59 protein-coding genes, 1 tRNA gene and 2 pseudogenes (1 of these 62 only partly in view) are annotated in these 54,375 nt (G+C 65.1%); 26 read left to right on the top strand and 36 right to left on the bottom strand.

The window, feature by feature from the left end:
* The 3 genes from P0R31_RS15040 to P0R31_RS15030 all read right to left on the bottom strand — a co-directional run.
* On the bottom strand, positions 1-946 hold the 5' portion of the coding sequence (locus tag P0R31_RS15040) for an acyl-CoA dehydrogenase (RefSeq protein ID WP_036004014.1). It extends 269 nt beyond the left edge of the window; 946 of the gene's 1,215 nt are visible here — the first part of the coding sequence; the start codon lies at positions 944-946; its stop codon lies off the left edge, out of view.
* Positions 947-1,090: 144 nt separating this feature from the next.
* Complete coding sequence (gene ribB / locus P0R31_RS15035) at positions 1,091-2,167, bottom strand: 3,4-dihydroxy-2-butanone-4-phosphate synthase (RefSeq protein ID WP_275508744.1); 1,077 nt, start codon at positions 2,165-2,167, stop codon at positions 1,091-1,093.
* Between the two features lie 189 nt (positions 2,168-2,356).
* Positions 2,357-4,087: a cation:proton antiporter gene (locus tag P0R31_RS15030; RefSeq protein WP_275514736.1), complete on the bottom strand. Its 1,731-nt coding sequence runs from the start codon at positions 4,085-4,087 to the stop codon at positions 2,357-2,359.
* A gap of 67 nt (positions 4,088-4,154) precedes the next feature.
* On the opposite strand from P0R31_RS15030, the gene P0R31_RS15025 reads away from it, so the two are divergent.
* Entirely contained in the window at positions 4,155-4,682 is a 528-nt protein-coding gene (locus P0R31_RS15025) for a DUF3124 domain-containing protein (RefSeq protein WP_275514735.1), read from the top strand.
* Positions 4,683-4,766: 84 nt separating this feature from the next.
* Positions 4,767-5,999: a PLP-dependent aminotransferase family protein gene (locus P0R31_RS15020; RefSeq protein WP_275514734.1), complete on the top strand. Its 1,233-nt coding sequence runs from the start codon at positions 4,767-4,769 to the stop codon at positions 5,997-5,999.
* Positions 6,000-6,019: 20 nt separating this feature from the next.
* Here P0R31_RS15020 and P0R31_RS15015 read toward each other — a convergent pair whose 3' ends face one another.
* Entirely contained in the window at positions 6,020-6,292 is a 273-nt protein-coding gene (locus P0R31_RS15015; RefSeq protein ID WP_036031024.1) for a helix-turn-helix domain-containing protein, read from the bottom strand.
* A 159-nt stretch (positions 6,293-6,451) separates the two neighbouring features.
* Between P0R31_RS15015 and P0R31_RS15010 the strand changes: the two genes are divergently transcribed.
* Together P0R31_RS15010 and P0R31_RS15005 are read left to right on the top strand one after the other, a co-directional pair.
* Positions 6,452-6,904, top strand: a complete 453-nt coding sequence (locus P0R31_RS15010) for a hypothetical protein (RefSeq protein ID WP_275514733.1) — start codon at positions 6,452-6,454, stop codon at positions 6,902-6,904.
* A gap of 102 nt (positions 6,905-7,006) precedes the next feature.
* Positions 7,007-7,246, top strand: a complete 240-nt coding sequence (locus P0R31_RS15005; RefSeq protein WP_275514732.1) for a hypothetical protein — start codon at positions 7,007-7,009, stop codon at positions 7,244-7,246.
* 58 nt (positions 7,247-7,304) lie between these two features.
* On the opposite strand, the pseudogene P0R31_RS15000 reads toward P0R31_RS15005, so the two are convergent.
* The 6 genes and pseudogenes from P0R31_RS15000 to P0R31_RS14975 all read right to left on the bottom strand — a co-directional run bounded on the left by P0R31_RS15000 (position 7,305) and on the right by P0R31_RS14975 (position 12,341).
* Positions 7,305-8,122 (bottom strand): annotated as a pseudogene (locus tag P0R31_RS15000) (aldo/keto reductase).
* A gap of 145 nt (positions 8,123-8,267) precedes the next feature.
* Complete coding sequence (locus tag P0R31_RS14995; protein ID WP_275514731.1) at positions 8,268-9,833, bottom strand: alkaline phosphatase D family protein; 1,566 nt, start codon at positions 9,831-9,833, stop codon at positions 8,268-8,270.
* A gap of 112 nt (positions 9,834-9,945) precedes the next feature.
* The gene (locus P0R31_RS14990; RefSeq protein ID WP_275514730.1) at positions 9,946-10,365 is read right to left on the bottom strand and encodes a hypothetical protein; all 420 of its coding nucleotides are present in this window, start codon (positions 10,363-10,365) and stop codon (positions 9,946-9,948) included.
* A 110-nt stretch (positions 10,366-10,475) separates the two neighbouring features.
* Positions 10,476-11,477, bottom strand: a complete 1,002-nt coding sequence (locus tag P0R31_RS14985; RefSeq protein WP_275514729.1) for an NAD(P)H-dependent flavin oxidoreductase — start codon at positions 11,475-11,477, stop codon at positions 10,476-10,478.
* A gap of 62 nt (positions 11,478-11,539) precedes the next feature.
* Positions 11,540-11,911 (bottom strand): annotated as a pseudogene (locus P0R31_RS14980) (SDR family NAD(P)-dependent oxidoreductase); the annotation flags it as partial.
* 55 nt (positions 11,912-11,966) lie between these two features.
* Positions 11,967-12,341, bottom strand: a complete 375-nt coding sequence (locus P0R31_RS14975; protein WP_157287000.1) for a PRC-barrel domain-containing protein — start codon at positions 12,339-12,341, stop codon at positions 11,967-11,969.
* A gap of 145 nt (positions 12,342-12,486) precedes the next feature.
* Between P0R31_RS14975 and P0R31_RS14970 the strand changes: the two genes are divergently transcribed.
* The 4 genes from P0R31_RS14970 (at position 12,487) to P0R31_RS14955 (ending at position 15,452) form a co-directional block, all read left to right on the top strand.
* Entirely contained in the window at positions 12,487-14,286 is a 1,800-nt protein-coding gene (locus P0R31_RS14970) for a thiamine pyrophosphate-requiring protein (RefSeq protein WP_275514728.1), read from the top strand.
* A gap of 8 nt (positions 14,287-14,294) precedes the next feature.
* Positions 14,295-14,522 (top strand): hypothetical protein, encoded by a 228-nt coding sequence (locus P0R31_RS14965; protein WP_275514727.1) that lies wholly within the window; start codon positions 14,295-14,297, stop codon positions 14,520-14,522.
* An 85-nt stretch (positions 14,523-14,607) separates the two neighbouring features.
* Complete coding sequence (locus P0R31_RS14960; protein ID WP_275514726.1) at positions 14,608-15,162, top strand: DUF4142 domain-containing protein; 555 nt, start codon at positions 14,608-14,610, stop codon at positions 15,160-15,162.
* A 14-nt stretch (positions 15,163-15,176) separates the two neighbouring features.
* Positions 15,177-15,452, top strand: a complete 276-nt coding sequence (locus tag P0R31_RS14955; RefSeq protein ID WP_343299318.1) for a hypothetical protein — start codon at positions 15,177-15,179, stop codon at positions 15,450-15,452.
* A gap of 121 nt (positions 15,453-15,573) precedes the next feature.
* Here P0R31_RS14955 and P0R31_RS14950 read toward each other — a convergent pair whose 3' ends face one another.
* Positions 15,574-15,741, bottom strand: coding sequence for a hypothetical protein (locus P0R31_RS14950; protein ID WP_275514725.1), 168 nt, complete (start codon positions 15,739-15,741; stop codon positions 15,574-15,576).
* 169 nt (positions 15,742-15,910) lie between these two features.
* On the opposite strand from P0R31_RS14950, the gene P0R31_RS14945 reads away from it, so the two are divergent.
* A complete protein-coding gene (locus P0R31_RS14945; protein ID WP_275514724.1) occupies positions 15,911-16,156 on the top strand; it encodes a hypothetical protein in 246 nt (81 codons plus the stop codon).
* Between the two features lie 145 nt (positions 16,157-16,301).
* Here the strand turns inward: P0R31_RS14945 and P0R31_RS14940 are convergent, their stop codons facing one another.
* The 3 genes from P0R31_RS14940 to P0R31_RS14930 form a co-directional block, all read right to left on the bottom strand.
* Positions 16,302-16,505 (bottom strand): hypothetical protein, encoded by a 204-nt coding sequence (locus tag P0R31_RS14940; RefSeq protein ID WP_036038118.1) that lies wholly within the window; start codon positions 16,503-16,505, stop codon positions 16,302-16,304.
* Positions 16,506-16,576: 71 nt separating this feature from the next.
* On the bottom strand, positions 16,577-16,705 hold the full coding sequence (locus tag P0R31_RS14935; RefSeq protein WP_271542554.1) for a hypothetical protein: 129 nt from the start codon (positions 16,703-16,705) through the stop codon (positions 16,577-16,579).
* 113 nt (positions 16,706-16,818) lie between these two features.
* Positions 16,819-17,013, bottom strand: a complete 195-nt coding sequence (locus P0R31_RS14930; RefSeq protein WP_074447527.1) for a hypothetical protein — start codon at positions 17,011-17,013, stop codon at positions 16,819-16,821.
* 95 nt (positions 17,014-17,108) lie between these two features.
* Here P0R31_RS14930 and P0R31_RS14925 point away from each other — a divergent pair, with 95 nt between their 5' ends.
* Entirely contained in the window at positions 17,109-17,621 is a 513-nt protein-coding gene (locus P0R31_RS14925; protein ID WP_275514723.1) for a DUF4142 domain-containing protein, read from the top strand.
* A 2-nt stretch (positions 17,622-17,623) separates the two neighbouring features.
* Here the strand turns inward: P0R31_RS14925 and P0R31_RS14920 are convergent, their stop codons facing one another.
* Positions 17,624-17,917, bottom strand: a complete 294-nt coding sequence (locus P0R31_RS14920) for a hypothetical protein (RefSeq protein ID WP_275514722.1) — start codon at positions 17,915-17,917, stop codon at positions 17,624-17,626.
* 283 nt (positions 17,918-18,200) lie between these two features.
* Between P0R31_RS14920 and P0R31_RS14915 the strand changes: the two genes are divergently transcribed.
* Both P0R31_RS14915 and P0R31_RS14910 read left to right on the top strand, forming a co-directional pair.
* Positions 18,201-24,494, top strand: a complete 6,294-nt coding sequence (locus P0R31_RS14915) for a HAMP domain-containing protein (RefSeq protein ID WP_275514721.1) — start codon at positions 18,201-18,203, stop codon at positions 24,492-24,494.
* A 13-nt stretch (positions 24,495-24,507) separates the two neighbouring features.
* Positions 24,508-25,995 carry an HWE histidine kinase domain-containing protein gene (locus P0R31_RS14910; protein WP_275514720.1) on the top strand — a complete coding sequence of 496 codons (1,488 nt, stop codon included), beginning with the start codon at positions 24,508-24,510 and terminating at the stop codon, positions 25,993-25,995.
* Here P0R31_RS14910 and P0R31_RS14905 read toward each other — a convergent pair.
* The gene (locus tag P0R31_RS14905; RefSeq protein WP_275514719.1) at positions 25,992-26,213 is read right to left on the bottom strand and encodes a hypothetical protein; all 222 of its coding nucleotides are present in this window, start codon (positions 26,211-26,213) and stop codon (positions 25,992-25,994) included. The genes P0R31_RS14910 and P0R31_RS14905 overlap by 4 nt on opposite strands.
* A 140-nt stretch (positions 26,214-26,353) precedes the next feature.
* Here P0R31_RS14905 and P0R31_RS14900 point away from each other — a divergent pair, with 140 nt between their 5' ends.
* Positions 26,354-26,611: a hypothetical protein gene (locus P0R31_RS14900; RefSeq protein ID WP_275514718.1), complete on the top strand. Its 258-nt coding sequence runs from the start codon at positions 26,354-26,356 to the stop codon at positions 26,609-26,611.
* 95 nt (positions 26,612-26,706) lie between these two features.
* Positions 26,707-26,949: a hypothetical protein gene (locus P0R31_RS14895; RefSeq protein ID WP_275514717.1), complete on the top strand. Its 243-nt coding sequence runs from the start codon at positions 26,707-26,709 to the stop codon at positions 26,947-26,949.
* Between the two features lie 97 nt (positions 26,950-27,046).
* Here the strand turns inward: P0R31_RS14895 and P0R31_RS14890 are convergent, their stop codons facing one another.
* A complete protein-coding gene (locus P0R31_RS14890) occupies positions 27,047-27,268 on the bottom strand; it encodes a hypothetical protein (RefSeq protein ID WP_275514716.1) in 222 nt (73 codons plus the stop codon).
* A gap of 115 nt (positions 27,269-27,383) precedes the next feature.
* On the opposite strand from P0R31_RS14890, the gene P0R31_RS14885 reads away from it, so the two are divergent.
* Positions 27,384-27,578, top strand: coding sequence for a DUF3072 domain-containing protein (locus P0R31_RS14885; protein ID WP_057026883.1), 195 nt, complete (start codon positions 27,384-27,386; stop codon positions 27,576-27,578).
* 90 nt (positions 27,579-27,668) lie between these two features.
* Positions 27,669-27,974 (top strand): DUF6496 domain-containing protein, encoded by a 306-nt coding sequence (locus tag P0R31_RS14880; protein ID WP_128263662.1) that lies wholly within the window; start codon positions 27,669-27,671, stop codon positions 27,972-27,974.
* 6 nt (positions 27,975-27,980) lie between these two features.
* Here the strand turns inward: P0R31_RS14880 and P0R31_RS14875 are convergent, their stop codons facing one another.
* A complete protein-coding gene (locus P0R31_RS14875; RefSeq protein ID WP_036003965.1) occupies positions 27,981-28,343 on the bottom strand; it encodes a hypothetical protein in 363 nt (120 codons plus the stop codon).
* 268 nt (positions 28,344-28,611) lie between these two features.
* Positions 28,612-30,165: a Do family serine endopeptidase gene (locus P0R31_RS14870; protein WP_275514715.1), complete on the bottom strand. Its 1,554-nt coding sequence runs from the start codon at positions 30,163-30,165 to the stop codon at positions 28,612-28,614.
* Positions 30,166-30,370: 205 nt separating this feature from the next.
* Between P0R31_RS14870 and P0R31_RS14865 the strand changes: the two genes are divergently transcribed.
* Complete coding sequence (locus tag P0R31_RS14865; RefSeq protein ID WP_275514714.1) at positions 30,371-31,207, top strand: universal stress protein; 837 nt, start codon at positions 30,371-30,373, stop codon at positions 31,205-31,207.
* A gap of 18 nt (positions 31,208-31,225) precedes the next feature.
* Here the strand turns inward: P0R31_RS14865 and P0R31_RS14860 are convergent, their stop codons facing one another.
* The 10 genes from P0R31_RS14860 to P0R31_RS14815 all read right to left on the bottom strand — a co-directional run bounded on the left by P0R31_RS14860 (position 31,226) and on the right by P0R31_RS14815 (position 42,466).
* Positions 31,226-31,438 (bottom strand): hypothetical protein, encoded by a 213-nt coding sequence (locus P0R31_RS14860; RefSeq protein WP_036003891.1) that lies wholly within the window; start codon positions 31,436-31,438, stop codon positions 31,226-31,228.
* A 168-nt stretch (positions 31,439-31,606) separates the two neighbouring features.
* The gene (locus P0R31_RS14855) at positions 31,607-33,463 is read right to left on the bottom strand and encodes a putative bifunctional diguanylate cyclase/phosphodiesterase (protein WP_275514713.1); all 1,857 of its coding nucleotides are present in this window, start codon (positions 33,461-33,463) and stop codon (positions 31,607-31,609) included.
* A 260-nt stretch (positions 33,464-33,723) separates the two neighbouring features.
* Positions 33,724-34,461 carry a ribulose-phosphate 3-epimerase gene (gene rpe / locus P0R31_RS14850; RefSeq protein WP_275514712.1) on the bottom strand — a complete coding sequence of 246 codons (738 nt, stop codon included), beginning with the start codon at positions 34,459-34,461 and terminating at the stop codon, positions 33,724-33,726.
* Entirely contained in the window at positions 34,458-35,390 is a 933-nt protein-coding gene (gene cbbX / locus P0R31_RS14845; RefSeq protein ID WP_275514711.1) for a CbbX protein, read from the bottom strand. Before cbbX ends, rpe begins: the two co-directional genes overlap by 4 nt.
* A gap of 99 nt (positions 35,391-35,489) precedes the next feature.
* Positions 35,490-35,897, bottom strand: coding sequence for a ribulose bisphosphate carboxylase small subunit (locus P0R31_RS14840; RefSeq protein ID WP_275514710.1), 408 nt, complete (start codon positions 35,895-35,897; stop codon positions 35,490-35,492).
* Positions 35,898-35,908: 11 nt separating this feature from the next.
* Positions 35,909-37,369, bottom strand: a complete 1,461-nt coding sequence (locus P0R31_RS14835) for a form I ribulose bisphosphate carboxylase large subunit (protein ID WP_036003865.1) — start codon at positions 37,367-37,369, stop codon at positions 35,909-35,911.
* Positions 37,370-37,407: 38 nt separating this feature from the next.
* A complete protein-coding gene (gene fba, locus P0R31_RS14830; RefSeq protein WP_275514709.1) occupies positions 37,408-38,493 on the bottom strand; it encodes a class II fructose-bisphosphate aldolase in 1,086 nt (361 codons plus the stop codon).
* Between the two features lie 12 nt (positions 38,494-38,505).
* Entirely contained in the window at positions 38,506-40,524 is a 2,019-nt protein-coding gene (gene tkt / locus P0R31_RS14825) for a transketolase (RefSeq protein WP_275514708.1), read from the bottom strand.
* A 16-nt stretch (positions 40,525-40,540) separates the two neighbouring features.
* On the bottom strand, positions 40,541-41,416 hold the full coding sequence (locus tag P0R31_RS14820) for a phosphoribulokinase (RefSeq protein WP_275514707.1): 876 nt from the start codon (positions 41,414-41,416) through the stop codon (positions 40,541-40,543).
* 12 nt (positions 41,417-41,428) lie between these two features.
* Positions 41,429-42,466 (bottom strand): class 1 fructose-bisphosphatase, encoded by a 1,038-nt coding sequence (locus P0R31_RS14815; RefSeq protein ID WP_275514706.1) that lies wholly within the window; start codon positions 42,464-42,466, stop codon positions 41,429-41,431.
* Positions 42,467-42,586: 120 nt separating this feature from the next.
* Here P0R31_RS14815 and P0R31_RS14810 point away from each other — a divergent pair, with 120 nt between their 5' ends.
* Entirely contained in the window at positions 42,587-43,564 is a 978-nt protein-coding gene (locus tag P0R31_RS14810) for a LysR family transcriptional regulator (RefSeq protein ID WP_275514705.1), read from the top strand.
* Positions 43,565-43,799: 235 nt separating this feature from the next.
* On the opposite strand, the gene P0R31_RS14805 is transcribed toward P0R31_RS14810, so the two are convergent.
* The 5 genes from P0R31_RS14805 to P0R31_RS14785 all read right to left on the bottom strand — a co-directional run bounded on the left by P0R31_RS14805 (position 43,800) and on the right by P0R31_RS14785 (position 47,604).
* Positions 43,800-43,997, bottom strand: a complete 198-nt coding sequence (locus P0R31_RS14805; protein WP_157286986.1) for a hypothetical protein — start codon at positions 43,995-43,997, stop codon at positions 43,800-43,802.
* Positions 43,998-44,124: 127 nt separating this feature from the next.
* Positions 44,125-44,544: a DUF4118 domain-containing protein gene (locus P0R31_RS14800; protein WP_275514704.1), complete on the bottom strand. Its 420-nt coding sequence runs from the start codon at positions 44,542-44,544 to the stop codon at positions 44,125-44,127.
* Positions 44,545-44,670: 126 nt separating this feature from the next.
* On the bottom strand, positions 44,671-45,864 hold the full coding sequence (locus P0R31_RS14795) for an MFS transporter (protein ID WP_275514703.1): 1,194 nt from the start codon (positions 45,862-45,864) through the stop codon (positions 44,671-44,673).
* A gap of 82 nt (positions 45,865-45,946) precedes the next feature.
* Positions 45,947-46,567 (bottom strand): TetR/AcrR family transcriptional regulator, encoded by a 621-nt coding sequence (locus P0R31_RS14790; protein WP_343299317.1) that lies wholly within the window; start codon positions 46,565-46,567, stop codon positions 45,947-45,949.
* Between the two features lie 77 nt (positions 46,568-46,644).
* On the bottom strand, positions 46,645-47,604 hold the full coding sequence (locus P0R31_RS14785) for an N-carbamoyl-D-amino-acid hydrolase (RefSeq protein WP_275514701.1): 960 nt from the start codon (positions 47,602-47,604) through the stop codon (positions 46,645-46,647).
* Positions 47,605-47,863: 259 nt separating this feature from the next.
* On the opposite strand from P0R31_RS14785, the gene P0R31_RS14780 reads away from it, so the two are divergent.
* From P0R31_RS14780 to P0R31_RS14765, 4 genes are all read left to right on the top strand, one after another.
* Entirely contained in the window at positions 47,864-48,088 is a 225-nt protein-coding gene (locus P0R31_RS14780; RefSeq protein WP_025034576.1) for a hypothetical protein, read from the top strand.
* 77 nt (positions 48,089-48,165) lie between these two features.
* Positions 48,166-48,288 carry a hypothetical protein gene (locus P0R31_RS14775; protein WP_275514700.1) on the top strand — a complete coding sequence of 41 codons (123 nt, stop codon included), beginning with the start codon at positions 48,166-48,168 and terminating at the stop codon, positions 48,286-48,288.
* Between the two features lie 10 nt (positions 48,289-48,298).
* Positions 48,299-48,625 (top strand): hypothetical protein, encoded by a 327-nt coding sequence (locus tag P0R31_RS14770; protein WP_275514699.1) that lies wholly within the window; start codon positions 48,299-48,301, stop codon positions 48,623-48,625.
* 159 nt (positions 48,626-48,784) lie between these two features.
* Entirely contained in the window at positions 48,785-49,087 is a 303-nt protein-coding gene (locus tag P0R31_RS14765) for a hypothetical protein (RefSeq protein ID WP_275514698.1), read from the top strand.
* Positions 49,088-49,249: 162 nt separating this feature from the next.
* On the opposite strand, the gene P0R31_RS14760 is transcribed toward P0R31_RS14765, so the two are convergent.
* The gene (locus P0R31_RS14760) at positions 49,250-50,224 is read right to left on the bottom strand and encodes a tripartite tricarboxylate transporter substrate binding protein (protein ID WP_275514697.1); all 975 of its coding nucleotides are present in this window, start codon (positions 50,222-50,224) and stop codon (positions 49,250-49,252) included.
* 386 nt (positions 50,225-50,610) lie between these two features.
* A tRNA-Pro gene (locus tag P0R31_RS14755) sits at positions 50,611-50,687 on the bottom strand.
* Between the two features lie 50 nt (positions 50,688-50,737).
* Here P0R31_RS14755 and P0R31_RS14750 point away from each other — a divergent pair.
* From P0R31_RS14750 to P0R31_RS14735, 4 genes are read left to right on the top strand one after another with little or no spacing between them, the layout of a single operon-like run.
* Positions 50,738-51,745, top strand: a complete 1,008-nt coding sequence (locus tag P0R31_RS14750; protein ID WP_275514696.1) for an L-threonylcarbamoyladenylate synthase — start codon at positions 50,738-50,740, stop codon at positions 51,743-51,745.
* Positions 51,746-51,761: 16 nt separating this feature from the next.
* On the top strand, positions 51,762-53,189 hold the full coding sequence (locus P0R31_RS14745) for an FAD-binding oxidoreductase (protein ID WP_275514695.1): 1,428 nt from the start codon (positions 51,762-51,764) through the stop codon (positions 53,187-53,189).
* Entirely contained in the window at positions 53,186-53,632 is a 447-nt protein-coding gene (locus P0R31_RS14740; RefSeq protein ID WP_275514694.1) for a GNAT family acetyltransferase, read from the top strand. The genes P0R31_RS14745 and P0R31_RS14740 overlap by 4 nt, the downstream gene beginning before the upstream one ends.
* 9 nt (positions 53,633-53,641) lie before the next feature.
* Entirely contained in the window at positions 53,642-54,223 is a 582-nt protein-coding gene (locus P0R31_RS14735; RefSeq protein ID WP_275514693.1) for an NUDIX domain-containing protein, read from the top strand.
* Positions 54,224-54,375: the final 152 nt, after the last annotated feature.

Genomic DNA, 54,375 nt, shown 5'->3' with positions numbered 1-54,375 from the left:
GGCCGAGGGCGATCTCGGTTTCCATGTCGGCGAGCTTCTTCTGCACCAGCTGGGTCGCGGCGAGCGGCTTGCCGAACTGCTTGCGATCGAGCGTGTATTGACGGGCGCGGTGCATGCAGTCCTCGGCGGCGCCAAGCGCACCCCAGGAGATGCCGTAGCGGGCGCGGTTGAGGCAGCCGAACGGGCCCTTGAGGCCGGAGACGTTGGGCAGCAGGGCGTCCTCCGGGACCACGACGCCGTCCATCACGACCTCACCGGTGATGGAGGCGCGCAGCGAGAGCTTGCCGCCGATCTTCGGCGCGGACAGGCCCTTCATGCCCTTCTCCAGCACGAAGCCGCGGATCTGGTTGTCGTGCGCGGCCGACTTGGCCCAGACCACGAAGACGTCGGCGATCGGCGCGTTCGAGATCCACATCTTGCTGCCGGTGAGGCGATAGCCGTCCGACACCTTCTCGGCACGGGTCTTCATCCCGGCCGGATCGGAGCCGGCGTCGGGCTCGGTCAGGCCGAAACAGCCGACCCACTCGCCGCTGGCGAGCTTGGGCAGGTACTTCTTGCGCTGGTTCTCGTCGCCATAGGCGTAGATCGGGTACATCACCAGCGAGGACTGCACCGAGTTCATCGAGCGATAGCCGGAATCGACCCGCTCGATCTCGCGGGCGACGAGGCCATAGGCGACGTAGCTCGCATTGGCGCAGCCATATTCTTCCGGCAGCGTGATGCCGATTAGGCCGAGCTCGCCCATCTCGTTGAAGATCTCGCGATCGGTCTTCTCTTCGAGATAGGCCTTGGAGACGCGCGGCAGCAGCTTGTCCTGCGCATAGGCGCGGGCGGTGTCGCGCACCATGCGCTCGTCTTCGGTGAGCTGCTCGTCGAGCAGGAACGGATCGTCCCACTGGAAAGAAGCCGCAGCCGGCTTGTCCTTGGCCTGAGGGCGCACGCTCATGAAACGTCCTTTCGCGTCTGGTTCCGTCGATAATTGCCCGACAAAGTAAAGCGCCGCGGCAACAAGTTCAATTGCATCCTGGCTTCGGTCGTTCCGGGGTGGCACGAAGCGTGGCGCTTTCAGAGCCGTCCCGGAATGACGATGTCAGCTTTCGAGCTGCTCGTTGGCGACGATCTCGATGCCGAAGCCCGACAGACCTTTGTAGTCGTGCACCGACGAGGTGAGATGCCGGATCGAAGTCACGCCGAGGTCGCGCAGGATCTGCGCGCCGACGCCGACCTCGCGCCACTGGCGGTTGCGGTCGGCCTCCGTCGACGTCTCGTCCGGCAGCGGCGAAACGGGCACGCCGGCGGCGCCGTCGCGCAGGTAGACCAGCACGCCGCGGCCGGTCTTCTTGAAATGCTCGAGCACGGCGGCCATGCGCTTGTGGCCGGTGAAGGTGTCCTTGACGATGTTCGGCTTGTGGAAGCGCGTCAGCACGTTCTTGCCGTCGCCGACCCCGTTATAGACGAAGGCGACGTGAGCGATGGAATCGAACGGCGAGCGGTAGGCGTAGCCCTGCAAGGGACCGATCGGGCTGTCGGTGACGAAGGTCGAGACCCGCTCGATCAGCTTCTCGCGCGCCTGGCGGTAGGCGATCATGTCCGCGATGGTGACGTGCTTGAGTTTGTGCCTCGCCGCGAATTGCGCGACCTGCTCGCCCTTCATCACGCTGCCGTCGTCGTTCATGAGTTCGCTGATGACGCCGACCGGCGGCAGGCCGGACAGCTTGCAGAGGTCGACCGCGGCCTCGGTGTGGCCGGAGCGCAGCAGCACGCCGCCGTCCTTGGCGATCAGCGGAAAGATGTGGCCGGGCCGGGCGAAGTCGTTGGCGCCGACATTGGGATTGGCGAGCGCGCGGCAGCACGAGGCGCGCTCCTCGGCGGAGATGCCGGTGCCGCCGTCGGGCTTGTAGTCGATCGAGACCGTGAACGCGGTGGTGTGCGCGGAATCGTTGTGGGCGACCATCGGATCGAGCCGCAGCCTGCGCGCGTCCTCGGTCGTCACGGGCGCGCAGACGATGCCGGAGGTATGGCGGATGATGAAGGCCATCTTCTCGGCGGTGCAGAGCGAGGCGGCGACGATCAGATCGCCCTCGCCCTCGCGGTCCTCGTCGTCGGTGACGACCACGAGCTCACCCCGGGCAAAGGCCTGCAAGACTTCCTGAACGCTATCGGGCATTTCCCAATCTCTATCGGTTATGGCCGGGAGGCTTAGCCGGACTTGGGTCGGGGCGCTAGTCTCCCCAGCGCAACCACATATGCCCGAGGGCGGGCCTGCCGATGGGGTTTCAGGCTTGCACCGGGCATACCAGCGATATAGGCGCAGATTGCCCGCAAGGAAGGCTGCAAGGAAGGCGGCCCTACGCCGTCAGGGCAGCACCTCGCGGCGCTCGCCGAGGCGCTGATCGAGCTCGGCGCGCTTGTCCGCGAGCAGGCCGGCCTGGGCGGCTTCGATCACGGTAAACAGCTCATGTGCATCGCTGAGCCGGGTCACGGTGACGTAGCTGGCGCCGGCCTCGTAGAGCGCGCCGACGTCGGCCAACAGGTCGGCCGTGGCGACGATCAGGGCGGTCGGATTGAGCGCGCGGACGTGACGGACCAGCTTCTCGTTGGTGGCGCCCTTCAGCAGCGAGTCCGGCACGCTGAGGATGATCATCTCGGACTTGCCGACGCCGGCATGGAGCAGCGTGTCGGCGCTGCTGATGTCGCCATAGATCACGTGCAGACCACGTGAAAGCAGGGTCTGGTACACATTGGGGTTGAAATCGACCACGGTGATCTGCTCCAGCAGCACCGGTGCCTGCCGTTCGATCTCGGCCAAAAGCGCGCTCGCCGCACGGAAAAAGCCGAGGATGACGATGCGGCGGGCCTCGCCATGGCCGCCCCCGTGGCCCTCCTCGGCATGGCCGTTGCCATGGTCGAGATCGCGCAGGCCGATCCGCTTCAAGGGGCCGATCGCCCAGCGGGTGATCTCGTCGCTGCGGGTCATCACGAAGGTCGAGAGCACCGCCAGCACCACGAAGGCGAACGAAGCCGCATTCGCTGTCTCCGCTGCGATGTGGCGGTCGGTGACCCCGGTCTGGATCACCACCAGCGAGAATTCCGAGATCTGCGCGAGATTCAGGGCCGGCAACAGGCTCGCGCGCAGCCCCTGCTTCATCAGGTAGAGGGGCGTAAAGGTGGTGACGAGGCGGCTCACGACCGTGAAGGCCGCGATCATCAGCGCGAGCCAGATCACGGAGAGCCCGGGTATGGGAATGGTCATGCCGAGCGAGACGAAGAACAGCGTGATGAAGAAGTCGCGGAGCGTGGTGACCTTGGCGGTGACGTCGAGCGCATAGGGGAAGGTCGAGAGCGAGACGCCGGCGATCAGCGCACCCATCTCGCGCGACAGCGACAGTTGATACGCGGTCTCCGCGACCAGGAAGCACCAGGCCAGCGCGCCGAGCAGGATCAGTTCCGGACGGCGGGCGATCTGGTGGAACACGCGCGGCAGCACATAGCGGCTGACCAGCAGCGCGGCGGCGACCAGCACCGCGACGCGGCCGATCGAAAGCAGGATGACGCTGACCTCCAGATTGGCGAGACTCGGCTGCACCGCCAGGAACAGGATGGCGAAAATGTCCTGGAGCACCAGCACGCCGAGCGTGATGCGGCCCGGCAGCGTGTCGAGCTCGCGTTTCTCGTAGAGCACCTTGACGATGATGACCGTGCTCGAAAGCGCACAGGCGACGCAGAGATAGACCGCATCGAAATGCCCGCCGCCGAGCGACAGGCCGATTCCGACGAAGAACAGAACCCCGAGCAGACAGCCGCCGAGCAGCTGGCTGCCCGCCGCGAACAGGATCACCCGCCCGGCGCGCACGATCTTCTTCAGGTCGATCTCGAGCCCGATCATGAACAGCATGAAGATCAGGCCAAGCTCGGAGATGACGCTGATCGATTCCTGCGAATGGACCCAGCCGGCGCCGAATGGACCTATGCAGAAGCCGGCGATAAGGTAGGCCAGGATCAGCGGTTGCCGGGAGAAATGGGCGAGCAGGCCCAGCATCCAGGCAAACAGAATAGAGAGAGTGATGTCGCGAATGAGCTCGTGCATGCCAAATTGGTCCGTTTTGCCGCACCCTAGAGACAGGTTGCGGTGCGGCAAGCGAGCAATTCGTCACATGCGGAATGGGCTCATCGCAGCCATGCTGCTGGGTCCCCTCGCCTTTGCCGTGCCCGCCGCCGCGCAATCCAAAGTCAGTATCGAACAAAACTTTGCCGATTCGCTCACCACGCTGCCGAAGGAGGACCTCGCCGTCTCCGGCGGTTTCTACGTGCCCGCCTATTCCAGCGTCGCGATGAGCCAGGGCAAGTTGCGTGTCGACTTCTCGGTGACGCTGAGCGTACACAACGCCTCCGAGACCCAGCCGCTGGTCATCAAACGCATCGCCTATTTCGACACCGCAGGCAAGCAGGTCGAGAGCTATCTCAAGACGCCGGTGGCGTTGAGGCCGCTCGCCACCGTCTCGATCTTCATCCCCACCGACGATTTGCGCGGCGGGACCGGCGCCAATTTCCTGGTCGACTGGGCCGCCCCGGGCGAGATCGCAGAACCCGTGGTCGAAGCCTTGATGGTTGGCGGCATCGCCAACGCGCATTACGCTTTCATCAGCCAGGGCCGTCCGACAAGGACGGCCGGCAAGAACTAAGGCCGCCCGACCAGGACGGCCGCAAGGAGTAAGGCGGCCGGTGCAAAGCCGACGCTCAACAAGAACAAAACGAGGAACGCTCCCATGACGTCCAGCTTCGATTTCGCCCCCCTGTTTCCAGCGGGGCTGCCGGCCCCTTCTGCGCGGTGGACGGGCCTTGCCAAATACAGCTTCGTCGGCGGCAACAACGATTCCGAACAGGTGCCGCTCGACGAATTGATCCAAGCCGCCGACACGGTGCTGCGGCGGGAGGGTCGCTCGCTCGCCACCTACGGTCTGGCGCATGGGCCGCAGGGCTACCTCCCGTTGCGCGAATTCCTGGTGACGAAACTGAAGCGTGATGCCGGCATCACTTGCACGGTCGACGACCTCCTGATCGTCTCCGGCTCACTGCAGGCGCTCGACCTTGTCAACGCCACCCTGCTGACGCGCGGCGACACCGTGATCTTCGAGCAGGAGAGCTATCAGGGCTCCCTGACGCGTCTGGCGCGGCTCGGCGTCAACGTCGTCGGCATTCCGCTCGACAAGGACGGCATGCGCATGGACCTGCTGGCCTCCACGCTGGCCGACCTGAAGCGCCGTGGCATCCGGCCGAAATACATCTACACTATTCCGACGGTGCAGAACCCGACCGGCAGCATCATGCCCGAGAGCCGCCGCACCGAGCTGGTGCGGCTCGCGACCGAATATGGCGTGCCCATCTTCGAGGACGATTGCTATGCCGACCTCATCTGGTCGGGGCAGCGGCCGCCCGCGATCTACGCGATGAGCGAGAACGGCGGCGTGATTCATATCGGCTCGTTCTCCAAGTCGATTGCGCCGGCGCTGCGCGTCGGCTTCGTCGTGGCGCCCTGGGAGGTGATGTCACGGATGCTGGCGCTGAAGACGGATGCGGGCTCCGGCGCGCTGGAGCAGATGGTGCTCGCCACCTATTGCAAGGCGCATTTTTCAACCCACGTGCCGGCCCTGACCAAGGCCCTGCGCAGCAAGCTCGACACGCTGATGGAAGCCCTGAACGAGCAGTTCGGGACGGCCGCCGAATTCGAGGAGCCCAAGGGCGGCATCTTCCTCTGGGTCAAGCTGCCCGACCAGGTCGATACGCTGAAGCTGTATCAGGCCGCGCTCGCCGCCGGCGTCTCGATCAATCCGGGGCCGGAATGGTCGACCAGCAAGGGCCATTCCGCCTCGCGGCTGCGGCTGTGCTTTGCCAGCCTCACGCACCAGCAGATCCGCGATGGCGTCGCCGCGCTAGCCGAAGTCTGCCGCAAGGAGTTCGGCGTGCCAGCCCGCAGCGCCAATGTGGAGAAGCGAGCCTGAGGCCTGGTCCGGGCGTCTCCTCACGCCGCCTGTGGCTGACTGCCGTGAATCGCGGAAGCCAGCCGCAGCAACAGGACGATGGAGACGTTGCCCTTGCCAGCCTCGATCTGGGCGATGTAGCGCTCGGAAATCCCCGAGCGGCGGGCGAGCTCCCGGCGCGACAGGTCGCAGCGCATGCGGGAGGACCGCAATCGATCGCCCAACTCGCTCAGAAATGCGGCCTCGGAATAAGGCGGTACGGCACAGCTCCCCGGCAGCACTTCGCCCGCAAAATCCATGACTTGATTCAGCATTGCTCTATCCACGTTCGCTTTCGGGAAACGCCATCTTACCTTCGAACCGCCCCGCCTCATTGACGCGGATCAAATTCGCCGGCGATCGGCGACTGCCGTGGCAGGGCCGCGCGCGCGATGCTAGACTTTGGAATTGTTCGAGGCGGGTTTTTTCAGGACATGATGCGTTGTTCGGGCCGCTGGATCGCGGCTGCGGTGCTGTCGGTCGCGTTCACCTCCACGGCCGGTGCCGAGACGCTGGCCGTGACCGTCGAGCGATGGGGCCTGCTCGGCTCGTGGGCGGTCGATTGCTCGGCCCGGCCCGACCGCGACCAGGGTGCGCGCTTGACTTACGAAATCCGGAAAGACGGCCGGGTGATGTACCGGCGCAATTTCGGCGAGGCCAAGGACGAGAACGAGGTGGTGTCCGCCACGGTCAATGCCGAGCGCCTGCTCAATGTGATGGTGTACTTCCCCTCGCTGCATCAGGCCCGCGAATTCGGGTTGCTGTTGCAGAAGGACGGCAGCCTGCGCGCGATCTACAATCGCAGCGAGGGCGGCGAGTACACGATCAGGAACGGCAAATACATCGCCAGCGGTGCGCCGACGCCCGCGCAGCAGCGCTGCGATTAGCTCGCCTTCGTCTGAACATCCGTTCAGAATTCTCTCCCCGCTCCTTCGGAACGTTCGCGCAAATCTGCGGTTTAGATCTGCATTCGTTTGGAGGAGGACATCATGAAGAAGCTTGGTTATGTGGTTGCGGCTCTCGGTGCGCTCGTGATCGCGGCGCCGACGCTTGCAAGTGCGGAGACGGTGGTGATCAAGCGCAGCGGCGGCTATCATCATCATCACCACGGCCCGTACGGCGCCCGCGCCGAATTCCGCGGACATCGTCATGGCTGGCATCGCCACCATCGCGGTGACAAGGTGGTCGTGATCAAGCGCAGCCATCGCCATCACCATCACCACTACTGATGCGCAACGCAACATGGAAACGGCCCCTCACGGGGCCATTTCTATTGCCTGGTCACAGCTAATCCCACGCCGGCGCGAAGCCTGGATTGACGCAGCGTCTGTCCTTCGCCAGCGCGGCGATCTTCTCGCGGTCGGCATCGTCGAGCGTAATCTTCAGCGCGTCGAGATTGGCCTGCTGGCTCTCGCGCCGCGAAGCCTTCGGGATCGCGGCGACGCCGTCCTGATCGAGCAGCCATTTCAACGCGACCTGCGCAGCGGTGGCATTGTGCCGAGCGCCATGTCGGCCAGCACGGGATCGCTCGCGAAACGCCCTTGCGCCAGCGGACAATAGGCAACCAGCGGGATCGACCGCGGCTGGAGATAGGCCAGCACCTTCGATTGATCGAGCATGGCGTGATATTCGACCTGGTTGCAGGCGATCGGCGCCTTGATCTCCTCCACCGCAACCTTGAGCAGCGCGGTGGTGAAGTTGGCAACGCCGATGGCGCGCGTGCGTCCCTCCTCCTTGAGCGTCATCAGCGCTTCGAACACTGCCCCCCAGTTCGCGGCCTTCGACGGCCAATGCACGAGATAGAGGTCGACATGGTCGAGCCGGAGCTTCTTGAGGCTGGCGTCGAAAGCGCGGCGGATCGCATCGCGGCTGAGGTTCTCGTGCCAGACTTTCGTGGTGACGTGCAGCTCGCCGCGCGGCACGCCGGAGGCGGCGATCGCCGTGCCGATCGCCTCCTCGTTGGCGTACATCTCGGCCGTGTCGATGTGGCGATAGCCGATCGAAAGCGCGCTCTCGACCGCGGCACGGCAGACATCGCCCTGCATGCGGAAGGTGCCGAGGCCGAGCTTGGGCATGCTGATGCCCTGGGTTTTCAGATGGTCCATGAACAGGCTCCTGAGCAATCCGGCCCACCGGATGCGCGCGGCGATGCCGCGTGAGCAGACTTTTCAAGTGATGGAGAAGAAGTGGCGGGACCGCTCACCCTAGCGCGGGAGGAGCACGGCGGCCAATCAAGATCGGGTTAGCGGCCTACGAACGCTGCGCCACCAGCGAAGGATGCACCTGCGGCTGCGGCACGATATCAACGGACCAGAGCTCGCGATTGTCGACGTCCTTCAGGGTCACGGTCATCACAGCGCTGCGGCCATCGATGTCGACCCGCCCGAAGAACTGCAAGCCGAAGCAGGGCGCCAGATTGTCGCCTTGCGCAGCGCTGCAGCCGTGCTGGTACATCGCGACCGGGCCGAAGGTGTCGTCGAGTTCGCCCGGTCCCCAGCTGCCGGCATGCAGCGGGCCGGAGACGAACTCCCAGAACGGCTCGAAATCCCGGAATTGCGCCTTGTTCGGATCGTAATAATGCGCGGCGGTGTAGTGCATGTCGGCGGTGAGCCAGACGATGTTGCGGATGCCGGCACGCTTGATGGAAGCGAGCAGATCCGCGACCTCGTGCTCGCGCCGGTCGGGCGGCCCATCGCCGAGTGCGACGGCGTCCAGGCTGATCAGGCCGATCGGCAAATCGGCCGCGATCACCTTCCAGGTCGCGCGCGAGGCGGCGAGCTCGCGCTTGAGCCAGGCGAGCTGCTCGGCGCCCAGGATCCAGCCGCGGTGATCATCGCCCTTGTTCCAGCTGTCGTCGCGGTAGCTGCGCATGTCGATCATGAAGACGTCCAGCAGTGGACCGTAGGCGATCTTGCGATAGACGCGGCCGTGGCGCGCGCCGATGTCGCGGATCGGCATGAAGTCGAAGAAGGCCCGGCGGGCGCGCGCGACCAGGCGCGGGGTGCCGTCGTCCTCGTGTCCGGTCTCGTCATAGGTCCCGATCGGCGACCAGTCGTTGGTCACCTCGTGATCGTCCCATTGCGCGAACATCGGCACCTCTGCATGGAAGGCGCGAAAGTGTTCGTCGAGATGGTTGTATTTGTAGTTGCCGCGGAACTGCGCCAGGGTGTGCGCCACCTCCGATTTCTCTTCGGTGACGATGTTGCGCCAGGTCTCGCCATTCGGCAGCTTCTGTTCGGAAGGGATCGTGCAGTCCGCGTAGATGTGATCGCCGCAGTGGATGAAGAAATCCGGATTGTTGTCGAGCATGGTGCGATAGCTGCGATAGCCGCCGCGGGAGACGTCGATGCCCCAGCCCTGGCCCGCGGTGTCACCGGACCACAGAAACGAGACCGACTGGCGCGCTGCCGGCGCGGTGCGCAAATGGCCGACGCGGCTTTCGCCGAGGAGCCCGGTGGCAATGTCGTCAAAACGGACGCGGTAGAAGATGTCCTGCCCGGGCGGCAGATCCGCCAACAGGAGTTTTGCAGTGAGATCGGCGTCAGGCAGCGCGTCGCCGGAAGTCGAGGCGATGATGGTCTTGAAGCTCTCGACGGTCGAGCATTCCACCTGCATCCGGGCGGGCCGGTCGGCGCGCGCCCAGATCACGGCGGAGCCGCCGGAGACATCGCCGGACTGGATGCCGCCTGCGATCTGCGGCCGATCGGCGGCGCGGCTCAGGTGGGGCTTCGCGAGCGAGGCGATGGCGAGACTGGAGGCGGAGCGGACCAGGAACTGCCGCCGGGTCCATGCGCGCGAGGCGCGGAGCGTTGCCATTCAGGAGACCTTCGTCGAATCGCGACGGAAGGTGCCTGCGCTCCTTGACTCCCAGCTTACGGTTTCTTGACTCCGCGCCTACGGTTTTGCGACGCGGGGATGACGCCTGTGATCACCGCTTCCAGTTGCAGATGCCGCCGGAGCGGCATGGCCAGGTCTGGATGCGGGTGTCCAGTGCCTGCGCATCGAGCGGGTTGCCGCGGCGGTGCGCGAGCTTGGCGCGGGCTGCGCCCCGCGGCTGGCCGCTCGCCGCATGCGTGCCCTTCGGCTCGGCGACACGAACGCGTTCGGCGGCAACCTTCTTCGGCACGTCGACGGGCTCAACGCGCGCCTGCGCCTCGTTGCCGCCACGCGCTTCGAGCGCGACCGGCGCGAAACGCGTCTCCGGCCCGAGACGTTTCGGCGAGAGCACCGCCTTGGAGAGATCGAGACCGAGATATTCGCCTGGCTTGTAGTCGTCGGCGCGCGCAACACCGGCCCCCGCGATCACGAAGGCAAAGGCTATTGCGAAGGAAACGCTTTTCAGGACCACGGACGCCTCCTGAAATCGATTTAAGAAAGGGAGCAATTTACCCCTATCTAGGAGGCGCCGCGCGTAATTCCAGCGGTCAAATGCCGCCGTGGTTAAGAAGTTTGACGGTGTCAGGCGACCTTTCGCGTCGCCCCCGTCCCGTCCAGGAACCCCATCAGGCGGCTGCGGATGATGGTTTCCGCCTCACCCATGATGCGATCGATCAGCTCCCTGCAGGACGGGATGTCGTGGATCAGGCCTGCGACCATGCCGCAGCTCCAGGCGCCGGCGTCCATCTGGCCGTCCAGCATGATCCTGGGATAGACGCCCGCGACCTGGTCGTGGATGTCGTCGATCGTGAGCTTGGCGCCCTTCTCGCGCTCGATCTCGAGCAGGCGGTCGACATTGGCGTTCTTCAGGACGCGCTCGGTATTGCGCAAGCTGCGCATGATCAGGCGGGTGTCGAGCTCGGTGGCCGCGACCAGCGCGTTCTTGACGTTCTGGTGCACCGGCGCTTCCTTGGTGGCGATGAAGCGCGTGCCCATGTTCATACCGGCCGCGCCCAGCGAGAGCGCCGCGACCAGGCTGCGCCCATCAGCCATGCCGCCGGAGGCGACGAACGGAATCTTCAACTCCTCCGCCGCGCGCGGCAGCAGGATCATGTTGGGAATGTCGTCCTCGCCGGGATGGCCGCCGCACTCGAAGCCGTCGACGCTGACGGCGTCGCAGCCGATGCGCTCGGCCTTCAGCGAGTGGCGCACCGAGGTGCATTTGTGAATGACCTTGATGCCGGCGGCCTTCAGCGCCGGCATGTAGGCTTCCGGGCTGCGGCCTGCGGTCTCCACAGCCTTGATGCCACCCTCGACGATGGCGGCGATATATTCCGGATAAGGCGGCGCCGAGAAGGCCGGCAGGAAGGTGAGGTTGACGCCGAACGGCTTGTCCGTCATGTCGCGGCAGCGCGCGATCTCCTTGGCGAGCAGCTCGGGCGTCTTCTGCGTGAGACCGGTGATGATGCCGAGCCCGCCGGCATTGGAGACGGCAGCGGCCAGCTCGGCGAAGCCGACGAAATGCATGCCGCCCTGGATGATCGGATGCTCGAGGCCGAACAGTTCGGTGATCGCGGTCTTCACTGAAAATCCTCCCGGAATTTGCTTGATGTTGCGCTCAGTCTAGCCGGACTTTCTCCCCGCGGTCACCATTTCTCTCCGAAGGGGCGGATCTCCATCTCGAAGGTCCAGGCGCTCTTCGGCTGCTGGTAAAGCTGCCAATAGGCGTTCGGGACCGATGACGGCGGCATCAGGAGATCGGGATTATCGAGCGCATTCGGCCCGAGCGCCTCGAGCCGGCGCTGGCGCACCCATTCGGTGTCGACGCCGGAATCGATGATGAGATGGGCGACGTGGATGTTCTTCGGCCCGAGCTCGCGCGCCATCGCCTGCGCGACCGCGCGCAGGCCGAACTTGGCGCTGGCGAAGGCGGCATACCCGCTGCCGCCGCGCAAGCTCGCGGTCGCACCCCTAAAGAAGATGTTGCCGCCGCCGCGCGGCAGCATCAGCATACATGCAGGCCCAGGGCGGCAGGAAGCCGCGGGGTGAGCGAGGCACCGCGCCTCTCAAAGCTCAAGCGAAGGGAACACCGTAATAGGAGTTGATGCCGCGCACGGCGGCGTCGTCACTCCAGTTCCAGTCGGTCTTCTCACCGTATTTCGGCGCACCTTCCAGATCCTTGGCGGTAATGGCGGTCACGTAGCCGCCGAGCTCGGTGTCGTACTTCAGCGACTGCCAGGGCAACGGATAGTGATCATTGCCGAGGCCGAGAAAGCCGCCGAAACCAAGCACCGCATAAGAGACCTTGCCACTGATCTTGTCGATCATGACCCGTTCGATCGATCCGATCTTGTTGCGATCGGCACCGTAGACCGCGGTTCCCTCGACCTTGTCGCTTCCGATCAGCCGGCCCATCTCGTTACGGTCCAGTTCGCCCTGATTGAGCATCATCGTTCTCCACTCAGCCATTTGTGAATCAACCGAAAGGGGTGCGTGATCGTTCCGGCGCGTGTTCCGGAAATGCTTGGGAACATCGCCACAAAGAACCGGTTCTCTGAGGCTATCGAGGCCGCAACAGAGAAAGCCGCCCGCAATGTCCCAGACCGTCTCCGACTTCATCATTCAGCGCCTGCATCAATGGGGCGTGCGCCACATCTTTGGCTATCCGGGCGACGGCATCAACGGCGTGTTCGGCGCGATGAACCGGGCCCAAGGCAAGGAAGAAGGCAAGATCGGCTTCGTGCAGGCGCGGCACGAGGAAATGGCGGCGTTCATGGCGACCGCTTACGCAAAATTCTCAGGTCAGCTCGGCGTCTGCATTGCGACTTCGGGTCCCGGCGCATCGCATCTCGTCACCGGGCTGTACGACGCGCTGCTCGATCACCAGCCGGTGCTGGCGATCGTCGGCCAGCAGTCGCGCAACGCCCTCGGCGGTCACTATCAGCAGGAACTCGACCTCCTCTCGATGTTCAAGGACGTCGCCGGCGCCTATGTCATGCAGGCCTCCTCGCCCGCGCAGGTGCGGCACCTGGTTGATCGGTCGGTGCGGATCGCACTGGCGCGGCGGACTCCTACCGTCATCATCTTGCCCAACGACCTGCAGGAGGAGGCTTACGAGGACCCGCCCCGCGCGCACGGCACGCTGCACTCGGGCGTTGGATACAGCGCGCCTAAAGTCATCCCACACGACGTCGATCTCGACCGCGCCGCTGATATCCTCAATGCCGGCAATAAGGTCGCGATGCTCGTCGGCGCCGGCGCGCTTCACGCCACCGACGAAATCATCGCGGTTGCCGACCGGCTGTCGGCCGGCTGCGCCAAGGCGCTGCTCGGCAAGGCCGCGCTGCCGGACGACCTGCCATGGGTCACCGGCTCGATCGGCCTGCTCGGCACCGAGCCCAGCTACAACATGATGATGGAATGCGACACGCTGCTGATGGTGGGCTCGGCCTTTCCCTACGCCGAATTCCTGCCGAAGGAAGGCAGCGCGCGCGGCGTCCAGATCGACATCGATGCCAGCATGATGTCGATCCGCTTCCCCATGGAAGTCGGCCTCGTCGGAGATGCCGCCGAGACGCTGCGGGCATTGTTGCCTCGGCTGAAACCCAAGAGCGACGGGGCCTGGCGCCAGGGTATCCAGGACGACGTTGCGACGTGGTGGAAGACATTGGATGGCCGCGCGCATCAGCCCGCCGCGCCAGTCAATCCGCAGCTCGTCGCCTGGGAATTGTCACCGCGCCTGCCCGACCGCGCCATCATCACCAGCGATTCCGGCTCCTGCGCCAACTGGTTCGCCCGCGACCTGAAGATACGGCGCGGCATGACGGCCTCGCTCTCGGGTGGGCTCGCCTCGATGGGCGCTGCGGTGCCTTACGCGCTCGCGGCCAAATACGCCCATCCGGACCGCCCCGTGATCGCACTCGTCGGGGACGGCGCCATGCAGATGAACAACATGGCCGAGCTGATCACCGCTGCCAAGTATTGGCGCGACTGGAAGGACCCGCGTTTCATCGTCTGCGTCTTCAACAACGAGGACCTCAACCAGGTCACCTGGGAGCAACGCATCATCAACGGTGATCCCAAGTTCGAGGCGTCACAGCGCATTCCCGATGTCTCCTATTCGCGCTTCGCCGAGTTGGTCGGCCTGCGCGGCATCTTCGTCGACAGCCCACAGCTGCTCGGCTCGGCCTGGGAGCAGGCGCTGGGAAGCGAGATGCCCGTCGTGCTGGAAGTGAAAACCGATCCCGAGGTGCCGCCGCTGCCGCCGCACATCACCTTGCAGCAGGCGAAGAACTTCTCGCTCGCCCTGATCAAGGGCGACCCGAACGAGAGCGGGATGATCAAGGGAGCAGCGCGGCAGGTGCTCGAAACGATCCTGCCAGGAAAGCAATGAGGTGAGCCATGAGTGATTTCCGCGACATCCGGCACGGCGTCAACGATCCGGTCGACGGTCTCGACGTCAAGCGCCGGATCAACGACAACCGGACGTCCCACGAGCAGGCACAGCACCACGCCGATGTACGGGCCGACGCTACCGCCACGACGGACGAACCGTTCCTGCCGGAGCGGCTTCGACGTAAGCCGACAGATCCCATCAATCCGCGCACCGGCCGTAATCCCGCGGATTAGCCGTTAGGAACCTCGGCCTTGGCGGCGTGTTGGTCGCCGCATGTCGCCGGCAAGCGGCCGCGCGATCTTTCGGAAGGACTTCACCATGAAACGCACAATCATCGCCCTCGCCTGCATGGTTCTCGCGGGCCCCGCCCTCGCCCAGTCGCTCGGCGAAAAAACCGGCGTGAATTCGGCGCTCGGCGTTGCGCCCGCGACCGCCGACTTCGTGACCCAGGTCGCGATCAGCGACATGTTCGAGATCGAATCAAGCAAGCTCGCCCAGCAGAAGGGCAACGCGGAAGAGAAAACCTTCGCGCAGCAGATGATCACCGATCACACCAAGACGAGCAACGAGCTCAAGGGACTTGTCGGCAATGGCAAGGTGAAGGCGACGCTGCCGACGGCGCTCGACAGTTCGCATCAGAGCAAGATCGACAAGCTCAAGAATGCAAGCGGCAAGGACTTCAGCTCGGACTACAATTCCTATCAGGTCAGCGCGCATGAAGATGCCGTGTCGCTGTTCGAGCGCTACGCCAAGGGCGGCGACAATGCCGAGCTCAAGGATTGGGCCGGCAAGACGCTCCCGGCGTTGAAACACCACCTCGACATGGCCAAGAACCTCGGCAGGGCGCCGAGCGTCGGCCAATCCACCAAGTAACGCATTGCTGAGGGATGCCGGCCCTGCCGGCGTCCCTTCTGGCGCGCGATGAGAACGTCATCGCGCTGCCGCTGGGCGGTGCCTGCCGCTTGAGCCCGGCGACGCTGATCGAAAGCCACGAGCGTCACGCCAAGGAGAAGGCCGGCCTGAGCGGGCGGCGTCGCGGACAGAAGGCCGCGGCGCTCGATGCTGCCGGCGCCGGGCTCGGCAGCATCGGCCTCGCCGCGTTCGCCGCAATCTTCCATTTAGTCGTCGGGCAAGCGTCGCGCTCGCTTTTTTCGCCGCGGTGACGGTCTGGGCCATCGTGTCCGTGTCGGCCTGGTGGCTCAGGCGCAAGCTTCGCATTGTTTCCGACAAATCGCGCCGATCAGGCCATTCGCCGTCGGCAAAGGACTCTCGCTTCGCAAAGCCCTAGTTCGCTTTCGCTCCCGTCGAAGGCTGCGGTTGTGGCGGCTGGAGGCCCGGGCTGTTGGCCCAGCGCTCGACCTCATCGATGATCTTCTGCTGGCTTGGCCGCGCCGGCTCAGGCGCTGCGGGTTCTTCGGAAAGCTTGCGAGGCAACTTGACTTCGTCCGTCATGGTCTCTCTCCCTTCCCGGGAACAATGCCTTACGGCGGCATGCGTTTCAATAAATTATTGATTCTATTTGATTTCTCACTCGCTTGCAGACTTCGTCGGCATTCGCGGAACTCTCATCAAGTTGGTTCGTTGAGTAAGCTACTCAACCTACTCAATTTGCGTGATCGCCATGAACGACCTTCGCGCCGAGCGCCTTCAGGTCATGCTCTCGCCGGAAGAGTTGGCCGCCATTGACGATTTCCGGTTCAAGCACCGCATGCCGACGCGGGCGGCAGCAGTCCGCGAACTCCTGAAGTGCGGACTGGCCGCTGTGGGCGTCGATGCCGCTGCCGGCGTGAAGTCAAGCAGCTTCGGCGTATTCGGCCGCGGGCCTGAAGGACATACTCAGGGGGAGCCGGAGAGCGGCGGTGAATAACGCACGGAAAGCCCCTCCAAAAGCAAACGACCCCGGCACGTTGGGTGCCAGGGCCGTCCTTGGAGATCGCTTCCGGCGCACCGGGGGCATGACTGCCGGAAGCAATCCGTCGACTCTTCCCGCGGAAATTCGTTCCTGGTGAGAGCTAGCCCGTGGCGTCGCTCGAGCCGTCCGGCATTGCGCCGGAACCCGGCGTCTTGATGTTGTCGTTCAGCTTGGGATCGCGCGTCGCTTCACGCGAGGGCGAGCCTTTCGGATCCGCCTTGTGCACGGATTGCGCACGTTCCTTGTCGCGGGGCTGCTCCTCCCCACGCTTGTCCTTGACGATGCCTTGGTCGGAATGGGCCATGATGCGCTCTCACTTCTGCTGATGTGTCGGAGCGCTTACGCATTGCGGCGTCGAATGTTCCGCTGCCGCAATCAGCTGCGCACGGCATGGACGGCAGATGCGCTCTCGAGATGCACCTGTCGCACCGTGGTCACCGTCGCGAACGCGACGGAGACGCCAAAGGCGAGAATGAGGGAGAGAAGAGCCAGACGTGGAGCCATCGCCAAACCTCCTTCTGCAATTGGAAATCTCCGCGATCGACGTTCCCGGATGATCCCAAATCAATTGTGCGCCTTCCGTGAGCGGTCTCACATGCAGGTTATTGAAGACGAGCTCACCCGTTCCGCTTTGGAGCTGCATGGACGGGAACGGGCGAAATTTCGCCGTCGAGCCAATCCTGCTCGTTGGCGAGTGCCGTCCAGGCGTCGGCCATGCGCGAATAGCGCTTATGGGCGGGCTGTCCGTCAGCGCGCTCGGCAAGCTGAAGACAATTGTCGGCGTTGTCTCTGAAGACGTCAGACTGTTTCATATAGAGGACGTGGGGACGGAACTCTTGCGCCGCAACCCGCTTACCGGATCGTAATGGTCGGGGAACTTTCGCACGCGGTTCGTCATTGAAGATCGATGCGAGTAGTCGCCGCAATCATTCTGGCATTGATCAGCACCTCGGCGCTTGCCGACAGCCTTGGCGAACGAAAGCCCGGCGCACGGGCGCCCTCCGCGATCGAGGTGATCAGCGGTGCCTACAATTTCAGCCGGTTTCAACAGGGGCTGCTCGAGAACACCGACCTCAAGGGCAACGCCGAGGTCAAGAACCTCGCCGCCCTGCGCGCCGAGGAAGCGGCTAAGCGCGACAAGCGACTGAAAGAGGTCCAGGAGGCCATCGGTGCGGAACTGCATGTCGGCAAGGCAACATCCTCGAGCGCGAGCCTCGTCGAGCCCGAAATGTCGGATGGTCCGGCCTACGTCAGAAGTTTCTATGCCGCGCAGATTCCCGAGTATGAAGCGATCATCGGCCTGCTCGAGCGCTATCTGACGGCGCCCGACAATGCGGCGCTCGCAGCGTTCGCGCGCGAACAGCTTCCGCTGCTGCGCGCGCAGGTCAGGGACGCCGAGCGCACCATGGCAGACAAATAACTCTACTTGTCGTTCGGGTGTTGCTGGCTCTGCGGCCGCACGGTGCGGTCGCTCTCCGGCATCTTATCGCGACCCGCATCGCCGTTGTCGTCCTTGCCGCCGGACGAGGACGTGCCGCTTCCGCTTGGATTCGAGCGGGTGGCCGCTCCGGTGGTCGGCGTGTCCGCCTGCGGGCTGGCGGAGCTTGCGGCGGGGTCGCCCGTCACGGAGCCGCGCCCGCTTGGCGCACCGCCCTGCGCCAGAGCCGACCCCGCGGCAAGCGCCGTGATGGCGATTGCGACAATTGCTGCCTTCATGTCCGTTCTCCCTGTCCGCGCTGGCTAACCGTCAGGCTCGGCGCTCCGTTCCGAAGGAGGCAGCGGACGACGGACGCGTGGACGACCCGCCCCTGCGGTCTTTTTCCTTTCGAGGGGTATGGAACCAAACCGGCCGATCCGTCGTTAACTCGGTCGGGCTGAGCAAAGCGGGTTCCATTTCCTTGCGCCGTACGTTGGCGCTTGATTTCGAATTTGGCTGACGCTCTTATTTCGTCGAACGCGTCTTGCCTCAGATTCGGCCGACGCCTGCGGGGGAAACAGTATGAGCGACCTCGATTCCGGAACTGCATCACGCTCCGGTCGTCGCGTCCCAAAGCCAAAAATCAACGGTACGTCCGAGCCGGATTCCCGAGCGGAACTGCTGCTCGCCCTCCAGGCGATGCGCAGCGGTGACTTTTCGGTGCGCATGAGCGGCGACTATCTCGGTATCGACGGCAAGATCGCCGACACTTTTAACGAAATTATCGCCGCCAACCAGCGCATGGCACAGCAGCTCGAGCTGGTGGGCCAGGTGGTGGGACGCGAAGGCAAGACCCGCCAGCGCGTAAAATTCGGCCTTGCGTCGGGCTCCTGGGCCGACATGGAAGGTTCGGTCAACACGCTGATCGACGACTTGTTGTGGCCGACGCGCGAGGTGACGCGCGCGGTTGCCGCTGTCGCCCAAGGCGACCTGCTGCAGACCGTCAAGCTCGACGTCGACGGCCGTCCGCTCCGCGGCGAGTTCTTGCAGTCGGCGACGATCGTCAACACCATGATCAAGCAGCTCGGCGTGTTTACCTCGGAGGTGACGCGCGTGGCGCGCGAGGTCGGCACCGAAGGCAAGCTCGGCGGCCAGGCCCAGGTGCCGGAGGTGACCGGCGTCTGGAAGGACCTCACCGAGAGCGTCAACTCGATGGCGAACAACCTGACCAACCAGGTTCGCAACATCGCCGAGGTGACGATCGCGGTCGCCAACGGCGACCTCTCCAAGAAGATCACGGTCGACGTCCGCGGCGAGATCCTCCAGCTCAAGGAAGCCATCAATACGATGGTGGACCAGCTGCGCTCCTTCGCCTCCGAAGTGACGCGTGTGGCGCGCGAGGTCGGCACCGACGGCAAGCTGGGCGGCCAGGCCATCGTGCCCGGCGTCGCCGGCACCTGGAAGGACCTGACCGACTCGGTCAACGCGATGTGCGGCAATTTGACCGCGCAGGTCCGCAACATTGCCAATGTCACCACCGCCGTGGCGCGCGGCGATCTCTCGCGCAAGATCACGGTCGACGTGCGCGGCGAGATCCTGGAGCTGAAGGACACCATCAACACCATGGTGGACCAGCTCAACGCCTTCGCCTCGGAAGTGACGCGCGTCGCGCGCGAGGTCGGCACCGAGGGCAAACTCGGCGGCCAGGCCCAGGTGTCCGGCGTCGCCGGCACCTGGAAGGACCTCACCGACAACGTCAACTTCATGGCCTCCAACCTGACCGCGCAGGTCCGCAACATCGCCGACGTCGCGACCGCCATCGCGAGCGGCGACTTGTCGAAGAAGATCACCGTGAACGTCTCGGGCGAAATCCTTCAGCTGAAGGAAACGCTCAACACCATGGTCGACCAGCTCAACGCCTTCGCCGGCGAAGTGACGCGCGTCGCCCGCGAGGTCGGCACCGAGGGCCGGCTCGGCGGCCAGGCCAACGTGCTCGGCGTCGCCGGCACCTGGAAGGACCTCACCGAGAGCGTCAACTCGATGGCCTCGAACCTGACCGCGCAGGTCCGCAACATCGCCGAGGTGACCACCGCAGTCGCCGGCGGCGACCTCTCGAAGAAGATCACCGTGGACGTGCGCGGCGAGATCCTCGAGCTGAAAGACACCATCAACACCATGGTGGACCAGCTCAACGCCTTCGCCGGCGAAGTGACGCGCGTCGCACGCGAGGTCGGCACCGAAGGCAAGCTCGGCGGTCAGGCGGTGGTGCGCGGCGTCGGCGGCACCTGGAAGGACCTCACCGACAGCGTCAACTCGATGGCCTCGAACCTCACCGGCCAGGTCCGCAACATCGCCGAGGTCGCAACCGCGGTGGCGAAGGGCGACTTGTCCAAGAAGATCACGGTGAACGTCTCGGGCGAAATCCTTCAGCTGAAGGAAACGCTCAACACCATGGTCGACCAGCTCAACGCCTTCGCCGGCGAAGTGACGCGCGTCGCCCGCGAGGTCGGCACCGACGGCAAGCTCGGCGGCCAGGCCGACGTGCCTGGCGTCGCCGGCACCTGGAAAGACCTGACCGACTCCGTGAACTCGATGGCGGGCAACCTCACCGCGCAGGTCCGCAACATCGCGGAAGTTGCCACCGCCATCGCCGGCGGCGACCTGTCGCGCAAGATCACTGTGGACGTGCGCGGCGAGATCCTTCAGCTCAAGGACACGCTGAACACCATGGTCGACCAGCTCAACCGCTTCGCGGGCGAGGTGACGCGCGTGGCGCGCGAGGTCGGCACCGAAGGCCGCCTCGGCGGTCAGGCCAACGTGCCCGGCGTTGCCGGCACCTGGAAGGATCTCACCGACAGCGTCAACTCGATGGCGGGTAACCTCACTGCCCAGGTCCGCAACATCGCCGAGGTGACGACCGCGGTGGCGCGCGGCGACCTCTCGCGCAAGATCACCGTCGACGTGAAGGGCGAAATCCTCGAGCTGAAGAACACCATCAACACCATGGTGGACCAGCTCAACGGCTTTGCCGGCGAAGTCACGCGCGTGGCGCGCGAGGTCGGCACCGAAGGCAAGCTCGGCGGCCAGGCCGAGGTGCCCGGCGTCGCCGGCACCTGGAAGGACCTCACCGACAACGTCAACTTCATGGCCTCCAACCTGACGGCGCAGGTCCGCAACATCGCCGAGGTCGCAACCGCGATCGCCGGCGGCGACCTGTCGAAGAAGATCACGGTGGACGTACGCGGCGAGATCCTTCTCCTGAAGGACACGCTGAACACCATGGTCGAGCAGCTCCGCTCCTTCGCCGCCGAAGTCACGCGCGTGGCGCGCGAGGTCGGCACCGAGGGCCGGCTCGGCGGTCAGGCCGTGGTGCCCGGCGTCGGCGGCACCTGGAAGGATCTCACGGACAACGTCAACCTCTTGGCTGCGAACCTCACCACCCAGGTCCGCAACATCGCCGAAGTCACCACGGCGGTCGCGCGCGGCGACCTCTCGCGCAAGATCACTGTGGACGTGAAGGGCGAAATCCTGGAGCTGAAGAACACCATCAACACCATGGTGGACCAGCTCAACGCCTTCGCCGGCGAAGTGACGCGCGTCGCACGCGAGGTGGGCACGGAAGGAAAGCTGGGCGGCCAGGCCCAGGTGCCCGGCGTCGCCGGCACGTGGAAGGATCTCACCGACACCGTCAACTTCATGGCGGCGAACCTGACCGAGCAGGTCCGCGGCATCGTCAAGGTGGTGACCGCGGTCGCCAATGGCGATCTGAAGCAGAACCTCACGGTGAAATCGAAGGGCGAGGTCGCGGCGCTCGCCGACACCATCAACAACATGACTGAGACGCTCGCGACCTTCGCCGACCAGGTGACGTCGGTGGCGCGCGAGGTCGGCGTCGAAGGCCGGCTCGGCGGCCAGGCCAACGTGCCCGGCGCTGCCGGCACCTGGAAGGATCTCACCGGCAACGTCAACCTGCTCGCGGCCAACCTGACCTCGCAGGTGCGCGCGATCGCGGAAGTCGCAACTGCGGTGACCAAGGGCGACCTGACGCGGTCGATCCAGGTCGACGCCCGCGGCGAAGTGGCGGAGCTGAAGGACAACATCAACACGATGATCACCAACCTCCGTCTTACGACGGAGCTGAACACCGAGCAGGACTGGCTCAAGACCAACCTCGCCAAGTTCACCAACATGCTCCAGGGCCAGCGCGACCTCACCACCGTCGGCCGGCTGCTGCTCACCGAACTGTCGCCGCTGGTGAACGCCCACACCGGCGTGATCTACCAGGTCGAGAACGAGAACGATCCCCAGCTCCTGCTGCTCGCCTCCTACGCCAGCGACGGCGTCTACCCCTATCAGCCGGTGCTGCAGTTCGGCGAAGGCCTGATCGGCCAATGCGCCTTCGACAAGCGGCCGCGCGTCGTCTCCGACATTCCGTCGGACGTGGTGCCGATCAACTCGGCGCTGTTCCGCGTCGCGCCGAAAAACCTCGTCGTGCTGCCGGTGCTGTTCGAGGGCCAGGTCAAGGCCGTGATCGAGCTCGCCTCGCTCATCTCCTTCACGACGTCGCAGATGACGTTCCTGGAGCAGCTCACCGACTCCATCGGCATCGTGCTCAATTCGATCGAGGCCACGATGCAGACCGAAGGCCTGCTCAAGCAGTCGCAGCAGCTCGCCGGCGAGCTGCAGACCCAGCAACGCGAATTGCAGCAGACCAACGACCAGCTCGAGCAGAAGGCGCAGCAGCTCGCCGAACGCAACGTCGAAGTCGAGCGCAAGAACCAGGAGATCGAGCAGGCCCGCCGCGCGCTCGAGGAGAAGGCGACCGAGCTCGCACTGACGTCGAAGTACAAGTCCGAATTCCTCGCCAATATGAGCCACGAGCTGCGGACGCCGCTGAACTCGATCCTGATCCTCGGACAGCAGCTCAGCGACAACCCCGATGGCAACCTCTCGGCCAAGCAGGTCGAGTTCGCCCGCACCATCCATGGTGCCGGCACCGACCTCTTGAACCTCATCAGCGACATTCTCGATCTCTCCAAGATCGAGTCCGGCACCGTGACGGTCGACGCCGAGGAAATCCTGACCGCGAACCTGCTCGAGACCGTCGGCCGGCCGTTCCGGCACGAGGCGGACAACCGCAACCTGTCGTTCAAGATCGACGTCGATCCGAACCTGCCGCGCAGCATCGTGACCGACTCCAAGCGGCTGCAACAGGTTCTGAAGAATCTGCTCTCCAACGCCTTCAAGTTCACCGCCGACGGCGAAGTGCGCCTGAAGGTCGCCGGCGCAATCGGCGGCTGGGGGACGGATCATCCGGTGCTGAACTCGGCGCCGGCCGTGATCGCCTTCGAAGTGTCCGACACCGGCATCGGCATTCCCCTGGAGAAGCAGAAGCTGATCTTCGAGGCGTTCCAGCAGGCCGATGCCGGCACCAGCCGCAAATATGGCGGCACCGGCCTCGGCCTTGCGATCAGCCGCGAGCTTGCCAGCCTGCTCGGCGGCGAGATCCACCTGCGCAGCGCGCCGGGCAAGGGCTCGACCTTCACGCTCTATCTGCCCTTGAAATATTCCGGCCCGACCCTCGCGCCACGGGCGCCGGCGTCGCAGCAATACGGCCAGCCGCCGGCGCTGCAGCCTGCCGCGCCTGACCAGCAGCGCGTTATCGAGCAGCTGCCCGACGACCGCCTCAACCTCGAGCCCGGCGACACCATTCTCCTGATCGTCGAGGACGACCCGCATTATGCCCGCGTGCTGGTCGATCTGGCCCGCGACAAGGGCTTCAAGGTCCTGGTCGCCGCGCGCGGCGCCGAGGCCCTCGAGCTCGCCAAGCAATACCAGCCGACGGCCGTCTCCCTCGACGTGTTCCTGCCGGACATGCTGGGCTGGACCGTGTTGAGCCAGCTCAAGCACAATCCACTCACCCGCCACATTCCGGTCCAGATCATCACGCTCGACGAGGACCGCCAGCATGCGCTGGCGCGCGGCGCCTTCTCCTTCGTCAACAAGCCGACGACGACCGAGGGCGTCTCGGCCGCGCTGACGCAGATCAAGGAATATGCGCGGCCGCGGCGCAAGCGGCTCCTGATCGTCGAGGACAACGAGGCCGAGCGGCTCTCGATCCGCGAGCTGCTGCACCACGACGACATCGAGATCCTGGCCACGGATACCGGGGCGGGCGCGCTCACGACGTTACGCGAGCAACCCTGCGATTGCGTGGTGCTCGACCTCAGGCTGCCCGACATGAGCGGCTTCGAGGTGCTCGATCAGATCCGCAACGACGAGGCGCTGTCGAACATCCCCGTCGTGGTGTTCACCGGCCGCGAGCTTTCCGCCGAGGAGGATGCCGAGCTTCACACCATGGCACGCAGCATCGTGGTCAAGGGCGTGGAATCGCCCGAGCGCCTGCTCGACGAGACCGCGTTGTTCCTGCACCGCGTGATCACGGAGCTGCCGATCGAGAAGCAGCGCATGCTGGAGAAGCTGAACAGTTCCGACGAGGACCTGATCGGCAAGACCGCCCTGCTCGTCGACGACGATGCCCGCAATATCTTCGCGCTCTCGAGCGTGCTGGAACGACGCGGCATGAAGGTGCTGACGGCCACGACCGGCAGCGAGGCGGTGACACTGGTCGAATCCAATCCGGAGATCGCGATCGTGCTGATGGACATCATGATGCCGCAGATGGATGGCTATCAGACCATCGGCGTGATCCGCGAGAACCCGGCCTTCTCCCGCCTGCCGATCATCGCATTGACCGCCAAGGCGATGAAGGGCGACCGCGAGAAGTGCCTCGAAGCCGGCGCGTCCGATTACCTCGCCAAGCCAGTCAACACCGACCAATTGCTGCTTGCGATCCGCATGTGGCTGCATCGCTGAGTTGGACCCGCGTATGGACCAGGAAAAGGTCAACATCCTGCTCGTCGACGATCAGCCGGCCAAGCTGCTCGCCTATGAGGTGATCTTGAAGGATCTCGGCGAGAACCTCGTGATCGCCTCCTCGGGCCGCGAGGCGTTGGAGGTGCTGCTCAAGACCGAGATCGCGGTGATCCTGGTCGACGTCTGCATGCCCGAGCTCGACGGCTTCGAGCTCGCCGCGATGATCCGCGAGCATCCGCGCTTTCAGAAGACCGCCATGATCTTCATTTCGGCCATCCAGGTCAGCGACATCGACCGGCTGCGCGGCTACGAGATGGGCGCGGTCGATTACGTGCCGGTGCCGGTCGTGCCGGAGGTGCTTCGCGCCAAGATCAAGGTGTTTGCCGAGCTCTACCGCAAGACGCGCGAGCTCGAACGGCTGAACCACGAGCTCGAGGATCGCGTCCGCGCCCGCACCGCGGAACTGGAGGCTTCCACCGCGAAGCTGCGCGAGAGCGAGCAGCGGCGCAGCATGGCGATCGCGGCTGGCAAGATGGGGTCCTGGGACTGGGACTGGATCAGCGGCGATTGGATGTGGGACGAGGGGCAATACAATATCTTCGGCGTCGGCCCGGAGAATTTCGAGGTCAATCCGGCCAACGTTCAGGCCCTGCTGCACCCCGACGACGTCGACCAGTTGCGCAAGGCGATCGCCGAGTTCAACAAGGGCACACGCGCCTATGAGACGGAGTTCCGCATCATCCGGCCGGACGGCGAGGTGCGCTGGTGCGTCGGCACGGCGGCCGCAACCACGGACGAGAGCGGGCGCGTGGTGCGCGTCAGCGGCGTGACCGTCGACATCACCGAGCGCAAGCGCGCCGAGGAGCGGCAGAACCTGCTGGCGCGGGAAGTCGATCATCGCGCGAAGAACGCGCTGGCGCTGGCGCAGTCGATCGTGCGCCTCACCCGGGCCGACGAGGTCAAGGCCTACGTCAACGCCGTCGAGGGGCGCATCAATGCGCTGGCGCGCGTGCACACCATCCTGTCGCTGTCGAGCTGGCAGGGCGCCGAGCTCTCCAGGCTGATCGACGAGGAACTTGCGCCCTATTCGCTCGGTGACCAGATCAAATTGGCAGGGCCCGAAGTTCAGTTGCTGCCGGCGACGGCCCAGACGCTGGCACTCGCACTGCACGAGCTCTTCACCAACTCGGCAAAGTACGGCGCGCTATCCACGCGAGCGGGGCGGCTTGCGATCGATTGGCAGGTCGACGAGGAGCTGCTCACGCTGAGCTGGGAGGAATCCGGCGGTCCCCTGGTCAAGACCCCGAAATCGCGCGGCTTCGGCACGCGAAGCCTGCTTGCGAGCATCGAGTCCCAGCTTGGCGGACAGGCGCAGTTCGATTGGCGCGCCGAGGGCCTGCTGTGCCGTCTTGAGGTGCCATTGACACGCAAGACCGCGGCGGCTGCACCAAGCAAGTTCGACACCGCCGGCGCTGCCGAATTGCAACGCGCATCCGGTTAACCTGACGCTGCGCTGCCCATGCGCTGCGCCGTGCGTGGTTCGCGCGCGACGCGCCCTTCGAGCCAGGCTTCCGTTCGGGCGAGATCGCGCAGCGCCCTCGCGTAGCGGCGGGCCGCGCTCCGCTCCGCGCCAAGCGGAAGCTTGCGCGCCTTGCGCAGGATGTCCGCGGCCGCATTGCGATAGGCCAGCGAGCGGTAAAGAAAGACGACCTTACCCATATCGATGTTCCCGTTTTGCTGGCGCCCATCTTGGCAAGCCCGGCATGAACGCCGGATGAAACGGGCGGTAACAATTCCTTCAGCGGAACGGAACCCGGCGATCACATGCGCGTTGGCGTGGCAGTTCGGGATGCCGTCCCATGCGCACCAAGAAGTCGTCTGAGCTGATCTCTGCCAGCGGCCTTATCAAGCTGATGACGCATGCAATGATGGGCGCAGCGCTCGGCCTCACTTTCAGCCTCACGCTCGTCCTGTCCAATCCGGCCGTCGCCAACCTGCTGAACAATGGCGGAAGCCAGGCCGCGATGGTCGTCACCCTCACCTTGGTGACGACCTTTGCGATCGGCGCGACGCTCACCGGCGCCGTGTTCATCCTGGCCGAGGACAAGCAAACTTGAAGCGTGCGTGACGCACGGAAGATACTTCGCCGGGAACTCCTGCCGCGACGCGCGGTTTGCTGCCTGCGTCAATTTAACTCAGGGAGTTTCCCCGCATGAAGACGACCAAGCTCGCTCTCGCCGTAATATTGGCAACCGGCCTTGCCGCCGCGCCGTTTGCCGCCCAGGCCAAATCACACAAGGCCAAGCACGGATCCTCGATGTCGTCGGCACAGACCACCGGCTCCAACACCAAGTCCTCCAAGGGCGCTGATCCGTCCGGCCAAGGCGGCGCCGGTCCCGGCTCCGATCAGGGCGGCACCATGACCAACAAGGGCGGCATGACCAACACCAAATAGGCGCTCCCTGGAATCATGAAGGGCTCCGCATTGCGGAGCCCTTTGTCTTCTATCTTTGGGTTCGGCACTCGGCCTTCAGTATCGGGCGCCAAGGATCTCAGCGGCGCTTGGCTGCGCGCGCGGAATTGCCGCCTGTCTTCACGGCACGAAGCCGCACCCGGTCGCGGACATTTGGCAATACGTCGCTGCCGCCGGCCGCCTTCCATTCGGCGATCAAGAGATTGATCTTCCGGCGCAGGTCCATCTGCGCCAGGGCCCTTTCCGTGCAATCGTGATCGCGCTCGACGAGGTCGCGCACCGACGCCTCGACGTCGGCCATCTCGAGCCTCAAGGCTCTGATTTTACGTCGAATTTCATTAATTCTGTTGTCCATGCCTTGTTAGAACAAAATAAGAACATATAGTCAAGTCACGAATTCAAGACGGAGACGTCAGATGCAGGTTCAAGGTAAATACGACGCCAGATTTTTCCTGGGCGAGCAGATGACGCGGGCGCAGGGTCTCAAGCTGAAGCGGCTCAGCGAAGAGGCCTACCAGCCCGGCCAATATGCGCGGGATCTGTCCTTCAGCGAGGCCGCCCGGCGCATCCAGGTGCTGGAAGCGGAGATCGAGCTGGCAAACTCCTTCTAGAGCATCGCATCGCGCTTTAGGCCTGCGCCGTTCCACGCTCCCGGAACCATGGCTGTGCAGAATGGTTCTCCCCGCCGAGGGAGAACATGCATGGCACGCAAGGCAAAAAAGCGCCGCTACTCACGTAGCTCGGGCAGCGATGTCGCCACCGAGATGCGGCGTTACAAGAAGGGCACTGCGAAGAGCGGCCGTGGCGGGCGCGGCGGCCGCGTCAAGAACCGCAAGCAGGCCATCGCGATCGGACTGTCGAAGGCACGCAAGAAGGGCAAGAAGGTCCCGAAGAAGGCTTCGAAGCGCAAGAGCGCCAAGAAGACGTCCAAGAAAACGTCCAGGACGTCGTCCAAGAAATCGTCGAACAAGAAATCATCGAAGCGCAAATCCAAGCGGTCGCGCTGACCCGCCTCAGATCATGCTCCCCGGCATGAAGCAGCGGATCGAAATCCCGAACGCAGTCTTGACCGGCCACACCATCGTGCGGCCGGCCCGATTGGGCTCGGTGATGACGGCCTCATCCGGCACATCGATCCACTGTCCGTCGATGCGGACACGGTAGCGCCCGTTGTGCGACTCCCAGTCGAGATCGGCGAGGGCGAAACCGTCCGCGTCCGAGCAGCACGGACCGAGATGGCTGCGCAAACTGTCGAACCATGGCTTCAGAGGAGAATTCGCGTAGCGGCCGTCGTCGCGCCCGAGCGCGTTTCCACCCGAGAGCACCAATGGCGCCACGAGCAGCGCACTCCTGAGCGAGAGCTTCAATCGATCCATGTCGGCACCGATCACTTGTGAACCACCGGCGAGTTCCACAAAGCGCCGGGAGGCTCGAAGTTCCACGCTGCAACCCCTCTCAGCGGCGACGTTGTCGCAGAGCACCGAGGCGCCTTGCGAGTGTGATTAGCGAACACGGCTTTTTCGGACGCACCAGGTCATCATCCCTGCCGTTAACGAGAATGTGACCGGCTTGGTGCGGACCTGACGTGTGTCAAAAGGCGGCCCGAAAGGCCGCCTTTCTGGATTTGTAAGGGTCCAGTTCGTGTTATGCGAGTGGCACCGCAACGAAGCGGGTGGCCTCCGCGCTTCTGACCTGAAGCAGCACGCTGCGCTTGCCCGACGATTTGGCCTGCGCCAGCTCGGAGCGCACCTCGCTGACATTGCTGACAGCCTTGCCGCCGACATTGAGGATGACGTCGCCGGTCCGGATGCCGCGTTGCGCGGCCGGGCCTTGCGGATCAACCTCGGTGACGACGACGCCGTTCTGGCCTGCGCCCTGGACGTCACCGGCGGGTGCCAGGCTGAGGCCGAGGCGCGGCGTGCCGGCACCCGGCTGTCCGCTGCCCTCGTCGGCATTGCCACTGCCATTGCCCTTGGCCTGCCGCTCGTTCGGCAACTCGCCGAGCGCCAGCGTCACCGTCTTGCTGTCGCCCTTGCGGAAGACATCGAGCTTCACGGACGTGCCCGGCGCCAAGCCGGCGATGGTGCGGGCGAGGTCGCGGGAGTCCTTGATCGTTGTGCCGTTGACGGCGGTGATGACATCGCCCGCCTGGATACCGGCCTTCGCCGCCGGGCTGCCATCCTGCGGATTGTCGACGATCGCGCCGCGCGCCTCCTTGAGCCCGAGGCTGTCGGCAATATCCGACGTTACCGGCTGCACCTGCACGCCGAGCCAGCCCCGGGTGACCGCGCCCTTGTCCTTCAATTGCGCGACGACGAGCTTGGCGGTCGAAGCCGGGATATCGAAGCCGATGCCAACCGAACCGCCCGAGGGCGAGAAGATCGCAGTGTTCACGCCGATCACGTTGCCGTTCATGTCGAAGGCCGGGCCGCCGGAATTACCCTTGTTGATCGGCGCGTCGATCTGGATGAAGTCGTCATAGGGACCGTTGCCGATGTCGCGGCCGCTGGCCGAGACGATGCCGGCGGTCACGGTGCCGCCAAGACCGAAGGGATTGCCGACCGCGACCACCCAGTCGCCGATGCGCGGCTTCTGGTCGGAGAACTTGACGAACGGAAAGTCCTTCCTGCCGTCGACCTTGATCAGCGCGAGATCGGTCTTCGGATCGGTGCCGACCACTTTCGCGGTGTAGGTCGTGCCGTCGTCCATCGTCACCTGCACGGACTCGGCGCGATCGACGACGTGATTGTTGGTCACGGCATAGCCGTCGGCGGAGATGAAAAAGCCGGAGCCTTCGCCCGTGATCATCTGGTGGCGCTGGCGCGGCATGCCGTTCGCGCCGCCCGGAAAGCGGAAACCGAACTGTCGCGAGAACTGGTCGTACGGCGTGTCGTCGTCCGAATCCGTCCGGTTCTGCTGCAGCATCGCGCTCTTGTCGTTGTCCTGATCGATTTTGACCCGCACCGAGATCACTGCGGGTTTGACCCTGCTGACGAGATCGCCGAAGCCCGGCGGCGTCGCGGCGGCTTCGGCCGCCTGAGCCGGCGCAATCAAGGAGTTGATGCCGTACGGCGAGGCGCCGGGGGCAACTGCCAGGGCGGCCACGCCCAGCGCGGCCACGGTGCCGAGCAGCGCGAGCCGCCGTGGCCGCAAGATCTTGCGAGACGTGGTGGTGTCGGAATTGACGCGATTGTTCATGTCGAAATGTCCATGTTGAGCGGGTGTCGCCTTGCCCGCAACATGGTCGCTGCCACCTTACGGCGTCCCGTCCGTCCGATTAAATCTCGGCAAAGAATGGATGAGCGGGCGCAGCAGGCAATCCGGACGTTTGATACAGCTCAACGCGTCGCCTTCGCGCAGTGAAAAACTGCGACCATCGGATGATGCTCAGCGGAGGCGCGCTATGTACAAAGACATTCTCGTCCACATTCCCACCGAACGTGCCATGCGTCCCGCGATCGAGGGCTCGGTCTCGCTCGCGGCGAACCTCAACGCGCATCTCGACGCGGTCGCGGTCGGCTATGTCGCCACCAGTGCGGCTTACGTCATGGAAGGCGGCGCGGCGGTGGCGGCCGTGTTCGAGCTGGAGCGTGAGCGCGCCGTGGAGCGGGCCGAGGCGGCGCTCGCGGTATTCAAGAGCGAGGCTGCGAACGCCGGCATCTCCTATACCTGCCACGCACTCGGCGCGATCCCGGCAGATGCCGCCGGCTCGCTCGGCGAGATGGCACGGCTGCACGATCTCAGCGTGGTGCTCCAGCCCGATCCGGCGCAGGGCTCGTTCGACAACGACGTGCCGAGCGAGATCCTGTTCCGGGCGGGCGGCCCGGTGCTGTTCCTGCCCTACGCCTTCCGGGGAGCCTTCAAGGCGAAGCGGATCGGCATCTGCTGGGACGGCAGTCGCGTTGCCGCCCGCGCCATGCGCGACGCAGCTCCGTTCCTGGCGCGCGCCGAAGAGATCGTGATCATCACCGTCAACGAGACCGACGCCGTCTGCGGCGAAGCTTCAGCGAGCGGCTTGGCCAGACATCTCGGCCGGCGCGGATTGTCCACCCGCACGGTCAGCCTGACCGCCACGCGCGCCGACATTCAGCCGATCATTCTGTCGCTGGCGGCCGACGAGAGTCTCGATCTCCTGGTGATGGGCGGCTACGGCCATTCGCGGTTGCAGGAACGCTTTCTCGGGGGCGTCACCCGCGCCATGCTGGAAGCCATGACGGTCCCGACGCTGATGGCCCATTGATGAGCCGGCTTGGCGCCGTCACGCCGCGACGGGAGCTTCCCATGTCGTGGGCGCGGCGGCGTCCTTGTCGCGATGCACATTGCACGCGTCGAAATGCGCCTTGAGCTCGATTTCGGCAAGATGTTCGAAATGTTCGGCCTGGCCGAGGAGTTCCCAGTTCTGGAGCGGCCGGTAGGCCGCCTGCTGACGGCAGAGGGACGCCAGCGCCCGGTAGCGACGTACGTTCTCCATGAGACCCTCCCTCGCGTTCACAGGCTTATTGCCCTGATTTGCGTCAGGCCGATGGCGTTTATGCAAAACATTTGCTGCGCGCACAACGCGCCTGAACCAAGTTAATTTTCGAGAAGTGCCGGTAAGGATTTTAGTTCCAAACGTCCGTTTGGAACTGTGTGCCCAAAGCTAGGCGTAGAGGCGGCGCTCCACGGCGACGCCGACCAAGTCGAGATAGCGTTCGATCAGGTCAGGCCGGCCGACGAGATAGCCTTGAATCTCCTCGCAGGCCTCGCGCGCCAGGAAGGCGCGCTGGGCTTCCGTCTCCACTCCCTCGGCAATGACCGGTATCTTCAGCGCGTGCGCCAGGCTCAGGACGGCGCGGACAATCTCGGCCGATTGCGGCGTCGCCTCCAGGTTGGAGATGAAACTGCGGTCGATCTTGATCTTGTCGAACGGGAACGACTGCAGGTAGGACAGCGAGGAATAGCCGGTGCCGAAATCGTCCATGGCGATGCGGATGCCGAGCGCCTTCAGCCGCCGCAGCAGGTTGAGCGCGCGGGTGAAATCGCCGATCAGCACGCCCTCCGTGATCTCGACCTCGAGCCGCGTCGGCGTCAGCCCCGTCTCCAACAGGATCTGGTGGATCAAGCGCTCGAGATCGCCCGCCTGGAACTGGACCGGCGACAAGTTGACCGCGACCTGCAACGGCCGCGGCCAGGACGCCGCCTCACGGCACGCCTCGCGCAGCACCCATTCACCGATCTCGACGATCAGCCCGTTCTCCTCGGCGAGCGGAATGAACTGGTCCGGCGGCACGAAGCCCCGTGTCGGGTGATTCCATCGCAGCAGCGCCTCGAAGCCGATGACCTCGCCATCGACCCGCGCCTGCGGCTGGAAATAGACCAGGAGCTGGTTCTGCTCCAGCGCCAGCCGCAGGTCGTGCTGCAACAGCCTGCGGTCGCGCAGCTCCTGATCCATCTCGGATTCGAAGCAGCGGACCCGGCTCCTGCCCTCGCGCTTGGCGCGGTAGAGGGCCGAGTCGGCGTTGGCGAGCAGCGTCGCCGCGTTCACGCCATCGTCGGGATAGAACGCGATGCCGACGCTAAGGCCCACGTGGGAGAGATAGTCGTCGACCTCGAGCTCCTTGCCGATCGTCTCGACCAGGCGTTCGGCCAGCGCCAGAACGTCCTCACGGCTGGCATTGTCGGGCATCAGGATCATGAACTCGTCGCCGCCGATGCGGGCAACGAAGGCGCCGTCGGCTTCCGCGGCAAGCCGGTCGGCGGCCGCCCGCATCAGCATGTCGCCGACGGGGTGACCGAACACGTCGTTGACCTCCTTGAAGCGGTCGAGATCGAGGCTCAGCACAGCGAAACTGGTCGATCCCTCCTGCGCCCGCTCCAGCCGTTCGTCGAGCGCCGCGTTGAAGGCGCTGCGGTTCGGCAGGTCCGTGAGCGCATCATGATGCGCAAGATGGCTGATCCGCTGCCGGGTGATGACACGCTCCGTGACGTCCTCGATCACGCCGACCAGATATTGCGGATCTCCGTTGCCATCCGTGATCAGCATCTTGCGTGAATTGACGACCCGGTCACGGCCCTTGACCCCTACTTCGAGCAGATGTTCCTCGAGAACCATCGGCATGCCGCTGGCCACGACGCGCCTATCCTGCTCGTTGACCACGCGGGCCAAGTCAGCCGGGAATATCTGCTCGGGTGTTCGGCCTAGCATCTGTTCGCGCGGCATGCCGTAATAGTCTTCGCCGGCGCGGTTGAGCAGGATGTAGCGCGAATCCTTCGCACATTTCGCGAAGACGGCGATCGGAATGTTCTCGATGATCGTATCGAGGAACTCCTGGGTCCGCAGCAGATCTTGCTCGACCTCGTCGCGCGTTTGCGCGCTTACTTCCATCGCCCGCCGGCGGTCGCGATCACGGGCCTCGTAGGCCGCGCTGACGAACTCGCCCAGCTTGACGAGATCGACCTGTCCGGTGGCATCGGTGGCACAGCGGAGCTGCTCGGCGAACAAGCGATGCATGTTCATGCCATCGCTTGGCGTGGCGTGCAGGCTTCATGCCTACAATTACCGTCGTTCTGCATCCGCGCTCTCATAGCGTTCCTAAACCGCAAATTGAGACGCTTAGAATTGCGCGGTCGTTAATCGATTCTTCTTCTCAGCAGCTTTGGTTACCCCGGCCTGAATGAGCTGGTCGATTTGGGCGACGCCTTTCCGTAGAGACCCGGCGAAAGTGGCGCGCCTTGGCGCACCGGGACCCCAGCAGCGGTCCGCAACTGATCCGTAATCTACCGGATGAGTGCACTTTCTTCGGCCCGCTTCGCGGGCGCGGAACTATCTTGCAGCTTCGGAACCCGGCCGGTCTCCGCGGCGATGCGAATGGCCGCGATATTGGCGGCATATTCGCCAGCGCTCTTGCCGCGAAACACGGCGGAGCCCGCAACCAGCGTGTCGGCGCCCGCTGCAGCCACGGCCGCGGCATTGTCGCGCGTGACACCGCCGTCGACCTCGAGCCGGATCGGCCGCCCGCCGATCATGGTCCTGATCCGCCTGATCTTGTCGATCTGCGATGCGATAAAGGATTGGCCGCCAAAGCCCGGATTGACCGTCATCACCAGCACGAGATCGATCCGATCGAGCACATACTCGATCACCGCTTCCGGGGTCGACGGACAAAGGCTGACGCCAGCCTTGCTGCCGAGCGAGCGGATCGCCTGCAGCGAGCGGTCGAGATGCGCCCCCGCTTCGGCGTGCACCGTGATGATGTCCGCTCCGGCCTTTGCGAACGCCTCGAGATAGGGATCTGTCGGCGCGATCATCAAATGCACGTCGAACGGTTTCTTCGAATAGGGGCGGATCGCCTTGATGACGTCGGCACCGAAACTGATGTTCGGCACGAAGTGTCCGTCCATGACGTCGCAATGGATCCAGTCGGCCCCAGCGGCGTCGATCGCAGCGACCTCCTCGCCGAGATGCGCGAAATCCGCGGCGAGGATCGAGGGAGCGATCATGATCTCCTTCGTCATGGCACTGCACTCCGCGCATCCGCACCGCCGCCGAAGACCCGGCTGGCCAGCACGTCCATGGCATCGATGGTTTCGAGGTCGGCGACATCGAGCATGCGATCGAGATCCGACACCAGCCGATCGGCCTGCCGCAGGCGGATCCGGTCGACGGCGTTGCGGATCGAGCGCGCGTTGGAGAAGAACGGCTGGGTCCGGCGCAGCGCGACGTACTTCTCGAACGCCTCGCGCGCCGCCGCCGAGAAGCGATAGCCGCGCTCCTTCAGCATCAGCTCGGCAATGACCAGCAGCTCGGCCTCCGCATAGTCGGGGAATTCGATGTGATGGGCAATGCGCGAGCGGAAACCGGGATTGGAGGCAAAGAAGCTCGTCATCCGCTCGCCATAGCCGGCGAGGATCACGACCAGGTCCTCGCGCTGGTTCTCCATCACCTGGAGCAGGATCTCGATCGATTCCTGGCCGTAGTCGCGCTCGTTGTCGGGACGATGCAGGTAATAGGCCTCGTCGATGAACAGCACGCCGCCCATCGCCTTTTTCAGGATCTCCTTGGTCTTCGGCGCGGTGTGGCCGATATACTGGCCGACGAGATCGTCGCGCGTCACCGAGATCACCTGCCCGCGCCGCACGAAGCCGAGCCCGTGCAGGATCCTGGCCATGCGCAGCGCCACGGTGGTCTTGCCGGTGCCGGGATTGCCGGTGAACGACATGTGCAGCGTCGGCGGCGCCGATGCCAGGCCCGCACGCTGCCGGATGCGCTCGATCAGCAGCAGTGAGGCGATCTGGCGCACGCGGTTCTTCACCGGCTTGAGCCCGATCAGCTCCTGATCGAGCTGTTGCAGCGTCTCGGTGATCCCGGCGGCTTCAGCCTCCTTTCGGAGATCGAAATGGGTCTCGCTGTGTTCGGTCGTGGTTGCGTGGGGGACATCGAGCATGACTACCCTCGAAGAAAAGAGCTTCGCCGCGAGCGAGGCGGCGAAGCAGTGGTCCGCCAGGATGCGGAGCAGGGAGAGCTCCGCGCGGAAGCGGATGGCTTAAGCTGGCGCGTGCGCGGCCGGCTTTCGAACCGTGGTGTAGCGGACCGCACGGCCGCCGACCTCCTGCCGCACCAGCTCGAACTCCGTCTCTTGCTTCGGCCGGTTGACGAGGAAGGAGATCCGCACCGACTCCCAGCCGTGGCTGGCATCGAAGCCGCTGATGCGGATATAGCGGTCGCCATAGACCCTGCGGCACTCGGCGAGCTCCATCATCACGCCGGCGGCGTCGTGGAGATCGAACATCGGCAATCCCCACATCTCCCAATAGGTGTTGCGGGGATGCGGATCGTCGGTGAACTCAATGTTCACCGCCCAGCCATTGGCGAGGCAATACTGCACCTGGCTGGTGATCTGCTCGTCGGTCAGATCCGGCAGGTACGAGAAGCAGCCCTGGGTGATCTTCATCTCAAATCTCCTCAGACGGTTTCCAGCGCGGTCGGCACGAAGTCCGGCGTGTCGGTGGATTGATAGTTGAAGGTGACATCCTTCCAGACCTCGAGCGCAGCCTTCAGCGGCGTGCAGGTCTGGGCCGCCTTGGCCAGGATCTCCGGGCCCTCGTGGACATAGTCGCGGCCCTCATTGCGGGCGAGGATCATCGCTTCCAGCGCCACGCGGTTGGCGGTCGCGCCGGCCGCAATGCCCATGGGGTGGCCGATGGTGCCGCCGCCGAACTGCAGCACGACGTCCTCCCCTAACAGATCGAGCAGCTGGTGCATCTGCCCGGCATGGATGCCGCCGGAGGCCACCGGCATCATCTTGTTGAGGCTCGCCCAGGACTGGTCGAAAAACAGGCCATGCTCGAGCTTGGTCGGGTTGAAGTCCTCGCGGCAGACATCGTAGTAGCCGCGCGTGGTGTTGGGATCGCCTTCGAGCTTGCCCACCACCGTGCCGGCATGGATGTGGTCGACACCGGCAAGGCGCATCCATTTGGCGATGACGCGGAACGACACGCCATGGCTCTTCTGCCGCGTATAGGTGGAGTGGCCGGCGCGATGCAGATGCAGGATCATGTCGTTGCGCCGTGCCCATTTGGCCATGGACTGGATCGCGGTGTAGCCGATCACGAGGTCGATCATCACGATCACCGAGCCGAGCTCCTTGGCGAACTCCGCACGCTCGTACATGTCCTCCATGGTGGCCGCGGTGACGTTGAGATAGGTCCCCTTCACCTCGCCGGAGGCGGCCTGCGCGCGATTCACCGCCTCCATGCAATAGAGGAAGCGATCGCGCCAATGCATGAAGGGCTGCGAGTTGATGTTCTCGTCGTCCTTGGTGAAATCGAGCCCGCCCTTCAGCGCCTCATAGACCACGCGGCCGTAATTGCGGCCGGACAGACCAAGCTTCGGCTTCACGGTCGCGCCGAGCAGCGGCCGGCCGAACTTGTCGAGCCGCTCGCGCTCCACGACGATGCCGGTCGCCGGTCCCTGGAACGTCTTCACATAGGCGACGGGAAAGCGCATGTCCTCGAGCCGGAGCGCCTTCAGCGGCTTGAAGCCGAACACATTGCCGATGATCGAGGCCGAAAGGTTCGCGATCGAGCCCGGCTCGAACAGGTCGAGATCGTAGGCGATGTAGGCGAAATACGATCCTGGCGAGCCCGGAACGGGATCGACGCGATAGCACTTGGCGCGATACTTCTCGGCCGCCGTCAGGCGATCGGTCCACACCACCGTCCAGGTCGCAGTCGAGGATTCGCCGGCAACCGCGGCGGAGGCCTCGATCGGGTCGACGCCCTCCTGCGGCGTGACTCGGAACAGCGCGATGACGTCGGTGTCCTTTGGCGTGTAATCGGGCTCCCAATAGCCCATGCGCTTGTATTCCATCACGCCGGAGCGATAGCGCTCTTTGCCGCGGACCGTGCCTGCATGTGCGTTCATGTCTCTCTCCTGCTCTTTTCTCTGCTCTTTCTGATTGATTAGGCGGCAACCGGCTCGCGGGCATTGATGCGCGGGTCGAGCTCGCCGGCGCGATAGCGCAGCGCCATCTCGCTCATCGGAATGACCTTGATCTTGCTGGCGTGGCCCGCCGTACCGAACTGCTCGAACCGCTCGCGGCACAGTTCGCGCATTGCGTCCATCGCCGGCTTGAGGAACTTGCGTGGGTCGAACTCGGAGCGCGCTTCCGCCGCCACCTTTCGGAACACCGCGGTCATCGCCAGCCGGCAATCGGTGTCGATATTGACCTTGCGCACGCCGCTCCGGATGCCGCGAACGATCTCCTCGACCGGCACACCCCAGGTCTGCGGCATCTCGCCGCCGAACTGGTTGAACATGTCCTGCAGCGGCTGCGGCACCGAGGATGAGCCATGCATGACCAGATGCGTGTTCGGCAGCCGGCGATGGATCTCCTCGACCACCCGCATCGCCAGGATATCGCCATCGGGCTTGCGGCTGAACTTGTAGGCACCGTGCGAGGTCCCCATCGCGATCGCGAGCGCATCGACCTTGGTTGCACGGACGAAGTCGACGGCCTGGTCCGGATCGGTCAAGAGCTGGTCGTGATCGACCTTGCCCTCGACGCCGTGACCATCCTCCTGTTCACCGCCGCAGTGCTCGAGCGAACCGAGCACGCCGAGCTCGCCTTCGACGGAAGCGCCGACCCAATGGGCGAGATCGACGACGCGGCGCGTGATCGCGACGTTATAGTCATAGTCGGCCGCCGTCTTGGCGTCGGCCTTGAGCGAGCCATCCATCATGACCGAGGTGAAGCCATGGGTGATGGCCGAGGCGCAGGTCGCTTCGTCATTGCCGTGGTCCTGGTGCATGCAGAGCGGTATGTCGGGATAGGTCCGCTCCAGCGCGTCGATCATGTGCGAAAGCATGAGATCGCCGGCATAGCTGCGCGCGCCGCGCGAGGCCTGGATGATGACCGGCGCATCGACCGCGGCCGCCGCCTGCATGATCGCGATGCCCTGCTCCATGTTGTTGATGTTGAACGCCGGCACGGCGTAGCCGTGGCTGGCAGCGTGATCGAGCAGTTGGCGAAGGGTGATACGGGGCAAGAGTCGTCCTCCTTATTGGCTCTTGCGGGCGATCGCCCGGCGGGCCGCTTCCGCAACGCTTTGCGGCGTGATGCCGAATTCGCGGTACAGCACCGGCGCTGGCGCCGAGGCGCCGAAGCCGCGCATGCCGACGAATTCGCCGTCGGCGCCGATCCAGCGATGCCAGTCGCCGGCGACAGCGGCCTCGACACCGACACGCGGCGCGGTGCCAAGCACGGCGGCGCGGTAATCTTCCGGCTGCTCCTCGAACAGTGCCAAGCAAGGCGCCGAGACGACGGCGGCGCGAACGTGCTCGGTCGCGAGCAGGCGGGCGGCTTCCAGGGCAATCGAGACTTCCGAGCCGGTTGCGATCAGCGTCACGTCGCGGCCGCCATCCGGCGAGACGACGAGATAGGCTCCGTTCGCGACGCGGTTTCTGCCGCGCGCATCGCTGCGGAATGCCGGCAAGGCCTGCCGCGACAGGCACAGCACTGAGGGGCGATGCTCCGCCGTGAGTGCGCAATCCCAGGCTTCCAGCGTCTCCACCGCATCGGCGGGGCGGAACACGAGCAGGTTGGGAATGACGCGCAACGCCGCGAGATGCTCGACCGGCTGATGCGTCGGGCCGTCCTCGCCGAGCCCGATGGAGTCGTGGGTCATGACATGGATGACGCGCAGCCGCATCAGGGCCGCAAGGCGGATCGCGGGCCGGCTGTAATCGGAGAACGCCAGGAACGTACCGCCATAGGGGATGAAGCCGCCATGCAGCGCAAGGCCGTTCATCGCTGCGGCCATACCGTGCTCGCGGATGCCATAGTGGATGTAGTCGCCGGCGAACGCACCGCTCTTGACCGGCGCCTGCGCCTTGGCATGCGTCAGGTTCGAATGGGTGAGGTCCGCGGAGCCGCCGACCAGGCCGGGAATTGTTCCTGCGATTCCCTCGAGCACCTGTTGCGAGGCCTGCCGCGTCGCCAGCTTCGGCCGCTCGGATGCAAAGTGCTCACGCAATTTCGCCGCGGCCAGCGCATAGGCGGCGGGCAGAGTCACGGCTTTGCCCTCGACGAACAGGTCGCGCTGCTCCGGCGTCGCACCTTCGTAACGATCGAGCCAGGCGAGGCGGTCGACCTGCCCGCGCTGCCCGATCATCCGCCAAGCCTTGAGCACCGGGATCGGCACCACAAAAGGCTGATAGTCCCAACCCAGCGTCCGGCGCGCAGCGGCGGTCTGCTCAGTGCCGAGCGGCGCACCATGCGCCTTCTCCGTGCCCTGCCTATCAGGCGCGCCATAGCCGATGATGGTGCGGCAAGCGATCAGCGACGGCTTTGCGGTCTCACGCTCCTCCGCTATCGCCTGCGCCACCGCTTCGGGATCATGTCCGTCGACGCGGCGCACCGACCAGCCGGAGGCAGCGAAGCGCGCGAGCTGGTCGTCCGATGTCGCCAGCGAGGTCGGACCGTCGATGGAGATGCCGTTGTCGTCGAACAGCACGATCAGGCGGCCGAGCCCGAGATGACCGGCCAGCGAGATCGCCTCCTGGCTGAGGCCTTCCATCAGGCAGCCATCGCCCGCGATGACATAGGTGAAGTGATCGACGAGCCCATCGCCATGCCGCGCATTCGCCATCCGCTCGGCGAGCGCCATGCCGACCGCGGTCGCAATGCCCTGGCCCAGCGGTCCCGTCGTGGTCTCGACACCAGCCGTGTGGCCATATTCGGGGTGGCCCGGCGTCTTCGAGCCCCACTGGCGAAAGGCCTTGATGTCGTCGAGGCTGATATCGCCGCCGGTGAGATGCAGCAGCGCATAGAGCAGCATCGAGCCGTGCCCCGCCGACAGCACGAAGCGGTCGCGGTCCGGCCAGTTCGGATGCGCCGAGTCGAACTTCAGGAAGCGCGAGAACAGCACAGTCGCGACGTCGGCCATGCCCATGGGCAGCCCGGGATGGCCTGACTGCGCTGCCTCGATGGCGTCGACCGCGAGGAAGCGGACGGCATTGGCGAGATCGTTGTGCGTGACCGCATTGAGGTCGGCTTCGGCATGGACGGAGATGTTCATCGGAGTCTCTCCCTGTTCACTTCAGGCTGCGCTTGCGCTCGATCAGCTGCATGATCAGCGGCGTCAGGATCAGCTGCATGGCCAGGTCCAGCTTCGCGCCCGGGCACACGATCGAATTGGCGCGCGACATCCAGCTCTGCGGCAGCATCGAGAGCAGATAGGGGAAGTCGATTCCGCGCGGATTCTTGAAGCGGATCACCACCATCGATTCGTCGGGCGTCGGGATCCAGCGCGCGATGAACGGATTGGAGGTGTCCACCGTCGGCACGCGCTGGAAGTTGATGTCGGTCTCGGTGAATTGCGGACAGATGTAGTGGATGTAGTCGGGCATCCGCCGCAGGATGGTGTCGGTGACCGCCTCGGTCGAATAGCCGCGTGCGCTGCGGTCGCGGTGCAGCTTCTGGATCCATTCGAGGTTGATGACGGGCACGACGCCGATCTTGAGGTCGGCATAGCGCGCGACGTTCACCTTATCGGTGACTACGGCGCCGTGCAGGCCCTCGTAGAACAGCAGGTCCGAATCCTCCGGCAGCTGCTTCCAGTCGGTGAAGGTGCCTGGTGCCGCGCCATGCAGCGCCGATTCGTCGGCGTCGTGGACGTAGTGCCGCGTCACCGCGGTGCCGGTCTCGCCGTAGTCGCGGAAGGCGCGCTCCAGCTCCTCGAACAAATTGGTCTCGGGGCTGAAATGGCTGAAATGCTTGTTGCCGCGCTCGGCCTCCTTCGCCATCTGCGCACGCATCTCGACACGGTCGTAACGGTGGAAGGCGTCGCCCTCGATGTAGACGGCGTTGACCTTCTCACGGAAAAAGATCTGCTCGAAGGTCTTTTTGACCGAGGTGGTGCCGGCGCCGGAGGAGCCGGTGATGGAGATGATCGGATGCTTCCTGGACATGGGACGCCTCGCTCAGAGCCGGAAGAATCCGCGCCGCGCGAACAGCGGCGCTGAAACGCTGGCGACCAGCAGCGGATCGCAATGCAGCTCCTCGACGCGGCGCACCTCGTTGCTCGAACCCATGATTAGCGGCACGCGCTGGTGCAGGCTCTGCGCCGACAGATCGAGGATGCGCTCGCGTCCGGTCGAGGCCGAGCCGCCGGCCTGCTCGATGATCATGGCCATCGGGTGCGCCTCGTAGGTCAGGCGCAGGCGGCCGTCGCCGTAGCCGGGCCGCGCATCGGAAGGGTAGAGAAACACGCCGCCGCGGGTGAGGATGCGATAGGCCTCCGCGACCAGCGAGCCGATCCAGCGCATGTTGAAATCGTGGTTGGCCGGCCCGTCGACGCCGGCGAGGCATTCGTCGATGAAGGCACGCACCGGCGGATCCCAATGCCGGCGGTTCGAGGCGTTGATCGCGAACTCCTCGCAGGCTTCGGCGATCTGCACGCCGCTGCGCGCGAAGCGGAAGCAGCCCGCCTTGCGGTCGAGCGTGAAGATGTCGACGCCGTCGCCGAGCGTCAGCACCAGCGAGGTCTGCGGGCCGTAGGTGACGAAGCCCGCCGCGAGCTGCGCCGAGCCCCGCTGCTGGAAGGCGAGTGAGAGATCATCGGGGGCCGGCAGGATCGAGAAGATCGTGCCGACGGTCATGTTGATGTCGATGTTGGAGGAGCCGTCGAGCGGATCGATCGCGATGCAGATGCGCCCCTTACGGTCGACGATCTGGGCCTCGCGCATCTCCTCCGACGCCAGCGCCGCGATCGGCAGCCGGCCGAGGCAGCGGCGCAGGATCGCGTCCGCCTGGACGTCGAGGTCGCGTTGTAGATCGCCGTCGCTGTTGCGCCCGGTGGTCAGGCCCGAGGCGTCGGCGAGATCGCCGCTGGCGATGAGATCGGCAATCTCGATCGCCGCGGTCGCAATGGCATCGACCGCGGCTGCCACGGCCAGCGCATGCGGCGCGGTCTCGGAATACCGTTGAAGGTGGTCGTCCAGCCTGAGTTGCCCAGTCATCTGCGTCCATCCCCTGTGCCGGCGCCGCATCCATTCCCTCCCCGGCGGAGGCAGGTCGCGATCAGTGTCGGCATCAGGAGATTGACAGGGACGGCTTAATAAGGAAAATTTCTATTCATAATGAGCCTCAAAGAATTTTCTTATAATGGCCCCGGCCATGCAGCGGCCCAGCTCCGGCATCTGACGATCCGGCAGCTGCGCTCGCTCGCGGCGCTCTCGGCCAAAGGCAGCGTGACGGCGGCGTCGAGCCATCTCGGGCTGACCCAGCCGGCCGTGACCCAGCAGCTGCGGCAGTTGCAGGATCTGGCCGGCCTGCCCCTGGTGCAGCGGACCGGCGACGGCATGCTGCTGACGGAAGCCGGCAAGGAGGTGCTGGCGCTGGCCGAACGGGTCGAGGCCGCGATCACGGATTGCCAGGGCGCGCTCGACCTGCTCGCGGGGCGGACCGGCGGCACCGTGCATCTCGGTGCGGTCTCGACCGCCAAATATTTCGTGCCGCATGCGATCGCGGCGTTCTCCAAGCGCTACCCCAAGATCGAGATCAAGCTCACCATCGGCAATCGCGAGGAGATCCGCGAGGCCATGCACGGCTACGACCTCGACTTCGCGGTAATGGGTCGGCCACCGGCCGACGTCACCGTCGACGTCCGCCAGCTCGGGCGCAACCCGCACATCATCGTCGCGCGCAAGGGCCATTGGCTGGAGAAGGATTCGGGCCTCAGCCTGACCGATCTCGTGCACGAGACCTTCCTCACCCGCGAGCCCGGCTCGGGTACGCGGACGCTGATGGAAGGCATGTTCCAGAAATCGGATCTCGAGCCGATCATCGGCATGGAGATGAGCAGCAACGAGACCATCAAGCAGGCGGTCATCGCCGGGCTCGGCATCGCCTTCATCTCGGCTCACACCGTGGCGCATGAGCTCGCCGAGGGCCGGCTCGTCGTGCTCGACGTCGCGGGCCTGCCGATCGTGCGGCAATGGTACGTGATCCGCCGCAGCGACAAGGTGCTGCTGCCGCCCGCGCAGGCGATGTTCGATTTTCTCGGCTCGGAAGGCTCGAATTATCTGCCTGATTTGCCCGAGCTGGACGGACGATAGCCGGCCTTCGCTCAGCTCATCAGCTTCATGGCGAGCGTCGCCGCCAGCACTACGATGATCTGGAGCAGGCGCTCCGTCGTGAAGATGCGGTTGAAGGTGGTCATCGCGTGCCCCGGCCGACGTGAAGAATGTCTCGGCCGTTGCTAGCACAGAAGGATGCGGAGACAACTCCGTAGTTGCCCGTGGCGGTCGCGCCTTCGGCGAGCCGGTTCAGGGGCGCGCCGATGGCCGGCGATCAGGCCGCGAGCGGGGCGGCGTGGTCCGTGCGCGAGGCGAAATAGGCTTCCAGCTCCGACAGCGCCCGCGCCTCCCACTCGCTCGCCTGCTCCAGCAGCGACCAGCTCTGGCCCGGGCGGAACGCTGCGGTCTGGCGATAGAGCGATGCGATGCCGCGGTAGCGGCGCACGTTCTCCAGGATGGCGTGACCGTTCATGTCCGAAAACTCCCTCGTCATTCCCGCGGGAGAAACTGCGGCCAAATCTTTTTCGAAAAGTTAGCGGCGCGCGGCAAGTTCGCGGATGGTTGCCGGACTGTTGCTCGGGCGCAACGCGCGGCGCGATCTATTGCGGATTCGTTGCCGCGCTCTCGCCCGAAGGCTTCAGCCCGCCGCTTCTGACGATCGTCATCGTCGCGCGGCAGAGATCGGCCAGGCCGATTAGGAGGACGGCAAGAAGACAGAACAGGTTGATGGAATCGGCATGCACGCTGGTCAGCGCATTGAGCTCGAAGAAGGGCGGGATGAACGCCCACCACACCAGCGGCACGGTGAGCAGCGCGGCGAATGCCGCCGCCGGTGCACCCGCCATCAGCGCAAGCACGAACAGGCCGGGCAGGAACGCTGCGAAATAGAGCTTTGCGCCAAGCAGGACACAGATGCCCTGAACCACGGCCGACACCGTGACGACGGCGAGCCCGAGCAGAAACGCCCGCCACGACCATGGCCGTACCCGCCGTGCGCCAAACAGCCCCGCACGTTTCATCCGCATCCCCCTGCCGCCCATTAACCAGGTGCGTTACGACGAAAGTACTACAACCGCTACCAATCCGCGAGATGGAAATTGCGTCATCGCGAGGTCGGTCGCATCGCACCGTTCCGGCGACGGCCGCTACTCGGTCAGCGCGTAGAGCAACCCCGCGACGGGCAAAGCAAGGCCAATGGCCGATGCGAGCGTCCAGCCGCCCTGTGCAAACGCCCAGGCTCCGACCGCCGAGCCGACCGCGCCGGCGGCGAAGAACGTCGCCATGTAGAGACCATTGAGGCGACTGCGGTGCTCGTGCCCGAGCGCGAAGATGGCGCGGAAGCCCAGCACCACATTGCCCTGGACGCCGGTATCGATCGCAATCGCGGCCACCACCAAACAGGCGAGGTTCAGCACCGAGCCGTGTGCGCCGATGGAGGTCACGAGGAAGCCGGCGGACGTGAGCAGCATCGCGACCAGCGTCGCGATCCGGCTATGGCCGAGGTCCGCGAGGCGCCCGGCGATCGGTGCTGCGAACACGCCGGCGACGCCGGCCAGCGCGAACAGCGCGATGCCGCGCTGGGAGAAGCCGAACTCGCCGGCGAGCTGGAGCGGCGCCACCGTCCAGAACAGGGTGAAGGCGCCGAACAGGCTCGCCTGGTACAGCGCGCGGCGCCGCAGCAGCGGCGTGGCCCGCACCAGATCCGGCATCGACAGCAGCAATTGGCCGTAATGCATCCGCGTGACCGGCTTGCGCTTCGGCAGCGTCATCCAGAGCACGGCTGCGAGCACGATCATCAGCGCAGCGGAGGCGAAGAACACTGCGTGCCACGACAGCAAGGCGGTGACGAAGCTCGACACCGGACGCGCCAGCATGATGCCGAGCATCAGGCCGGTCGAGACGTTGCCGACGACGCGGCCGCGGATGGCTTCAGGCGCCAGATGCGCCGCATAGGGGATGATGATCTGCACCGCGACCGAGCCGAGGCCGATGAACAGTGCGGCGAGCAGGAACGGCAGCGCATGGGTTGCGAACGCCGCGGCGAGCAGCGCCGCGGCGCCGAGCATGATCACAGAGCAGATCAGCGCGCGGTTCTCGACGAGATCGCCGAGCGGCACGATCAGCAGCAGCCCGGTGCCGTAGCCGATCTGCGTCATCGTCACGATCAGCCCCGCCGCCGCATGCGACAGGCCGAGCGCCGCGCTGATCGGGGCGATCAGCGGCTGCGCATAATAGATGTTGGCGGCGACCATGCCACAGGCCGCGGCAAGCACGAAGGTCAGGCGCTGCGACACCGCATCCGGCCCGGGCGCGGCCTCGATCGTGGCATTCATCGTCATTCGCATGGTCTCCAGGTAAGGCGCAGGGAATGGCCATTAGGTAAGGTATAGGGAATGGTCATTCCCTATTCTGACAAAAAATTCAGGCGAGCAGCTTCATTGCGGCGCCGACGAGACGCTCTGCGTCGAGCGGCAGACGAGCCTTGCCGACGACGCGCATTCCCTGCGTGATGCAGAGCATCAGCCGCGCGGTGTCGTCGGCCAGGACATGGCGGGGGATCGAGCCATCGGCCTGTCCGGCGCGGATGAGGCCGGCGATGAAGCTCTCGTTGCTCGCGAGCTGTGTGCTGACGCGGGCACCCACGACCGGATCGAGCGCGGACAGTTCGACCGCGCTGCCGACCACGAGGCAGCCGCGCCGCCCCTCGATTCCCCGGGAGTGCTCGACATAGGACAGCAGCACGTTGCGGATTTGCTCGCGGCCGTTTGCACCACGCGCCGCCGCGCTGCGGGTCTGCTGCTGGCGCAGGGCCGTGTAGCGCTCGAAGGCGGCGAGAAACACCGCATGCTTGTCGCGAAACGCCTTGTAGATGCTTCCCGTCGCGAGCCGCATCGCCGCAGTGAGGTCCCCGATCGAGGTGGCATGATAGCCGCGCTCGCGAAACACACGCACGGCGCGGTCGAGCGCGGTGTCCATGTCGAATTCCCGGGGACGGCCGGGCAGACGGGCGGCAGGCCGGGAGCGGCGGGCGGTCTTTTGCATTGCGGGATAATAGGGAATGAACGTTCCCGAATAAACACACGTGGTCGTGAAAGGAATCAATGACGAAGGAGAGAGCGTCACCCCCTCCGCGGCACCGGCGTCCCATCCGCCATGATCGTCGCGCCCTTCCGCTCGACGATCATGCCGTAGGCACGCGGCTGGCGGTGCACGTCGAAATTGAAAGTGGTGCGCTTGTAGGAATTGCAGAGATCGAGATCGCAGCGCGCCAGCGCGATCTCGTCGCTCTTTGTCGTGCAGGCCGCAATGATCTCGCCCGAGGGCGCGATGATGCAGCTGCCGCCGATGTGGTCGACGCCCTCCTCCACACCGGCCTTGGCGACCCCGACCACGAAGGTGCCGTTCTGATAGGCGCCGGCCCGCATCACCAGATGATTGTGGAACAGCGAGAGATCGTCATGCTCCGGCGCTGGCGGATTGTGCACCGGCGTGTTGTAGCCGATCAGCACCATCTCGACGCCCTGCAGGCCCATCACGCGATAGGTCTCGCTCCAGCGGCGGTCGTTGCAGATCGCCATGCCGATCACGCCGCCGAAGGCATCGACCACGCCGAAGCCGCTGCCGGGCTCGAAATAGCGCTTCTCCAGATGCTGGAATTCGCGCCACGGCTCGTGCTCGGCATGGCCGGGCAGATGCACCTTGCGATATTTCAGGACGATCGCGCCGCTCTTGTCGACGAGGATGGACGTGTTGTAGCGCCTGACGATCCCGGCCTCGAGCGTCAGCTCGGCATAGCCGAGACAGAAGCCGATGCCGAGCTCGCGGGCGAGATCGAACAGCGCCTGCGTCTCGGGGCCCGGCATCTCGCGCTCGAAGAAGCTGTCGATCTCGGCCTGGTCCTCGAAGTACCAGCGCGGAAAGAACGTGGTCAGCGCCAGCTCGGGATAGACGATCAGGTCGCAGCCGCAGGCCCGCGCCTCGCGCATCAATCCCATCAGCCGCGCCACCACCGCGGTCCTGGTCTCGCTCCTCGCGATCGGTCCGAGCTGGCCGGCTGCAATGGTCACAATTCTCCTCACGCGTCATTCCTCATCTTTTTCGAGTGCGCCCCGGCCCGAGCCTACCACCGCGCGCACAGGCCGCCTCGGCGCCCCGTACCGAGGGCACAATCAAATTCCGTGCCTGCGGGTATCATCGTGCGGCGCTGGGTGAGCAACCAAACAGGAACTTCGTTGCCGATCTGCAACGGTTCCCCACCGTCTGAAGCCGGACAAAACAAACTCCCATTCCGGCCATGAACCGCTCTCACAAGGCCGTGAGACTATCAGGGGAACGACGATGCGTGCACAACGCGTTTGGAAAGTGAATGGCGCCGCCAGCATCGGGCAGCTTCAATCGAGACTGGACGATCTGAACAAGCGTCTCGGTCAGCTCGAAAACCAGCATCCGGACAGCTGGAAGCTCGAGGAGCTGAGATCGAGCGCGCTCAGCCTGTCGCGGGAGATCGACGACATCCGCTGCGCCGAGGCGACGGCGGCCTTGAGCGAGCTGCTGCGGAAATAGTCGGCCTGCCGATTCGCGCCGGCGCAGGGAACCAAGCGCGGCGGCGGCCATTTCCATGCAAAGCATGGAGCAAGACCATGAGCAGGCACCTGACGCGCACCGATCTCGCGCGCGACGTGGCCGGACCCACGCTGGTTCTGTGCACGGCGGCGGCCTTCACCATCGCGCCACTTCTCACTGTGAAGAATTTGACGCCGTGAGGGATTTCGCATGACGTCCGATCCCGAGGAGCAGGTCAGGCTGCAAGGCTACGGCGAGATGACGCTGCGCACCGCGGTCGAGACCTTCATGCTGCTCGCGCCGCGCCAGCGGTCCGAGGCCGCGATCTTTCGCGTCCGCGACGGCGTGCGCCTCGCGCAAAGCGAGGTCGCCGAGCTCGCATCGCACTGGGGCATATCGCCCGCGCCCAACGTGCGATCGCCGAAACTGGTGCCGGAGCAGCACTGGCAAGATGTCGTCCGCGGCATGGTGCGCGAGGCCCCGCTGCCGTCGCTGCTGGTGGCCTTCCTCGTCGGTGTGCTGGTGGCTCGCAGATGATGCGCGGCTCGCGATGGCCCACTCACGTGAATGGAAATCGCGGCGTTCCGTGAAACCCGAGGAAACCCTTTTTGCTCGCGAAATCGCGACCGTTCCGCGCGGAACGTCTCCAGGCAGGAGGGATTGGCCCCCCGTTAAACCCCGAACATGGAGACAACCATGACACGTACGAAACTCGTGAGCGTCGCCGCAACTCTGGCCGCGATTTTGCCGCTCGCAACTGCAAGCCCCAGCCTCGCTGCGGGACGCGGTCCCGGCCCGTGCACCCCACCGGCTGGAGAAGCAGTCGGCGCCGCCGGACCCGCCATGAGCGGCGGCCAGTTGATGGCCGGCGTCGGTCAATGCCAGCGCATCGGCGGTTGGCACAACACCAACACCTACGGCTATTGGGGCCCGGGCTACGGCTACAACGAGCCCCGCTGGGGCGCATCGGCCTACGCACCCTACGACTACGAGGACTAGGGCCCTTCACATCGCAAGATCACAGCGGCGCGGCCGATCACGGCCGCGCCGTTTGCGCATGAGGGGCGGCAAACATGAGACAGCGCGGCCATCGAGACTTGATTTGCAGCGGCCCGAAGCAAGACGAATAGTCTCAGCAACCGCCTGCCAGAGCAGGATCAATCACTTCTGTTCGCTTGCCCGCATCTGCTCGGCAAAAGGACGCAGGGCTTCGGACATGTCATCGAGGCGTTTCTGCCACTCCGCGCCAGGCATGAAGGCGATCACCGGCTCATCCCCGGGCGAACCCGTCAGGTATTCTGGACTACGCAGGCCCTCGGCGATCCCGGCTTCCAGCTTCTTGACGATGTCGTCCGGAACGCCCTTGGGAACCGCAAAGCCGCGCTCCGCCGTCGTCATGACCGGAAAGCCCACCTCTTCTGCCGTCGGAACGTCCGGCAGCGCTGCAAAGCGCTTCTTCGACAGGATCGCGATGACGCGAAGTGGCCCCTTGTTGGTGCCATGCAACTCGGGAATCTCGCTGACAGTGACCATCCCGACGTCCAGATGCCCGCCCAAAAGATCGGTGCGCTGTGCCGCCGTTCCTCTGTAGGAGATTTCGTTGGGCTCGACCTTCGCGGCTGCCGCGAGCATGCGAATGGCCAGATGACCGTTGGTGCCGGCGCCATTGTGTCCGAAGCTCACCGAGCCCGGCTTGCTGCGAAGCGCGGCAATAACATCAGCAAGATTGCTGAATCTGCTGTCCGCGGGCACCACGATCACGTTCGGATCTTCGACCACCCGTGCGACCAGCCGGATGTCGTCCGTGGTGTATTGGGTCTTGCGGGTCATCGGCAGGAAATTGTAGCCGGGCACGTTGACGACACCGACCGCATAGGCGTCGGGCGCCGCGCGCGCGATCGAAGTAAACGCGATCTCTCCGCCGGCGCCGGGCTTGTTCAAGACGACAAATTTCGCCTTGCCGCCCAGCGCGCGCTCGACAAAGGGGAGAAGCTTGCGCGCCATGACATCGGTGCCGCCGCCAGGCGCGAAGCCGACCACGACTTCGATCGGCTTGTCGTCAGGCCACGCAGCCCATGCCGGGCTGCAAGCAGCAAAGCCGAACGCTGTGGCGAGTGCGACGATTGTCTTGTTCATGATTTCCAGCCCTGCTTTTTGTTGGCCGATCGCGCTCTCGAACGCCCGATCGACTGTGCGTTCATCTAGCCATCGGCCTGACTGGACAGCAACCGATTCTCCCGAGTGCAGCTATGCAGTGGGCCGCCGCGGTTCATGAGGTCATTGCGGACGCATCGAGGGGACGGCGCTTCGAATTCCGTTTGAGCGGCGCGACGTCCTCTGACCTATCTCGCAACGCTAACCCCTCGGGGTCGACCCATGACAAGCCATGCCGCCGCAACAGGCTGCCCTGCTCGGACCAAATCCACCGTGGACCCGGTCCCGAAATCGTTGCAAAAAGGCGTCCTGAGGTGCCGGCGGCCGGTCTGCCAAGCCTTTAGGAAAACGTCGATTTTTTGGAAGAATGGTCGGAGTGGCAGGATTCGAACCTGCGACCCCTGCGTCCCGAACGCAGTGCTCTACCGGGCTGAGCCACACTCCGACAAGAAGGCGGCTTATAGCGTCGGGTTTGACGCACTGCAAGCGGCCGAGATGAGGAATTTTATCCCTGTGAAAACGGGTGTCGAGACGCTGATTTTGCCGGCCGGCGCGGCTGGCGCGGAAGCCGCCGCCCGGACCTTGGCGGCCGGCGGGCTGGTCGCGTTTCCGACCGAGACGGTCTATGGGCTCGGGGCGGATGCCGCCAATGCCGCCGCGATCGCCCATCTCTACGCCGCCAAGGGCCGGCCGGCGTTCAATCCGCTGATCGCGCATGTCGCGGACCTCAAGGCCGCGTGGCGGATCGGGTGGTTTGATGCGCGAGCGCTCGCGCTCGCGGAGGCGTTCTGGCCGGGGCCGCTGACGCTGGTGGTGCCCAAGACCGGGGACTGCCCGGTGGCGGATCTCGCCACGGCTGGCCTCGACACGGTGGCGATCCGCATCCCCGCCCATCCCGTCGCGCAGGCGATTCTGCGCGCCTTCGGCGGCGCCGTGGTGGCGCCCTCGGCCAACATCTCCGGCCACGTCTCGCCGACGCTGGCCGCGCATGTCGAGAGCGACCTTGCCGGGCGGATCGACCTGATCATCGACGCAGGGCCTGTTATGGTCGGCGTGGAATCGACGATTGTCGGCTGCTTCGACGCGCCGATGCTGCTTCGTCCCGGCGGGCTGTCCCGCGAGCGGATCGAGGCGGTGCTGGGCGCGCCGCTGGCGCGGCCGCCGGCGGAGGCTGGCAGCGACGACAGCCAGCCGCTGGCACCTGGCATGTTGGCCTCGCATTACGCGCCGCGCGCCCATGTGCGGCTCAACGCACGTGAGGTCGCGCCGGGCGAGGCGCTGCTGGCGTTCGGCCCGGAGCGCCTGCCCGGTCTTGACGCCGCATCAGCCGTGATGAATTTGTCGCCCGCCGCCGATCTCGATGAAGCCGCCGCCAATCTGTTCGGCTATCTTCGCAGCCTCGATGCGAAAGGACCGCGGGCGATTGCGGTGATGCCGATTCCCGAAGATGGTCTGGGCGAGGCGATCAACGACCGGCTGCGCCGCGCCGCGGTGGCGCGTTGAAGCAAGAGACGAGGACATGAACATCAACAAGCCTGCCATCCCGCCGCTTGCGCCCGAATTGATCGAGCAATTCCGCAAGATCGTCGGCGAACGCCACGCGATCACCGACCCGACCGATGTCGAGCCTTACGTCACCGAGGAGCGCAATCTGTTCCACGGCCGTTCGCCGCTGGTGCTGCGCCCTGGTTCGACCGCGGAGGTCGCCGCGATCTGCAAGCTCGCCTCCGCACACAACATCGCGCTGGTGCCGCAGGGCGGCAACACCGGGCTCGTCGGCGGCCAGACGCCGCACAATGGCGAGGTGGTGGTGTCGCTGCGCCGGCTCGACAAGATCCGCGAAGTCGACACCGCCTCCAACACCATGACGTGTGAGGCCGGCGTGGTGCTGCAGATCGCGCAAGCCAAGGCCTCCGAGGTCGACCGGCTGTTTCCGCTGTCGTTAGGGGCCGAAGGCAGTTGCACCATCGGCGGCAATCTCTCGACCAATGCCGGCGGCACCGCGGCGCTCGCCTATGGCGTCGCGCGCGAGATGGCGCTGGGCCTGGAAGTGGTGCTCGCCGACGGGCGCGTGCTCAATTCGCTGTCGAAGCTGAAGAAGGACAACACCGGCTACAATCTGCACAACCTCTTCATCGGCGCCGAAGGCACGCTCGGCATCATCACCGCTGCGACGCTGAAGCTGTTTCCGAAGCCGCGGGCGATCGAGACCGCCTTCGTCGGGCTGAAATCGCCGGCGGCGGCGCTGAAGCTGCTGACCCTCGCGCAAGGCGAAGCCGCCAATGCGCTGACGAGCTTCGAGCTGCTGTCGGAGCTGGCGGTGGATTTCTCCGTCCGCCACGGCATCGACGTGCGCGATCCGCTTGAGGCGAAGCATCCCTGGTACGTGCTGATGGAATTGTCATCGCCGAGCGAGGATGCCCGCACGCCGCTGGAGACGATCCTCAGCCGTGCCATGGAGGAGGAGATCGTCGACGACGCCGTGATCGCGGCGAGCCTCGCCCAGCGGGCTGCGTTCTGGAAGCTGCGCGACGAGATGTCGGCGGCGCAGAAGCCGGAAGGCGGCTCGATCAAGCACGATATCTCCGTCCCGGTTGCGGCCGTGCCCGAATTCATCGCGGAAGCCGATGCGGCCGTGGTGAGGCTGATCCCCGGCGCCCGGCCGGTGCCGTTCGGCCATCTCGGCGACGGCAATCTGCATTACAACGTCAGCCAGCCGATCGGCGCGAGCACGGCCGATTTCCTCGCGCGCTGGCATGATGTGAACGCGGTGGTGTTCGAGATCGTGCTACGCATGGGCGGCTCGATCTCGGCCGAGCACGGCATCGGCGTGCTCAAGCGCGACGAACTGCCCGAGGTGAAGGACAAGACCGCCATCGAGCTGATGCGATCCATCAAGGCGATGCTCGATCCGCTCGGCATCATGAATCCAGGGAAGGTGCTGTGAGCGCTTCCCTTGCGATCGATGCGATCACCGATGCCGATGTCGAGCTGGTTGTCGCGCTGTGGCAGCGCTGCGGCCTGACGCGTCCCTGGAACGATCCCCATGCCGACATCGCACTGGCGCGGCGGCGCGACAATTCCACCGTGCTGGTCGGCCGGGAGAATGGCGCGATCGTCGCCACCGTGATGGTCGGCCATGACGGCCATCGCGGCTGGGTCTATTACGTCGCGGTCGACCCTGATTGCCAGAAGCGCGGCTACGGCCGCGTGATCATGGCAGCCGCCGAGGACTGGCTGCGGCGTGCGGGTATCGCAAAGCTGCAGCTCCTGGTCCGCCGCGAGAACGCGCAGGCCAATGCGTTCTACGGCTCGCTCGGCTTCGAGCTATCGACATCCGTGATGTTCCAGAAGTGGCTCGACGGCCGTGCGAACACGCCAAGCAATTGAGATCCAGCCATGACCATTTCCGACCGCGTCCGCATCAAGGACGTCCGCGTGCTCTCGGACGGCTGGACCACGCTGAAGACCACGACCTTCGAATACCGGCGGGCCAATGGCGAGTGGCAGACCCAGCATCGCGAGACCTATGAGCGCGACAATGCCGCCGCTGTGCTGCCGTATAATCTCGCACGGCGGACCGTGATCCTGGTGCGCCAGTTCCGCCTGCCGGCCTTCATCCGTGGTCACGACGACCTCTTGATCGAGGCCGCCGCCGGCGTGCTCGACAACGCCGAACCCGAGGAGCGCATCCGGGCCGAGGCGGAGGAAGAGACCGGCTATCGCCTGCACCACGTCCACAAGGTGTTCGAGGCCTTTATGAGCCCCGGCGCCATCACCGAGAAGCTGCATTTCTTCGTCGCCGAATACGAGCCCGAGATGCGGGTGAGCGACGGCGGCGGTCTCGAACACGAGGGCGAGGACATCGAGGTGCTGGAGCTCTCCATTGACGAAGCCCTCGCGATGATCGCCGACGGCCGCATCATCGACGCCAAGGCGATCATGCTGCTGCAATACGTGGCGCTGCATGTGTTCAGGTAGATGTGCTCTTCCCTTCTCCCCTTGTGGGCCTGTTGCGTAATTCGCCATTTGTGATTCCCTAGGGCAAAGCCTTGGAGGGTAGCGATGGCAGTGAAGCAGACGGGGCAGCCGAGTTTTATTGAGGGGTGGCTGCCGAAGGGAGCCGGGGCCAA

Source organism: Bradyrhizobium yuanmingense (assembly GCF_029167105.1).
GTDB lineage: Bacteria > Pseudomonadota > Alphaproteobacteria > Rhizobiales > Xanthobacteraceae > Bradyrhizobium > Bradyrhizobium yuanmingense_A.
This window is presented reverse-complemented; position numbering and strand designations above follow the sequence as displayed.

Bases quoted from the DNA above. Each gene is read 5' to 3' on its own strand.
- P0R31_RS14965 (WP_275514727.1), top strand. From the start codon at position 14,295: ATGAGTGATTTCCGCGACATCCGGCACGGCGTCAACGATCCGGTCGAC.
- P0R31_RS14765 (WP_275514698.1), top strand. From the start codon at position 48,785: ATGACACGTACGAAACTCGTGAGCGTCGCCGCAACTCTGGCCGCGATT.
- P0R31_RS14915 (WP_275514721.1), top strand. From the start codon at position 18,201: ATGAGCGACCTCGATTCCGGAACTGCATCACGCTCCGGTCGTCGCGTC.
- P0R31_RS14900 (WP_275514718.1), top strand. From the start codon at position 26,354: ATGCGCACCAAGAAGTCGTCTGAGCTGATCTCTGCCAGCGGCCTTATC.
- P0R31_RS14795 (WP_275514703.1), bottom strand. From the start codon at position 45,864: ATGACGATGAATGCCACGATCGAGGCCGCGCCCGGGCCGGATGCGGTG.
- P0R31_RS14895 (WP_275514717.1), top strand. From the start codon at position 26,707: ATGAAGACGACCAAGCTCGCTCTCGCCGTAATATTGGCAACCGGCCTT.
- P0R31_RS14855 (WP_275514713.1), bottom strand. From the start codon at position 33,463: ATGAACATGCATCGCTTGTTCGCCGAGCAGCTCCGCTGTGCCACCGAT.
- P0R31_RS14735 (WP_275514693.1), top strand. From the start codon at position 53,642: ATGACCATTTCCGACCGCGTCCGCATCAAGGACGTCCGCGTGCTCTCG.
- P0R31_RS14865 (WP_275514714.1), top strand. From the start codon at position 30,371: ATGTACAAAGACATTCTCGTCCACATTCCCACCGAACGTGCCATGCGT.
- P0R31_RS14930 (WP_074447527.1), bottom strand. From the start codon at position 17,013: ATGAAACAGTCTGACGTCTTCAGAGACAACGCCGACAATTGTCTTCAG.
- P0R31_RS14880 (WP_128263662.1), top strand. From the start codon at position 27,669: ATGGCACGCAAGGCAAAAAAGCGCCGCTACTCACGTAGCTCGGGCAGC.
- P0R31_RS14910 (WP_275514720.1), top strand. From the start codon at position 24,508: ATGGACCAGGAAAAGGTCAACATCCTGCTCGTCGACGATCAGCCGGCC.
- P0R31_RS14835 (WP_036003865.1), bottom strand. From the start codon at position 37,369: ATGAACGCACATGCAGGCACGGTCCGCGGCAAAGAGCGCTATCGCTCC.
- P0R31_RS14745 (WP_275514695.1), top strand. From the start codon at position 51,762: ATGAACATCAACAAGCCTGCCATCCCGCCGCTTGCGCCCGAATTGATC.
- rpe (WP_275514712.1), bottom strand. From the start codon at position 34,461: ATGACGAAGGAGATCATGATCGCTCCCTCGATCCTCGCCGCGGATTTC.
- P0R31_RS14975 (WP_157287000.1), bottom strand. From the start codon at position 12,341: ATGCTCAATCAGGGCGAACTGGACCGTAACGAGATGGGCCGGCTGATC.
- P0R31_RS14815 (WP_275514706.1), bottom strand. From the start codon at position 42,466: ATGACTGGGCAACTCAGGCTGGACGACCACCTTCAACGGTATTCCGAG.
- P0R31_RS14995 (WP_275514731.1), bottom strand. From the start codon at position 9,833: ATGGCAACGCTCCGCGCCTCGCGCGCATGGACCCGGCGGCAGTTCCTG.
- P0R31_RS14950 (WP_275514725.1), bottom strand. From the start codon at position 15,741: ATGACGGACGAAGTCAAGTTGCCTCGCAAGCTTTCCGAAGAACCCGCA.
- P0R31_RS14810 (WP_275514705.1), top strand. From the start codon at position 42,587: ATGAGCCTCAAAGAATTTTCTTATAATGGCCCCGGCCATGCAGCGGCC.
- ribB (WP_275508744.1), bottom strand. From the start codon at position 2,167: ATGCCCGATAGCGTTCAGGAAGTCTTGCAGGCCTTTGCCCGGGGTGAG.
- cbbX (WP_275514711.1), bottom strand. From the start codon at position 35,390: ATGCTCGATGTCCCCCACGCAACCACGACCGAACACAGCGAGACCCAT.
- P0R31_RS15015 (WP_036031024.1), bottom strand. From the start codon at position 6,292: ATGCTGAATCAAGTCATGGATTTTGCGGGCGAAGTGCTGCCGGGGAGC.
- P0R31_RS14875 (WP_036003965.1), bottom strand. From the start codon at position 28,343: ATGGATCGATTGAAGCTCTCGCTCAGGAGTGCGCTGCTCGTGGCGCCA.
- P0R31_RS14945 (WP_275514724.1), top strand. From the start codon at position 15,911: ATGAACGACCTTCGCGCCGAGCGCCTTCAGGTCATGCTCTCGCCGGAA.
- P0R31_RS14970 (WP_275514728.1), top strand. From the start codon at position 12,487: ATGTCCCAGACCGTCTCCGACTTCATCATTCAGCGCCTGCATCAATGG.
- P0R31_RS14905 (WP_275514719.1), bottom strand. From the start codon at position 26,213: ATGGGTAAGGTCGTCTTTCTTTACCGCTCGCTGGCCTATCGCAATGCG.
- P0R31_RS14770 (WP_275514699.1), top strand. From the start codon at position 48,299: ATGACGTCCGATCCCGAGGAGCAGGTCAGGCTGCAAGGCTACGGCGAG.
- P0R31_RS14890 (WP_275514716.1), bottom strand. From the start codon at position 27,268: ATGGCCGACGTCGAGGCGTCGGTGCGCGACCTCGTCGAGCGCGATCAC.
- P0R31_RS15005 (WP_275514732.1), top strand. From the start codon at position 7,007: ATGAAGAAGCTTGGTTATGTGGTTGCGGCTCTCGGTGCGCTCGTGATC.
- P0R31_RS14935 (WP_271542554.1), bottom strand. From the start codon at position 16,705: ATGGCTCCACGTCTGGCTCTTCTCTCCCTCATTCTCGCCTTTGGCGTC.
- P0R31_RS14760 (WP_275514697.1), bottom strand. From the start codon at position 50,224: ATGAACAAGACAATCGTCGCACTCGCCACAGCGTTCGGCTTTGCTGCT.
- P0R31_RS14780 (WP_025034576.1), top strand. From the start codon at position 47,864: ATGCGTGCACAACGCGTTTGGAAAGTGAATGGCGCCGCCAGCATCGGG.
- P0R31_RS14840 (WP_275514710.1), bottom strand. From the start codon at position 35,897: ATGAAGATCACCCAGGGCTGCTTCTCGTACCTGCCGGATCTGACCGAC.
- P0R31_RS14870 (WP_275514715.1), bottom strand. From the start codon at position 30,165: ATGAACAATCGCGTCAATTCCGACACCACCACGTCTCGCAAGATCTTG.
- P0R31_RS14775 (WP_275514700.1), top strand. From the start codon at position 48,166: ATGAGCAGGCACCTGACGCGCACCGATCTCGCGCGCGACGTGGCCGGA.
- P0R31_RS14925 (WP_275514723.1), top strand. From the start codon at position 17,109: ATGCGAGTAGTCGCCGCAATCATTCTGGCATTGATCAGCACCTCGGCG.
- P0R31_RS14860 (WP_036003891.1), bottom strand. From the start codon at position 31,438: ATGGAGAACGTACGTCGCTACCGGGCGCTGGCGTCCCTCTGCCGTCAG.
- P0R31_RS14955 (WP_343299318.1), top strand. From the start codon at position 15,177: ATGCCGGCCCTGCCGGCGTCCCTTCTGGCGCGCGATGAGAACGTCATC.
- P0R31_RS14805 (WP_157286986.1), bottom strand. From the start codon at position 43,997: ATGAACGGTCACGCCATCCTGGAGAACGTGCGCCGCTACCGCGGCATC.
- tkt (WP_275514708.1), bottom strand. From the start codon at position 40,524: ATGAACATCTCCGTCCATGCCGAAGCCGACCTCAATGCGGTCACGCAC.
- P0R31_RS14940 (WP_036038118.1), bottom strand. From the start codon at position 16,505: ATGGCCCATTCCGACCAAGGCATCGTCAAGGACAAGCGTGGGGAGGAG.
- P0R31_RS14750 (WP_275514696.1), top strand. From the start codon at position 50,738: ATGAGGAATTTTATCCCTGTGAAAACGGGTGTCGAGACGCTGATTTTG.
- P0R31_RS15030 (WP_275514736.1), bottom strand. From the start codon at position 4,087: ATGCACGAGCTCATTCGCGACATCACTCTCTCTATTCTGTTTGCCTGG.
- P0R31_RS15020 (WP_275514734.1), top strand. From the start codon at position 4,767: ATGACGTCCAGCTTCGATTTCGCCCCCCTGTTTCCAGCGGGGCTGCCG.
- P0R31_RS14820 (WP_275514707.1), bottom strand. From the start codon at position 41,416: ATGTCCAGGAAGCATCCGATCATCTCCATCACCGGCTCCTCCGGCGCC.
- P0R31_RS14800 (WP_275514704.1), bottom strand. From the start codon at position 44,544: ATGAAACGTGCGGGGCTGTTTGGCGCACGGCGGGTACGGCCATGGTCG.
- P0R31_RS14790 (WP_343299317.1), bottom strand. From the start codon at position 46,567: ATGCAAAAGACCGCCCGCCGCTCCCGGCCTGCCGCCCGTCTGCCCGGC.
- P0R31_RS14885 (WP_057026883.1), top strand. From the start codon at position 27,384: ATGCAGGTTCAAGGTAAATACGACGCCAGATTTTTCCTGGGCGAGCAG.
- P0R31_RS14960 (WP_275514726.1), top strand. From the start codon at position 14,608: ATGAAACGCACAATCATCGCCCTCGCCTGCATGGTTCTCGCGGGCCCC.
- P0R31_RS15025 (WP_275514735.1), top strand. From the start codon at position 4,155: ATGCGGAATGGGCTCATCGCAGCCATGCTGCTGGGTCCCCTCGCCTTT.
- P0R31_RS15010 (WP_275514733.1), top strand. From the start codon at position 6,452: ATGATGCGTTGTTCGGGCCGCTGGATCGCGGCTGCGGTGCTGTCGGTC.
- P0R31_RS14920 (WP_275514722.1), bottom strand. From the start codon at position 17,917: ATGAAGGCAGCAATTGTCGCAATCGCCATCACGGCGCTTGCCGCGGGG.